At 73.4% G+C, this 57,671-nt stretch carries 46 protein-coding genes, 3 tRNA genes and 1 pseudogene (2 of these 50 only partly in view); 22 read left to right on the forward strand and 28 right to left on the reverse strand.

Annotated features, from left to right (window positions below):
* From DDQ41_RS04930 to DDQ41_RS04945, 4 genes are all read left to right on the forward strand, one after another.
* On the forward strand, window positions 1–1,426 hold the 3' portion of the coding sequence (locus tag DDQ41_RS04930; protein ID WP_109293374.1) for a metallophosphoesterase family protein. Its footprint begins 131 nt before the window's first position; only the last 1,426 of its 1,557 coding nucleotides appear in the window; its start codon lies beyond the left edge, outside the window; its stop codon occupies window positions 1,424–1,426.
* Window positions 1,427–1,507: 81 nt separating this feature from the next.
* Window positions 1,508–1,580, forward strand: a tRNA-Glu gene (locus DDQ41_RS04935).
* 46 nt (window positions 1,581–1,626) lie between these two features.
* Window positions 1,627–1,701, forward strand: a tRNA-Asp gene (locus DDQ41_RS04940).
* A gap of 20 nt (window positions 1,702–1,721) precedes the next feature.
* Window positions 1,722–1,795: transfer RNA gene (locus DDQ41_RS04945), tRNA-Phe, on the forward strand.
* Window positions 1,796–1,885: 90 nt separating this feature from the next.
* On the opposite strand, the gene DDQ41_RS04950 is transcribed toward DDQ41_RS04945, so the two are convergent.
* Window positions 1,886–2,179 carry a tyrosine-type recombinase/integrase gene (locus DDQ41_RS04950; RefSeq protein ID WP_316684125.1) on the reverse strand — a complete coding sequence of 98 codons (294 nt, stop codon included), beginning with the start codon at window positions 2,177–2,179 and terminating at the stop codon, window positions 1,886–1,888.
* Window positions 2,180–2,219: 40 nt separating this feature from the next.
* The gene (locus DDQ41_RS04955) at window positions 2,220–2,570 is read right to left on the reverse strand and encodes a DUF6251 family protein (protein ID WP_109293375.1); all 351 of its coding nucleotides are present in this window, start codon (window positions 2,568–2,570) and stop codon (window positions 2,220–2,222) included.
* A gap of 39 nt (window positions 2,571–2,609) precedes the next feature.
* Between DDQ41_RS04955 and DDQ41_RS31595 the strand changes: the two genes are divergently transcribed.
* Window positions 2,610–2,765, forward strand: a complete 156-nt coding sequence (locus DDQ41_RS31595; RefSeq protein WP_167450237.1) for a hypothetical protein — start codon at window positions 2,610–2,612, stop codon at window positions 2,763–2,765.
* A 13-nt stretch (window positions 2,766–2,778) separates the two neighbouring features.
* Here the strand turns inward: DDQ41_RS31595 and DDQ41_RS32240 are convergent, their stop codons facing one another.
* The 4 genes and pseudogenes from DDQ41_RS32240 to DDQ41_RS04975 form a co-directional block, all read right to left on the reverse strand.
* A complete protein-coding gene (locus DDQ41_RS32240; RefSeq protein ID WP_316684126.1) occupies window positions 2,779–3,057 on the reverse strand; it encodes an RRQRL motif-containing zinc-binding protein in 279 nt (92 codons plus the stop codon).
* Window positions 3,058–3,256: 199 nt separating this feature from the next.
* The gene (locus tag DDQ41_RS04965; protein WP_109293376.1) at window positions 3,257–4,084 is read right to left on the reverse strand and encodes a cytochrome c biogenesis CcdA family protein; all 828 of its coding nucleotides are present in this window, start codon (window positions 4,082–4,084) and stop codon (window positions 3,257–3,259) included.
* Entirely contained in the window at window positions 4,081–5,016 is a 936-nt protein-coding gene (locus tag DDQ41_RS04970; protein ID WP_109293377.1) for a DsbA family protein, read from the reverse strand. Before DDQ41_RS04970 ends, DDQ41_RS04965 begins: the two co-directional genes overlap by 4 nt.
* A gap of 201 nt (window positions 5,017–5,217) precedes the next feature.
* Window positions 5,218–5,487, reverse strand: a pseudogene (locus DDQ41_RS04975) (alkanal monooxygenase); the annotation flags it as partial.
* Between the two features lie 390 nt (window positions 5,488–5,877).
* On the opposite strand from DDQ41_RS04975, the gene DDQ41_RS04980 reads away from it, so the two are divergent.
* A complete protein-coding gene (locus tag DDQ41_RS04980) occupies window positions 5,878–7,515 on the forward strand; it encodes an urease accessory protein UreH domain-containing protein (protein ID WP_262508358.1) in 1,638 nt (545 codons plus the stop codon).
* 565 nt (window positions 7,516–8,080) lie between these two features.
* On the opposite strand, the gene DDQ41_RS04985 is transcribed toward DDQ41_RS04980, so the two are convergent.
* Window positions 8,081–8,890: an SGNH/GDSL hydrolase family protein gene (locus DDQ41_RS04985; RefSeq protein ID WP_109293379.1), complete on the reverse strand. Its 810-nt coding sequence runs from the start codon at window positions 8,888–8,890 to the stop codon at window positions 8,081–8,083.
* Window positions 8,891–9,675: 785 nt separating this feature from the next.
* Here DDQ41_RS04985 and DDQ41_RS04990 point away from each other — a divergent pair.
* From DDQ41_RS04990 to DDQ41_RS05005, 4 genes are all read left to right on the forward strand, one after another.
* On the forward strand, window positions 9,676–10,611 hold the full coding sequence (locus tag DDQ41_RS04990) for a glycosyltransferase family 2 protein (protein WP_109293380.1): 936 nt from the start codon (window positions 9,676–9,678) through the stop codon (window positions 10,609–10,611).
* Window positions 10,608–11,633 (forward strand): glycosyltransferase family 2 protein, encoded by a 1,026-nt coding sequence (locus DDQ41_RS04995; protein ID WP_109293381.1) that lies wholly within the window; start codon window positions 10,608–10,610, stop codon window positions 11,631–11,633. The genes DDQ41_RS04990 and DDQ41_RS04995 overlap by 4 nt, the downstream gene beginning before the upstream one ends.
* Window positions 11,630–12,421, forward strand: coding sequence for a polysaccharide deacetylase family protein (locus DDQ41_RS05000; RefSeq protein ID WP_109293382.1), 792 nt, complete (start codon window positions 11,630–11,632; stop codon window positions 12,419–12,421). The genes DDQ41_RS04995 and DDQ41_RS05000 overlap by 4 nt, the downstream gene beginning before the upstream one ends.
* A 94-nt stretch (window positions 12,422–12,515) precedes the next feature.
* Entirely contained in the window at window positions 12,516–13,610 is a 1,095-nt protein-coding gene (locus DDQ41_RS05005; protein ID WP_109293383.1) for a DUF5925 domain-containing protein, read from the forward strand.
* Window positions 13,611–13,863: 253 nt separating this feature from the next.
* Here DDQ41_RS05005 and DDQ41_RS05015 read toward each other — a convergent pair whose 3' ends face one another.
* The gene (locus DDQ41_RS05015) at window positions 13,864–14,238 is read right to left on the reverse strand and encodes a GntR family transcriptional regulator (protein WP_109293384.1); all 375 of its coding nucleotides are present in this window, start codon (window positions 14,236–14,238) and stop codon (window positions 13,864–13,866) included.
* 99 nt (window positions 14,239–14,337) lie between these two features.
* Here DDQ41_RS05015 and DDQ41_RS05020 point away from each other — a divergent pair, with 99 nt between their 5' ends.
* Window positions 14,338–15,261, forward strand: a complete 924-nt coding sequence (locus DDQ41_RS05020; RefSeq protein WP_109297545.1) for a GNAT family N-acetyltransferase — start codon at window positions 14,338–14,340, stop codon at window positions 15,259–15,261.
* Entirely contained in the window at window positions 15,242–15,736 is a 495-nt protein-coding gene (locus tag DDQ41_RS05025) for a DUF402 domain-containing protein (RefSeq protein WP_109293385.1), read from the forward strand. Before DDQ41_RS05020 ends, DDQ41_RS05025 begins: the two co-directional genes overlap by 20 nt.
* On the opposite strand, the gene DDQ41_RS05030 is transcribed toward DDQ41_RS05025, so the two are convergent.
* Window positions 15,717–16,949: a methyltransferase domain-containing protein gene (locus DDQ41_RS05030; RefSeq protein WP_109293386.1), complete on the reverse strand. Its 1,233-nt coding sequence runs from the start codon at window positions 16,947–16,949 to the stop codon at window positions 15,717–15,719. The genes DDQ41_RS05025 and DDQ41_RS05030 overlap by 20 nt on opposite strands.
* A 349-nt stretch (window positions 16,950–17,298) precedes the next feature.
* Here DDQ41_RS05030 and DDQ41_RS05035 point away from each other — a divergent pair, with 349 nt between their 5' ends.
* Complete coding sequence (locus DDQ41_RS05035; protein ID WP_109293387.1) at window positions 17,299–18,390, forward strand: lytic polysaccharide monooxygenase auxiliary activity family 9 protein; 1,092 nt, start codon at window positions 17,299–17,301, stop codon at window positions 18,388–18,390.
* 234 nt (window positions 18,391–18,624) lie between these two features.
* On the opposite strand, the gene DDQ41_RS05040 is transcribed toward DDQ41_RS05035, so the two are convergent.
* The 3 genes from DDQ41_RS05040 to DDQ41_RS05050 all read right to left on the reverse strand — a co-directional run bounded on the left by DDQ41_RS05040 (window position 18,625) and on the right by DDQ41_RS05050 (window position 24,875).
* A complete protein-coding gene (locus DDQ41_RS05040) occupies window positions 18,625–19,482 on the reverse strand; it encodes an esterase/lipase family protein (RefSeq protein WP_109293388.1) in 858 nt (285 codons plus the stop codon).
* 321 nt (window positions 19,483–19,803) lie between these two features.
* A complete protein-coding gene (locus tag DDQ41_RS05045; RefSeq protein ID WP_109297546.1) occupies window positions 19,804–20,760 on the reverse strand; it encodes a DNA polymerase Y family protein in 957 nt (318 codons plus the stop codon).
* Between the two features lie 296 nt (window positions 20,761–21,056).
* Window positions 21,057–24,875, reverse strand: a complete 3,819-nt coding sequence (locus tag DDQ41_RS05050; RefSeq protein WP_109293389.1) for a DNA polymerase III subunit alpha — start codon at window positions 24,873–24,875, stop codon at window positions 21,057–21,059.
* A gap of 585 nt (window positions 24,876–25,460) precedes the next feature.
* Here DDQ41_RS05050 and DDQ41_RS05055 point away from each other — a divergent pair.
* Window positions 25,461–26,615: an AI-2E family transporter gene (locus DDQ41_RS05055; RefSeq protein WP_262508359.1), complete on the forward strand. Its 1,155-nt coding sequence runs from the start codon at window positions 25,461–25,463 to the stop codon at window positions 26,613–26,615.
* 943 nt (window positions 26,616–27,558) lie between these two features.
* Window positions 27,559–28,455 (forward strand): alpha/beta fold hydrolase, encoded by an 897-nt coding sequence (locus DDQ41_RS05065; protein ID WP_109293390.1) that lies wholly within the window; start codon window positions 27,559–27,561, stop codon window positions 28,453–28,455.
* A 267-nt stretch (window positions 28,456–28,722) separates the two neighbouring features.
* Here DDQ41_RS05065 and fxsT read toward each other — a convergent pair whose 3' ends face one another.
* The 5 genes from fxsT to fxsA form a co-directional block, all read right to left on the reverse strand.
* Complete coding sequence (gene fxsT, locus DDQ41_RS05070; RefSeq protein ID WP_167450238.1) at window positions 28,723–32,655, reverse strand: FxSxx-COOH system tetratricopeptide repeat protein; 3,933 nt, start codon at window positions 32,653–32,655, stop codon at window positions 28,723–28,725.
* Entirely contained in the window at window positions 32,639–34,015 is a 1,377-nt protein-coding gene (locus DDQ41_RS05075; protein ID WP_162602780.1) for a TIR-like protein FxsC, read from the reverse strand. Before DDQ41_RS05075 ends, fxsT begins: the two co-directional genes overlap by 17 nt.
* Window positions 34,016–34,096: 81 nt before the next feature.
* The gene (locus DDQ41_RS05080) at window positions 34,097–34,873 is read right to left on the reverse strand and encodes an aminoglycoside N(3)-acetyltransferase (RefSeq protein ID WP_109293392.1); all 777 of its coding nucleotides are present in this window, start codon (window positions 34,871–34,873) and stop codon (window positions 34,097–34,099) included.
* Window positions 34,854–37,076 carry a radical SAM/SPASM protein FxsBH, inactivated beta-hydroxylase extension form gene (gene fxsBH, locus DDQ41_RS05085; RefSeq protein ID WP_262508360.1) on the reverse strand — a complete coding sequence of 741 codons (2,223 nt, stop codon included), beginning with the start codon at window positions 37,074–37,076 and terminating at the stop codon, window positions 34,854–34,856. Before fxsBH ends, DDQ41_RS05080 begins: the two co-directional genes overlap by 20 nt.
* Window positions 37,077–37,126: 50 nt before the next feature.
* Complete coding sequence (gene fxsA, locus DDQ41_RS05090) at window positions 37,127–37,258, reverse strand: FxSxx-COOH cyclophane-containing RiPP peptide (protein ID WP_245991318.1); 132 nt, start codon at window positions 37,256–37,258, stop codon at window positions 37,127–37,129.
* 268 nt (window positions 37,259–37,526) lie between these two features.
* On the opposite strand from fxsA, the gene DDQ41_RS05095 reads away from it, so the two are divergent.
* Window positions 37,527–38,429 (forward strand): DUF4231 domain-containing protein, encoded by a 903-nt coding sequence (locus DDQ41_RS05095; RefSeq protein WP_109293395.1) that lies wholly within the window; start codon window positions 37,527–37,529, stop codon window positions 38,427–38,429.
* Window positions 38,430–38,469: 40 nt separating this feature from the next.
* Here DDQ41_RS05095 and DDQ41_RS05100 read toward each other — a convergent pair whose 3' ends face one another.
* Both DDQ41_RS05100 and DDQ41_RS05105 read right to left on the reverse strand, forming a co-directional pair.
* Complete coding sequence (locus tag DDQ41_RS05100; RefSeq protein WP_109293396.1) at window positions 38,470–38,949, reverse strand: hypothetical protein; 480 nt, start codon at window positions 38,947–38,949, stop codon at window positions 38,470–38,472.
* Between the two features lie 126 nt (window positions 38,950–39,075).
* The gene (locus DDQ41_RS05105) at window positions 39,076–39,981 is read right to left on the reverse strand and encodes a S1 family peptidase (protein ID WP_109293397.1); all 906 of its coding nucleotides are present in this window, start codon (window positions 39,979–39,981) and stop codon (window positions 39,076–39,078) included.
* A gap of 1,545 nt (window positions 39,982–41,526) precedes the next feature.
* Between DDQ41_RS05105 and DDQ41_RS05115 the strand changes: the two genes are divergently transcribed.
* Window positions 41,527–41,961 (forward strand): cell division protein SepF, encoded by a 435-nt coding sequence (locus DDQ41_RS05115; RefSeq protein ID WP_109293398.1) that lies wholly within the window; start codon window positions 41,527–41,529, stop codon window positions 41,959–41,961.
* A gap of 39 nt (window positions 41,962–42,000) precedes the next feature.
* Here the strand turns inward: DDQ41_RS05115 and DDQ41_RS05120 are convergent, their stop codons facing one another.
* Together DDQ41_RS05120 and DDQ41_RS05125 are read right to left on the reverse strand one after the other, a co-directional pair.
* A complete protein-coding gene (locus tag DDQ41_RS05120) occupies window positions 42,001–43,191 on the reverse strand; it encodes an acyl-CoA dehydrogenase family protein (RefSeq protein WP_109293399.1) in 1,191 nt (396 codons plus the stop codon).
* A gap of 102 nt (window positions 43,192–43,293) precedes the next feature.
* A complete protein-coding gene (locus DDQ41_RS05125; RefSeq protein WP_109293400.1) occupies window positions 43,294–45,060 on the reverse strand; it encodes an MFS transporter in 1,767 nt (588 codons plus the stop codon).
* A gap of 425 nt (window positions 45,061–45,485) precedes the next feature.
* Here DDQ41_RS05125 and DDQ41_RS05130 point away from each other — a divergent pair, with 425 nt between their 5' ends.
* Window positions 45,486–46,547 (forward strand): phosphatase PAP2 family protein, encoded by a 1,062-nt coding sequence (locus DDQ41_RS05130; protein WP_109293401.1) that lies wholly within the window; start codon window positions 45,486–45,488, stop codon window positions 46,545–46,547.
* A 161-nt stretch (window positions 46,548–46,708) separates the two neighbouring features.
* Here the strand turns inward: DDQ41_RS05130 and DDQ41_RS05135 are convergent, their stop codons facing one another.
* Window positions 46,709–46,924 (reverse strand): I78 family peptidase inhibitor, encoded by a 216-nt coding sequence (locus tag DDQ41_RS05135; RefSeq protein WP_109293402.1) that lies wholly within the window; start codon window positions 46,922–46,924, stop codon window positions 46,709–46,711.
* Between the two features lie 863 nt (window positions 46,925–47,787).
* On the opposite strand from DDQ41_RS05135, the gene ctaD reads away from it, so the two are divergent.
* Window positions 47,788–49,512 carry an aa3-type cytochrome oxidase subunit I gene (gene ctaD / locus DDQ41_RS05145; RefSeq protein WP_109293404.1) on the forward strand — a complete coding sequence of 575 codons (1,725 nt, stop codon included), beginning with the start codon at window positions 47,788–47,790 and terminating at the stop codon, window positions 49,510–49,512.
* 249 nt (window positions 49,513–49,761) lie between these two features.
* Here the strand turns inward: ctaD and DDQ41_RS05150 are convergent, their stop codons facing one another.
* Entirely contained in the window at window positions 49,762–51,045 is a 1,284-nt protein-coding gene (locus DDQ41_RS05150; RefSeq protein ID WP_109293405.1) for a glycosyltransferase family 4 protein, read from the reverse strand.
* A 348-nt stretch (window positions 51,046–51,393) separates the two neighbouring features.
* Here DDQ41_RS05150 and DDQ41_RS05155 point away from each other — a divergent pair, with 348 nt between their 5' ends.
* Entirely contained in the window at window positions 51,394–52,212 is an 819-nt protein-coding gene (locus DDQ41_RS05155; RefSeq protein WP_109293406.1) for a hypothetical protein, read from the forward strand.
* Between the two features lie 133 nt (window positions 52,213–52,345).
* On the forward strand, window positions 52,346–52,636 hold the full coding sequence (locus DDQ41_RS05160) for a hypothetical protein (RefSeq protein WP_109293407.1): 291 nt from the start codon (window positions 52,346–52,348) through the stop codon (window positions 52,634–52,636).
* Window positions 52,637–52,842: 206 nt separating this feature from the next.
* Here DDQ41_RS05160 and der read toward each other — a convergent pair whose 3' ends face one another.
* From der to aroH, 5 genes are all read right to left on the reverse strand, one after another.
* Window positions 52,843–54,291 carry a ribosome biogenesis GTPase Der gene (gene der, locus DDQ41_RS05165; protein ID WP_109293408.1) on the reverse strand — a complete coding sequence of 483 codons (1,449 nt, stop codon included), beginning with the start codon at window positions 54,289–54,291 and terminating at the stop codon, window positions 52,843–52,845.
* Window positions 54,292–54,364: 73 nt separating this feature from the next.
* Window positions 54,365–54,952, reverse strand: a complete 588-nt coding sequence (locus tag DDQ41_RS05170) for a lysophospholipid acyltransferase family protein (protein ID WP_245991334.1) — start codon at window positions 54,950–54,952, stop codon at window positions 54,365–54,367.
* A 53-nt stretch (window positions 54,953–55,005) separates the two neighbouring features.
* Window positions 55,006–55,686: a (d)CMP kinase gene (cmk, locus tag DDQ41_RS05175; protein WP_109293410.1), complete on the reverse strand. Its 681-nt coding sequence runs from the start codon at window positions 55,684–55,686 to the stop codon at window positions 55,006–55,008.
* 201 nt (window positions 55,687–55,887) lie between these two features.
* Window positions 55,888–56,973, reverse strand: coding sequence for a prephenate dehydrogenase (locus DDQ41_RS05180; RefSeq protein WP_109293411.1), 1,086 nt, complete (start codon window positions 56,971–56,973; stop codon window positions 55,888–55,890).
* Window positions 56,970–57,332, reverse strand: a complete 363-nt coding sequence (aroH, locus tag DDQ41_RS05185) for a chorismate mutase (protein WP_109293412.1) — start codon at window positions 57,330–57,332, stop codon at window positions 56,970–56,972. The genes DDQ41_RS05180 and aroH overlap by 4 nt, the downstream gene beginning before the upstream one ends.
* Window positions 57,333–57,560: 228 nt before the next feature.
* Between aroH and DDQ41_RS05190 the strand changes: the two genes are divergently transcribed.
* Window positions 57,561–57,671, forward strand: the beginning of a protein-coding gene (locus DDQ41_RS05190) for an ArsR/SmtB family transcription factor (RefSeq protein WP_109293413.1). Its footprint extends 192 nt past the window's final position; 111 of the gene's 303 nt are visible here — the first part of the coding sequence; its start codon is at window positions 57,561–57,563; the stop codon falls past the right edge of the window.

Raw genomic sequence — 57,671 nt, forward strand, 5'->3', positions numbered from 1 at the left:
GGCCGTCGCCCTGCTCGGGGCATGGCTGGGGCTGCTGATCGTGGGGGCCGTCCGCACCCCGGTGGGCCCCGTGGACACGAGCATGGCGCTCCGGCCGTCCGTCTCAGGCGGCACGAAGATCAACGTCTCGCCGCTCGGGGCCCTCGAACTCGACTCGCACATCGCGCCGATCCGCCTCGACGTGAACATCGACCGGCTCGACCCCGTCCGCTCGCAGGCGCTCGTACAGCACCCCGAGCGCATCGCCGGGCTCCAGGAGGAGATCGGCCGGGACGTCACCGAGGGCACCCGCGGCCTCGCCCTGCGATCCTGTGCCGCCGTGGTCTTCGGAGCCACCGCCCTCGGCCTCGCCGTCTACCGCCGCCCGCGCCGGGCCCTCGCGGCCGGCGGCCTCGCCCTCGCCCTGCTGGCCGCCTCCGGGGTGAGCGCATGGGGCACCTGGAACCCGAAGTCGGTGCTGGAGCCCAGGTTCTCCGGGCTCCTGAGCAGCGCTCCCTCGGTCGTCGGCAACGCGCGTTCGATCGTCACCGAATTCGACGTCTACCAGCAGGAGTTGGCCCGGCTCGTCACCAACGTCACCAAGCTGTACGAGGCGACCTCCACGCTGCCGGTCTACCAGCCGGACCCGGGCACCATGCGTGTGCTGCACGTCTCCGACATCCACCTCAACCCGGCCTCGTGGCACATCATCGGCTCGCTCGTGGAGCAGTACGGCATCGACGTGATCATCGACACGGGCGACACCATGGACCACGGCACCGCGGCGGAGAACCGCTTCCTCGACCCGATCACCGACCTCGGCGCGCCCTACGTCTGGGTCCGCGGCAACCACGACTCGCTCGTGACACAGCGCTATCTCCAGCGCCTGAAGAACGTCCACGTCCTCGACGAGGGCCGGGCGGTGACCGTGGGCGGCCTGAGGGTGGCGGGCATCGGCGACCCGCAGTTCACGCCGGACCGGTCGACGGTGCCCGCGGGCGACCCCGCCGAACGCATGGCCGGGATCCGGCTGGCCTCGGCACTGCGCGACCAGAGCGCGGCCGGAACGCCCGCCGACATCGCGGTCGCCCACAACCCCGTGGCCGCCCGCGAGGCGGACGGCGAGGTACCGCTGGTCCTGGCGGGCCACGTCCACCGCCGGGACACCGAGATCCTCCCGCTCGGCACCCGCCTCAAGATCGAGGGCTCCACGGGCGGCGGGGGGCTGCGGGCGGTCGAACGCGAGGAGCCGGAGAAGGTCCGCGCCTCCGTCCTCTACCTCGACCGCGACACGCGCACCCTCCAGGCCTGGGACGAGATCACCCTCGGGGGGCTGGGTCTCACGACGGCCGAGGTAGGCCGCCACCTGGCGGAGGCACCTCCGCCGCAGGGCCCGCAGGCGCCCCGCACACCGCCCACGACGGGCCTGCCGTCCCCGGCCCCGTAAACCGTTTTGGCGATAGCTCCCCGCATCCCATATGCTTCTCACGTCCCCGACGCGCTGCGAAGCGCCCAGGTGGGCCCCTCAGCCCTCATCGTCTAGTGGCCCAGGACGCCGCCCTTTCAAGGCGGTAGCACGGGTTCGAATCCCGTTGGGGGCACGCACCACCGTGTGCGAGACTGGCTCTCGCGCAATGCATCACCTCTGGTCCTGTGGAGCAGTTTGGAGTGCTCGCCACCCTGTCAAGGTGGAGGCCGCGGGTTCAAATCCCGTCAGGACCGCTGCGACTTCCGAGTCGCGCGGCTGGGTAGCTCAGTTGGTACGAGCGTCCGCCTGAAAAGCGGAAGGTCGCCGGTTCGACCCCGGCCCCAGCCACAGCAGCCCTACCAGGGCAAACACCCCCGTCGAAGATCTTCGGCGGGGGTGTTCTCGTATCGGTTACGCCAACCGGTACGCCAACGGCTCTCAGGTGAGTGTGTCTCCCGGCTTCCCGAGGGCCTTCCGCTGCTCGTCCAGTGAGGCATGGGCATAGATCTTCATCGTCACGCCGATGTCGCTGTGGCCAACAATCTGCCGGACGATGTGCGGCGGAGCCCCCAGATCGAGCAGCAGCGAGACGGCCGAGTGACGGAGATCGTGAAAGCGGATCTCCAGCCCGAGCCGCTTCCGAAGCGGGTACCAGCTCCGCCGGAGGTTGTCCGGCTCCAGCGGGGTGCCGATACGCGACGTGAAGATCAGTCCGTTCTCCTTCCACTCGATGCCGGCGGCGGCCCGCTCCTGTGCCTGCCTCCCGCTGTTTTCACCGGGCCTTCCGGCCCCGCTTGCTGGTGCTGTTGGTGACGGAGCGGGTCACGGTGACGACGGCCCAGCCGAGGACGAGCGCGATGAAGGCGAGCAGCGCGAGGTTCGCGGCGATGGCGGTCAGGTCGCCGACGAGGAGCGGGCCGAAGTAGACGCCGGCCGCGACCGCACCGGCGCCGACCCCGGAACCGAGGACGACGCGCTGCACCGTGCGGTCCGGCGGCGCCTGGTGGATGTGCACCACCTGCGGGCCGGTGGACTGCTGGGCGGGAAGGGCGGTGGGGTCGGCGTAGACGTGCGTGCCATCCGGGAGCCGCACCACACGGGGGAGCTCAGGCAGCGATTCCATTTGGTGCTCCCTGGTCGCACGGGCCGCTAGGTTCGCGGCATGAGGTCGATACAGATCGAGGTCGATCCGCTGGAGTGCAGGTTTTGTCGTCGACCGCTCGAACAGCGGAGGTGGTGGGCTCCGAAGCGCTTCTGCAACGGCTGGCACCGGTTGAAGTACCGAGTGTGCCAAGTCGTCGCGTTCGTGCTGGATTAGCGCCGGGTCTGGTTCAAGCAGCCTCCGGCTGCTCCGGGTAGGCACATGGCACGCAAGCACCAAGCAAGGACGGGATGACGTAGCCCGCATCCCTGCCACACTCGGGACACTTGCGGCGAGCGGCGTTGGCCTTGGCGAATGCCGCCCACCGGGCCGCCGTCATCGGACGCATAGGCTCGGCGCGGTCGATGCGGTAGAGGTAGGCGACCAGCGGTCCCCGATGTCGCCGGGGAACCGATCCGGCTCGGATGGAGACATCGAAGCCGACGGTCGCTGCCCCGGCTCGCGTCATGGACGCCCGCCGGTGTCGGCCGGCAAAGCTCCCCTGGACGCGCACGGCTCGAGCGTGGCAGTGACGGTGCGTCGGCCCGTGGATTCGGCCCCTCGGCTGTGCCCGCCGGCATTCCGCCCCCACTGTTCGCGCTGCCTGCCGGAAGCCGGCGCAGCGGACCGCTTGCCCGCCGGAAACCCGCTCCGCGGGGAGGCAGCCGTCACACCCGGTCCCGCCCGCGCAGCCCGCGAACCGCGAGGACGATCGCCGCGACCGCCACCACCAGGGAGAGCAGCAACCAGTCGGGGACCGCACGCCCCGCGGAGGAGGCCCACTGCTCCGCGGCGAAGGAGTCGTCGACGGACAGCAGCCCCGGGAGGGCGGTCGTGCCGTCGAAGACGAGGAAGACGGTGCCGAGGAGGATGAAGAACAGGCCGGACAGGGCCGAGGTGGTGTGCAGTTCGAAGCGCCCGGCGATCCGCAGGGTGCGTCCGCGCAGCCAGCGTCGGCGTGGCAGGTCGCAGCGTTCCCACAGCAGGGCCAGTGCGAACAGCGGCACCGCCATGCCCAGTGCGTAGACGGCGAGGAGGAGACCCCCGTACGCGGGGCTTCCGCTGAGGGCCGCCACCGTGAGGACGCTGCCGAGGATCGGACCCGCGCAGAAGCCGGCGAGTCCGTAGACCGCGCCGAGGGCGTAGACGGAGAGCGCGGTGGTGGGGCGGATCCGTCCGCCGGCCTCGGTGAGGCGGCGGGAGGCGAATCCGAGGCCCGCCAGCTGGGCCACCCCGAGCACGATGATCAGCCAGCCGCCCACCGCGACCAGCAGGTCGCGGTGGCCGTAGAAGAGGCGTCCGGCGAACGAGCCCGCTGCACCCAGCGGGACCAGGGTCGTCGCCAGGCCCGCGTAGAAGACGCAGGTACGCGCGATCAGCCGGGACGTGGTGTCGATCGAGTACGCGAAGAACGCGGGCAGCAGCAGGGCGCTGCAGGGGCTGAGCAGAGCGAGCAGGCCGCCCAGGAAGGCGGCCAGATAGCCGATGTCGCTCACTCGCCGCCCGCCGCGTCCTGCGCCGGGGTCGCGGCGGCGGTCCCGCCGGGAGCACCCGCGCCCGAGGCGGTGCTGCCCGAAGCGGTGCCGTCCGAGGCGGTGTCGCCGGGCGCCGTCGCACCCGGGGCCGTCGCACCCGGGGCCGGGGTCGTCGGGGCCGACTCGGGTCCCGCGGGTTCCGTGGCCGCGGCCTCCCGGGCCGCCTCGATCGCTTCGACGAAGGTCCGCTCGGGCTGGGCGCCCGCGATCGGACGGCCGTTGACGACGAACGACGGCGTGGACGTGGCGCCCAGCCCGTAGCCCTCCTCCTGGTCCCTGGCCACGGCCTGACGCGCCTCCTCGCTGTCCGCGTCGCGGCCGAAACGCGCCAGGTCCCGCACCCCGGCCGCCGCGGCGAGTTCCCTGAGCCGCTGCTCGCCGAAGCCCTGCTCCTTGGCGCCGTCGGCGTACGCGGCCTTGTGGAACTGCCAGAAGCGGCCCTGCTGCCCGGCGGCCCAGGCGGCCCGGGCAGCGGCCTCCGACTCCTCTCCGAAGATCGGGAAGTTGCGCCACTCGATGCGCAGAACGCCCTTCTCCACGTACTTCCGGATCAGCTGCGGCTCGGTGTCGCGGGCGAACTTCCCGCAGTAGCCGCACTTGAAGTCGGCGTACTCGACCATCACCACGGGCGCGTCGGTGCGGCCCAGCGCCAGCGGGTCGCCGGCGTCGCGCCGGGCGAGTTTCTCCAGTTCGGGGTAGACGCCGGCGTCCGGCTCGGCGGAGACGTCGGCCACGGAGTGCCCTCCCGTCGCCGGGTCGTCGGGCTTGGTGGCGGTGTAGGAGACGAAGCCGAGCAGCACCGCGGCGGCGGCCACGGCGGCGCCGTAGGCGAACGGCTTGACGGAGCGGGCGGGGCGGGTGCCGCCGCGGGCAGGAGTGCGTGACGTGGGCATGATGATGTTGCCTCTCGGGGTGGCGCAGGGGTTACGGACAGTGCGGAGTGGTGCCGCGGCCTATACGCGCAGTACGGAGAGGTCTATCGGTCCGGGAGCCGCGAGCGCGGGCGGGGCGCGCCCCGGCGCGAGGTCGAGCACGGGCCCGGCGGCCGCCGGGCAGCCGGCCGCGCCGTGGGCGGCGGCAGGCAGGGCGGGCAGCAGTTCGTGCGCGGGAACGGTGTTGCGTGCCGCGAAGTGGTGGGCGAAGGCGAACGGCAGACCGAGCGTCCCGGCGAGCCGCGCGCTGAAGCCGGAGGAGCCGAGCAGCCAGACGGGGGGCCGGGCGGCGGACTGGACCCCGCCGGGAGCGGTGGCCTGCACCGGGCCGGGGACGGCGTGGATCCGCGCGTACGGGTGCCCGTCCGGGAAGTCGTCGTCGAGGAAGCGGGTCAGTTCGGCGAGCTGCTCGGGGAAGTCGTCGGCGCCGGCTCCCCCGGCCACGGGGCGGGCGGAGGCGGGCGTCAGCCCTTCTTGATCTCCCAGAAGCGGAAGCCCCGGGAGGCAGCGGCGGCCGGCCCGCACACCGCGCCACCGGTGACCGGCCGAACGGCGCGAGGGCGGAGCGGGCCCCCGAACCGCCCGGAGAGCCGGCACTCCGCACCCGCAGAGCCGCCGGCCGCCGGCCGGACAGCGCGCCCCGGAACCGGGGACCCCCGCCGTCCGCGGCCCGAGCGCACCGCACACGGAAAGCCGGAGGGCGTTCGGGCACCGGGCCGGAGGCGGCCGCTCCGGGCCGCGCTGGCGGTGGCGGCCGGTGCGGCCGCCCTGCTCCTCGGCACGGGGTCGCCCGCCGTGGCGCACCCGCTGGGGAACTTCTCCGTGAACCGCTACGACGGCCTCGTCGTCGCCGAGCGCGAGCTGCGCGTCGACCACGTCGAGGACCTGGCGGAGATCCCGACCGCGCGGATCCGGCCCCGGGAGATGGCCCCGGCCGAGCTGGCGGCCTGGGCGGAGGAGCGCTGCGGCGCCGCGGCCGGTGCGGCCCGGCTGCTCGTGGACGGCCGCACGGTGCCGCTCGAGACCGGGTCCGCGCGCGCCGAGGTCCGGCCCGGCCAGGCGGGGCTGCCCACCCTCCGCGTCGAGTGCGCGCTGCGCGCGCCGCTGCCGGGCGGAGAGGCGGACCTGGTGTTCACGGCCGCGCCCGGTGAGGGTGCCGGCTGGCGGGAGATCACGGCGCGCGCCGACCGCACGACGCTGGCCGCGTCGGACGTCCCCGGTGAGTCCGTGTCCCGCGGGCTTTCCGCGTATCCCCAGCGGCTGCTGGAGTCCCCGCCGGCCCACACCGCGGCGCGGCTCACGGTCGCACCCGGCGGACCGGCGCTCGACGGGGCGGCTGCCGCGGCGGCGCCCCCGTCCGTGCTGCCGCGCGGTGTCGACCGCTGGACCCAGGCCCTGACGGGGCTGGTCGAACGCCGCGATCTCACCGTGCCGTTCGGTGCGCTCGCACTGCTCGTCGCCCTGGTGCTGGGAGCGCTCCACGCACTCGCCCCGGGCCACGGGAAGACCCTGATGGCCGCGGCGGCCGCGGCGGGCGGCCGGAGTTCGCTGCGGGAGGTCCTCGCGCTCGGCGCCTCCGTCACCGTCACCCACACCCTGGGCGTGTTCGCCCTGGGCGCCCTGATCGTGGCGGGATCGGCCGTCACCCCCGCCGTCGTCGGCTGGCTGGGTATGGCGAGCGGGATCCTCGTCGCCGTGGCCGGGGCGCTGCTGGCGCGGCGGGCGTGGCAGGACCGGGCGCACGGGCGGGGGCACACACACGTCCACTGGCTCGGCGGCGGGCGGTTCCGTACGCACACACACACGCACACGCACACGAACTCCCGCGGTGACGGCGCCGGCGACGGCCATGACCAGGGCGAGGACCGGGGGCACGACGCCGCGCAGGTGCACGGGCACGGCCACGGGCACGAGCAAACCCACGGGCACACCCACGAGCACGGCCACGGGCGCGGGCACGGGCACGGGGACGAGCACGGCCACGGGCACGGGCACGGGCACAAGCCAGGGCCGGGGCACCACCAGCACCACCACGAGCACGAGCACGAGCACCGTCGCACCGGCCGTGAGCACCCCGCCGCCGGCGACCGGCACCGCCTCGACCACGGCTCCCAGGGTCAGCGCCCCCTGCGCCGCAGCATTCTGCTGGGTCTCGCCGGCGGCCTCGTACCCAGCCCGTCCGCCGTCGTCGTGCTGGTCGGCGCCGCGGCACTCGGCCACGCCTGGTTCGGGCTGCTCCTCGTCGTCGCCTACGGGGCGGGGCTGGCCCTCACCCTCACCGCGGCGGGGTTCGCCGTCGTGCGGCTGGGAGGCCGGATCGCGGCGCGGCTGGCCCGGCGGCGCACCGCCGGGCGGCTGGCCGGTCTCGTCCAGCGGTCGGCACCGATCGGAACGGCGCTCACCGTGGTCCTGCTGGGGTGCGGACTCGCGCTCAGGGGGGCGGCGGGAGCCATGGGCTGAGCCGGGTGGAGCAGTGTCACCGGACGGGTCGCTCCGCCTCGGGGCCCGGGGCTCACCATGGGCGGGGCGCCGGTTGCGGCGGCCGTGGCGGCGGCGGTGGCGGTGGCGGTGGGAAACGGGCCGTCCGGGACCCCGTGGTCACCCGCCCGGCAGCGGCACAACCGCTGCCGCCGCCCGGTGCGCCCGCCGCCGTTCGCGGCCCCGGCCCCACCTCGCCGACCTCGCCCACCTCGCCCACCTCACTCCAGCGCCACCTGCACCACACGGGCCGGACGGGCCGCACGGGCCGCACGGGCCAGGGCCCCGGGCCCGTCCGGCTCGCGAGGGCAGGGCGACTTCCCCGTGGGCGAGGGGAAGTCGCGAGGGTGGATCCCACGGAGTGGCGGGAAGACACCGTGCGGAACCCCGGCACACCGGCGGCGCGGTGCACCACGGCCTGCCCCCGCGCGGGACAGGGGTCCCGCGGCGCCACGGCCGGAGTGGGTGGCGGGGCCCGGGTGGTGTAGGAGGAGAGTGCCGGGCGGTCGCACCCGTCGCGGCTCCCGCAAGGGGGTCGCTCCGTTCGTCAGGCGGCCGTCCGGAACGGCGGCAGATAGCCCCCGGACTGCCCGGAGGCCGTCGGGTGGTACGACTCGCCGATGTTCAGCCAGTTGACGCTGTGCAGCCACGAGGCACCCGAGCAGATCTCGTGCCCGGTGAAGGTCGGCACGACGTCGGCGAAGGTGAAGCCGTGGTCGGCGACCCGCTTGGCGATGGCCGCGTTGAGGTGGTCTGCCCCGCCGTTGATCGCGGCGCGCTCCCTCTCGGTGAGTCCGGCGATGCAGCTGCCGTTGAGCTTGTAGAAGCGGGGATAGCCGAGGACGACGACCCGGGCGGACGGGGACTTGGATCTGATGGTCGAGTACACCGAGTCGAGCCGGGACGGGAGGGTGGAGTCGACGAAGCGCTTGGCCTCCTCCACCCGGGCGACGCAGGTGCTCTCGGACTGGAGCACACAGGTGGTCATGACCTCGGCGAAGCCGGCGTCGTTGCCGCCGATAGTGATGGACACGAGATCGGTGCCGGCGTGCAGGGGGGCGAGCTGGCTCGCCAGGACGTCCCCCGTACGAGCGCCCGCGCAGGCGGTGAAGGCGAACGACGAGGGCGAGTTGGCCGACGCCCAGAGGGCGGGGTACGCCCGGTTGGTGCGCTTGCACGAGCCGCTGCTGCTCAGGTAGGCGCCGGCGCCGAGGCCGGAGGAGTAGGAGTCGCCGAGGGCCACATAGTCGACCGCGGCCGCGGATTGCGCGGCCCGGGCCTGACCGGTGCCGGTGAGGGCGAGGACGGCGCCGAGCAGGAGCGAGGACGAGAATGCCGCGATTCGGGACAGTTTCATGGAACCTCCCATTAGGGGGATCTCTGCTCAACTGTCGTAGCACGCCCCCTGGTTCACCGGAAGTGTTCATGCCAAAGAGAACGCGGGCAGGCAACAGGGGTGTTACGCAGTCGTTCTTGACGGCCCGTCGGTAACGGCGGGCGGGTACTGCCCAGCATTGCGGCAAAGCTCCATACGCGCGGACAAACACGCCGGTGCAAGCGATCTCCGGTAATCCGCGGGCACCCCGGCACACACCCGCCGGCACCCCCCGCGCCGGGTACCGGAGCAGCGGCGCTCGAGGCACTCGGGTCAGCCCGCGCACGCCGTGCGCGCCGCCCCGTGTACGGCCGGACCGCCCCGCACACCCCCTGTCCGCGTTATGCACACCACAGCCGTCACTGCGACTTCTTCCAGCCCCTCAGACATCGCATTGCATAGCAGTTCCGCGCATTCCAGGACCCGGCGGTGAAAGAAGCCGAAAAGTGCGCCCTACGGCCAGGTCTTGTCATACAGTTCCAATCATCAATACCGTCGTACATCCACCCGCAACGGACCATCAAAGGCGACTCCTGGGGAGGGGTCTGACGTCGCGACGGTCCGGAGCGGGGCGCGGTAGGGGGGTGCCGCGCTCGGTCGCACCTGCGCCGAGTCGCGTACCGCGCGGCCGGCTATGCCAGCTCGCTCAGCCTGTACGGAGATCCGTGCCGTCCTGGCCGGGGTGAGCGCAACCCCCCTTTCGAACCGGACACTCATCCGGACCGCCCGGGGGCGGGCGGTCCACCGGACGAGAGGGAAACCGACTCATGAGCTCGTTCCTGCGCCCGGCGGTCCCGGGGCCTCACGATCCGCCGGCCCGGGCCGGTGCGCCCGAACCGGCCGCGGCGGCGTCCACCGTCGCGGCAACGTCCACCGTCACGGCGACGCACACCGCCACGGCAGCGTCCACCGCCACGGCCGCGCTCGACCGGATACCGGCCCGGTACCGCCCGATCTCCTCACACCTCGCGATCACCCCGCCGGTCAGCGTCGTGATCCCGGCGATGAACGAGGCCGAGAACCTCCCGCACGTCTTCGGGACCCTGCCCGGGTGGATCCACGAAGTCGTGCTCGTCGACGGCAACTCCACGGACGCCACCGTGGACGTCGCACGCGGACTGCGGCCCGACGTCAAGGTCGTCAAGCAGGTCGGCAAAGGCAAGGGGGACGCGCTCATCAGCGGGTTCGCGGCCTGCACCGGCGACATCATCGTCATGGTCGACGCGGACGGCTCGGCGGACGGCCAGGAGATCGTCAGCTATGTCTCCGCGCTGGTCGGCGGCGCCGACTTCGCCAAGGGCTCGCGCTTCGCCAACGGCGGCGGAACCGACGACATGACGCCGATCCGCAAGCTCGGCAACCGGATCCTGTGCGGCATCGTGAACGCCAAGTTCGGTGCCCGCTACACGGACCTCTGCTACGGCTACAACGCCTTCTGGCGCCACTGCCTGGAGAGCATCACCCTCGACTGCACCGGCTTCGAGATCGAGACCCTGATGAACATCCGGGTCGTCAAGGCGGGACTGCGGGTCCAGGAGGTCCCCAGCCACGAGTACCTGCGCATCCACGGTGTGAGCAACCTCAGCGCCGTCCGCGACGGACTGCGGGTGCTCAGGGTGATCCTCAAGGAGAAGGGCGTCCGCCGCGCAGCCCGCGGCGGCCCGGCCACCGGCCTCAACTCCCCTCGAAAGGAAGCGCCTTGAACCATCCGACGTTCTCCGTGGTGATCTGCGTCTACACCGAGGACCGCTGGACGGACATCCTCGCCGCCGTGGATTCGGTGCGCCGCCAGTCACTCCCGGCGCTGGAGACGCTGGTGGTGGTCGACCACAACCCGCGGCTGCTCGACCGGCTCACCGAGGAGTTCACGGCCGGCCGGGAGCCATCGCCACCCGGAGCGGAGGTGCGGGTGCTCGCCAACGCGGGCCCCCGCGGCCTCTCCGCCGGCCGCAACACCGGTGTCGCCGCGGCCCTCGGCGAGTTCCTGGCCTTCCTCGACGACGACGCCGTGGCCGAGCACGACTGGCTGCGGCACCTGGCCGAGGGCTACGGCGACCCGCGGGTGATGGCCGTCGGCGGCAGAACCCTGCCGGTCTGGGCCTCGGGCAGCCGGCCGGCGTGGTTCCCCGAGGAGTTCGACTGGGTCGTCGGATGCACCTACCGCGGGCTGCCGCCCGGCCGGGTCCCGGTCCGCAACGTCCTCGGCGGCAACGCGTCCTTCCGCCGCACCGCCTTCGACGCCGTCGGCGGGTTCGCCACCGGCATCGGAAGGGACGGCGACAGACGGCCCCTGGGCTGCGAGGAGACCGAACTCTGCATACGGCTCCGACGGGCGCTCCCGGACGCGGTGCTGCTGATCGACGACCGTGCCGTCATCCACCACAAGGTCCCCGCGGCCAGGGAGAGCTTCCGCTACTTCCGCACCCGCGCCTACGCCGAGGGGCTGTCCAAGGCCCTGGTCTCACGCAGCGTCGGCAGCCGCAGGGGCCTGGAGACGGAGCGGCGCTACACCACCCGGGTGCTCCCGGCGGGCGTGCTGCGCGGCCTGCGGGACGCCGTGCTGCGGCGGCCCGGCGGAGCCGGCCGCGCCGGGGCCATCGCCGTCGGCGTGGCCGCGGCCGCGGCCGGGTACGCCGCGGCACGGGCGCGCACCCGCCCCGGGGTGGCGTTCTCGTACGGCCCGATCACCGCACACACCCCGCGTCTGGAGGGCGGCATCCGGTGAACGACGAGGCCGTCCCCATCCTCATGTACCACGCGGTGGCGCACCGGCCCGCGCCGGCCGCGCACCGGCTGTCGGTGACGCCGGAGGCGTTCGCCGAGCAGATGGAACTGCTCGGCGAACGCGGGTTCACCCCGGTCACCACCGCGCGGCTCGGCCGGGCCTGGCGGCACGGGGAACCGCTGCCGCCGCGGCCGGTGCTGATCACCTTCGACGACGGCTACGAGGGCGTGCACCGGCACGCCCTTCCCGTGCTCGACAAGCTGGGCTTCGCATCGACGCTGTTCGTGTCGACCGGCTGGCTGCGGGGCCCGCACCACGAGGGCGGTGCGCCCGACACCATGCTGGACTGGGGGCAGGTACGGGAACTCGCCGCGGCCGGCACGGAGATCGGCGGACACTCGCACACCCATCCGCAGCTGGACCAGCTGGACGACGGCCCGCTCCGGTCCGAGGCACTGCGCTGCGGGGAGATCATCACCGCCGAACTGGGCACCGCCCCGGTCTCGTTCGCCTACCCCTACGGCTACTCCAGCCGGCGGGTCCGCCGAGCGGTGCGCGCGGCGGGATACACGCAGTCGCTGGCCGTGGGGAACGCCCTGGCCCGCCGGCGGCAGGGACCGTACGCCCTGGAGCGGGTGACGGTGCGGCGCTCCACGGGCACCGGGGAGTTCGAGCGGCTCGTCGAGGGCCGGCACGTGGCACTCGGCTTCGCCCGGGACCGGGCCCTCACCAAGGGGTACGCCGTCCTGCGCCGTACGAGGAGGGCGGCCCGGTCGCTGCGCACCTGAGTGCCCGGGCGGCCGGACGGGGAGCGGGCGCGGAGACCGGCGGCACGACCCAAAAGGCCGTGCACCGGGGGCCGAGGTGCCGGATCATGGCGCCATGACCGCCACGCCTGAGCACGCTCTGCCGATCCGGCTCAACGTCGACGACAGCGACTCGCCGTCGGACGTCGTCGACGCGCTGTTCCTCGGCCGCTTCGCGGCGGGCGAGCAGCCGTTCTCGCACAGTTCCACGATCGACCGGGTCAAGCCCGGCGCCACGCTGCTGCCGCCGGGCGCCCGGGTGCTGCGCGCCGCGCGCGACGACGACCGGAGCGCGACGCTCGCCGAGGGCGACGGCTGGACCCTGCTGGTCTCCCGCTGGAACCGCGGTGCGGACATCACGGTCACCGCGGTCAGCTCCGAACTCGCCGAGCACGTCCACCGGCAGGCGACCGACGGGGTCCAGGACGAACCGGAGCCTCAGCCCGAGAACGTGGCCATGGGCTTCTGGTACGTCTCGCCGCGCCGCGGCCCGCACCGTACGACCCGCCAGATCAGCGCCGGCACCTGGGACGAGGTCCGGCCCAACTACACCGCCCCGGTGGCGAAGGCGATGGACCGGCTGATGAAGGTGACACCGGACGACATCGCGGGCCGGCTGCTCCTGCTGCACGGCCCCCCGGGCACGGGGAAGACGTCCGCGCTGCGGACGCTGGCCCGCTCCTGGCGCGACTGGTGCCAGGTGGACTGCGTGCTCGACCCCGAGCGGCTGTTCAACGACGTCGGCTATCTGATGGACATCGCGATCGGCGAGGACGAGGGGACGGCCAAGGAACGCTGGAGGCTGCTGCTCCTGGAGGACTGCGACGAGCTGATCCGCGGCGAGGCCCGGCACGCCGCGGGCCAGGCGCTGTCCCGGCTGCTGAACCTGACGGACGGGCTGCTCGGCCAGGGCCGGAACGTCCTCGTGGGTGTCACCACCAACGAGGACCTGGAGCGGCTGCACCCCGCGGTCGTCCGGCCGGGCCGCTGTCTCGCGCGGATCGAGGTCGGCCCGCTCACCCGCGAGGAGGCCGTGTCCTGGCTGGGCGCGGAGGAGGGGGTCGGCCGCGAGGGCGCGACGCTGGCGGAGCTGTACGCCCTGCGGCGGGGCACGGTGCCGGCGTCCGTGCCGTCCCAGCACGAAGGGGCGGACGCCGGGCTGTACCTCTGAGGGGGCAGCCCCTGGTCAGCGGCCCCGGCCCGGACCCTGCCCACGCCGCCGGGCACCGGACCGCGCCGGACCGCACCGCACCACCGGTCAGCCGGTTGCCGGACCCGGTCCCGGCCCCGGTCCTGATCCCGCTCTTGGTCATGGTCCTGATCCCGATCCCGATCCCGATCCCGGTCCCGGTCCTGACCCCGATCCCGGTCCTGACCCCGATCCCGGTCATGGTCCCGGCCCGGGTCCCGGTCCCGACCCGGGGTCAGTTCCGGTAGGTGGCGCGCAGCGCGTCCTGCACCGCCGAGAGCGCGTCCGCGCGGGACAGGCCGAGGCGGTGGACCTGTTCGGCGTACGCCTGGGCGGCCGCCGCCGCCTGGCGCTCGGCGGCGTCACCGGCCGCCGCGACGAACGTGCCGTTGCGGCCCCGGGTTTCGACCACCCCGTCTCCCTCGAGGGCCCGGTACGCCTTGGCGACGGTGTTGGCGGCGAGGCCGAGATCCTCCGCGAGTCCCCGCACGGTGGGCAGTTTGTATCCGACGGGCAGTTCGCCGGAGCGGGCCTGGGCCGAGATCTGGGAGCGGAGCTGTTCGTAGGGCGCGGGGGCCGCGTCCGTGTCGATGACGATTTTCAAGGTCACTACGCGATTGTCCCCCACTTCCGGGGTCCGGGCACGCCGCTGCGGAGCCCCGGGAAAATGACGGGCGTGCACGGGGGCGCGCGCGTAGCGTGCCGCCTCATGACCGTGATCGTCCGCGCCTTCCGCGCGCCGGGAGACGCCGAAGCCGTCGCCCGGGTCCGCCACGCCGCACTTCCGTTCCTGCCCGTCACCCCCGAGGCCCTGGTGTTCGAGGGGGAGCATGCGCATCCGAACTCCCGCTACCGGCCGCTGGTCGCCGAGGAGGACGGGGAGCTGATCGGCACGGCCCAGGTGGGGCTCGCCCACGACAGTCCCGAACCGGGGGTCGGGTACGCGAACGTCTATGTGCACCCCGGGCGCCGCGGACGGGGCGCGGGTAGTGCCGTCGTGCGCGCCGCCGAGGAGTATCTGGCCGGTGCGGGCGCCACCGAGGTCTACACCTGGGTGCTGGACGAGCCCGGGCACCGTGCCTTCGCGGAGCGGCACGGCTACCGGGCCGGACGCACCGCGCACTTCCTCCGCCTCGATCTGGCCGGCGGGACGCTGCCGCCGCTGCGGACCCCGCCGGACGGGGTGCGGATCGTGCCGGCATCCGACTTCGCCGGCGACCCCCGGCCGCTGTTCGAGCTGGACGCCGCCGCGTCGGCGGACGAACCGGGCGATGTGCCGACCGAGTTGACCGACTACGGCCACTGGCTCGACGAGACCTGGGGTCATCCGATGCTCAGCCGGCACCTGACCTCGGTCGCCGTCGCGGACGGACGCCCGGTGGCCTTCAGCGCGGCCCGCACGGACGGCGCGACCCGCTACTGGACCGCCATGACCGGCACCCTCCGGGAGTACCGTGGCCGCGGGCTGGCCAAGCTGGTGAAGAACGACTCGCTGCACCGGGCGCGGGACGCCGGGTGCAGCGAAGCGTTCACCGGCAACGACGCGGGCAACGCCCCGATGCTCGCCGTCAACGAGTGGTTCGGCTACGAGATCTGCGCGACGGAGGTGCGCCATGTCCGCACGCTGGGGTGATTCCCGGGTCGATGTCACCCTGGTCAAGGCCGGTCGTACGAAGATCCGTTATCCGGCGGTGGTCGTCGCCGACGACGGCACCCGGATCACCGTCCGGGCGCCGTGGGCGGGTGACGGCGTGAAGGACTTCGGGTTCGTCCGCTTCGAACCGGGCGACGTCTTCACCGAGTACTACTGGCGCGACCGCTGGTACGCCGTCAAGGAGGTCCGGGCGGGAGACGGGACGCTGAAGGGCTGGTACACGGACATCACCCGGCCCGCCCGGGTGTCCGGGGGCGAGCTGGTGGTGGAGGACCTGGACCTGGATCTGTGGGTGTCGGCCGACGGCGCCCTGGTCCTGCGGCTGGACGAGGACGAGTTCGCCGCGAGCGGTCTCACCGAGCGGGACCCCCGGGCGGCCGAGCAGGCCGAGCACGCCCTGGACACCCTGGAACTCCTCGCCCGGCAGGGCCGGTTCACCCGGCTGCTGGACTGACATCCGTCATCGGCAGCGGCACCGCGCGGTCCGGGACGGCCGGGTCGTGGCCCACCGGGTCGTCGTCCTCGTGCCAGTGGAGGACGAACCGCTCACCCCTGCGGTACGCCGCGAACCCGGCCCTGCTGTACGCGACCATGTCCTCGGGCAGCGCCGCCAGCGGGTGCCAGGCCAGCTCCGAGCACTTGTGCGGTTCCCGGTTGTAGGGCTCTTTCCGGGCCGCTGCGCCGGGCTGGCCGCCCCTCCCGTGGACCGCCTCGAAGAACCAGCCGGTGCGCGGTGCGCCGCCGGGCCCCCGGTGCTGCATGACCAGGGCGACGCGCAGATCCTCCGGCGCCAACTCGACGCCGGTCTCCTCGAACGCCTCGCGCACCATGGCGGCGCGGACGTCCTCACCGTCCTCCACGTGCCCCGACGGGGCGTGCCACAGTCCGTCCGCGTAGCCGGTGCCCGCCCGGCGGCCGAGCAGCACGTCGTCGCCGCGCCGCAGGACGAGGTGGACGTCGACGACTTCGCTGTGCCGGGCCGGGGCCGCATCGGCGGACCCGCCCGCCGCCTCTCCGGCGACGGTGTCGGCGACCACGTCGGCGACCACGTCAGCGGCCTCTTCGGCGACCGCGTCTCGGCGGACCGGCTCCGTCCGGGCCACCAGGGCGTACCGCTCGTCGTGCACCGGACGGCCCCAGAGCCCGGGCACGTCCGACAGCCGCTCGTGGTCGATCCGCCGGCTCAGCGGCCCCAGGGCGCGGATCAACCGGGCAGCCGGCAGTCCGCTGCCGCCCCACACCCCCTCGACCAGCACCAGCCGCCCGCCCGGGCGCAGCAGTGACGCCCAGTGGGCGAGAGCCGCCTCGGGATCGGGCAGCGCCCACAGCACATGGCGGGCCAGCGCGACGTCGAAACGCCGGCCCCCGACCGGAGGCCGTTCGGCGGGTCCCGTCAGCACCTCGGCCGTCGTGCCGGCGAGTTTGCGGCGAGCGGCGTCCGCCATCCGCGGCGAGAGGTCGACGGCGGTCAACCGGTGGCCCTGCTCGGCGGCGAGCAGGGCGAGGCTGCCCGTACCGCATCCGAGGTCGAGCACATCGGAGGGATCCGGCGGCAGCCAGTGCCGCACCCGTTCCGCCCAGGCACGGCGGACCCCGGGGTCGCGCAGCCCGTGGTCGGGCTCCTCGTCGAAGGTGTCCGCGGCGGCGTCCCAGTCGATCGTCGTCATGCATCCGATCATGGCAGCCGCCACTGACACGACGAGGTGGCCGCGACGGGTGGCCCGACGGCCCGCGCCACGACGCGCCACGACGCGCGACGGCATGCACGACGGCAAGTGAGCGTACGCACACGATCCGCGACGTTCCTCAGTCCCCGCTTACCGGCCCCTTAAAGCGACCATAAGGATCGCCGTCACCCCACCGCAGCAGCCCTTCTCGGCGTTTCGGCGGGCTAGCTTGCTGGTCGCCGGGCGGGGTCCGGACGTCGGTACCGCTGACGGACCCGGGGCCGCACCGCGGTGCGGGCCCCCGCCCGGGCTCCCTCCCCCTACGCAACTGCTGAAGGAGACCCCCACCATGACCGCTCGCCGCAGGACCGCCGCCGTCGCCGCGTTCGGGATCGCGCCGATCGCGCTGACCGGGCTCGCCGCTTCACCGGCCGTCGCGCACGGGTCGATGACGGATCCGGTGAGCCGGGTGTCCGCGTGCTACGCCGAGGGACCGGAGAGCCCGAAGTCCGCGGCCTGCAAGGCGGCGGTCGCGGCCAGTGGGACCCAGGCGTTCTACGACTGGAACGAGGTCAACATCGCCGACGCCGCGGGCGACCACAGGTCGCTGATCCCCGACGGCAGGCTGTGCAGCGCCGACCGGGACAAGTACAAAGGCCTCGATCTGCCGAGAGCGGACTGGCCCGCGTCGAGGCTCACGCCCGGCGTCCACACGTTCCGCTACAAGGCGACCGCCCCGCACCGGGGTACGTTCGAGCTGTACCTCACGAAGGACGGCTACGACCCGTCGAGGCCGCTCAGGTGGTCGGATCTGGAGGCGCGGCCGTTCGCCAGGGTCACGGATCCCGGGCTGGTGAACGGGGAGTACGTCTTCGACGGGACGGTGCCGGCGCGGTCCGGCCGCCACCTGGTCTACTCGATCTGGCAGCGGTCCGACTCGCCCGAGGCCTTCTACACCTGCTCGGACGTGGTCTTCGGCCGCGACACCGGCGGCTCGGCGGGCGGCGGCGCCCCGGCACCGACCGCCTCCGCCCCCTCGGACGAGCAGATCCGGCAGGGTGCGGACAAGTCCGGCGTTGAGCACGAAGGACACGGCGGACACGGCGAACACGCAGGACACGGCGGACCCGGCGGAGGCGAAGCAGACGGAGGACGGGGCGGACAGGGCGGACGCGGAGGGGACGGCGAGGACGGCGGCTCCGGGGCGCCGGGCACCGGCGCCGCCCCCGCCACTCCGAAGGCGGCTGCGCGGCCGGACACCGGGAAGGACGGCGGGACCTCCGGCGAGGGGAGCGCCCCCGAGAGCGACGGCTCCGGGAAGAGCCTCGCCGAGACCGGCGGTGACGGCGGCACCCCGTATCTCGCCGCCGCCGGAGCCGCGGTGGTCCTGCTCGGCGCGGCCGTGGTGCGCGCGGCCACCCGGCGCAGGGCCGGGCGCTGAGCCGGGCACGATGGAGACACGGCGAGGGTGCCGCCGCGGAGTGAACGCGGCGGCACCCTCGCCGCTTCGGAGCAGACGAAGCAGACGGAGCAGAGGAAAGGGCGGAACGGACGGCCGCGGCGGCCGCGACGGGATCGCCGCACCGCCGCCCTGGGCCGGACGGCCCGCGCCGGACGGCCCTGGGCGTGCCGGCCGTCAGGCGATCCGTCTGGCGACCCGTCTGGCGGCCTCAGCTCAGTGGAAGACCGACGCGCAGGTCGTCCTGGTGGCGTTCGCGGGATCAAGGGCGTTGACCACCTCGTGGAACGCGATCCGGTCGAACAGGGCGATGGCCACGTGCTCCGAGAAGTCCAGGGCGCACAGGTCCTGCACGGCCACGTTCTTCACGTTCGGTCCGTCGAGGAACGACGACCGCCAGGGGGTGACGACCTCGTCGTACTTGGTGGCGATGACGGTGTACTGGACGCCGGGGACGGTGTCGCCGCCCTCGTTCAGCTTGGTGAGGAACGGGGAGCCGGCGATCTGGTCGGCGAAGGCGGGGGTCACGGTCTTGAGCAGGTGCTCGGCGGCCGGGAAGTACTTGAGCAGGCCGGTGAGCCCGTGGACGGTCGTGCCGTGGTTGGACGGGGCGATTCCGATGAGGGCGTTCACCTCGTCGGCGCCGCCGAGGAACTTGAGGTAGTGACGCGGCATCATGCCGCCCTGCGAGTGGCCGACGATGTCCACCTCGTCGGCGCCGGTGGTGGCCAGGACGCGGTCGACGTAGCTGTCGAGTTCCTCGGCGGACTCCGCGACGGGGCCGAGCCCGTGGAAGAAGGGGACACCCGGAAGCTTGCCGTAGTCGAGCGAGAAGACGCAGTAGCCGCGCTTGACGAGGTACGGCGCGAGGCCGAGCCAGTTGTCGACGGAGTTCCCGAGGGTTCCGTGGACGAGGACCACCGGGCGGGGATGGGCGGTGGAGGGCTTGCAGGACCAGTTGTTCCAGCCGCTGGACGGGGCGGCCGCGTGGGCGGTGGCGGCCGGCGCGAGGCCGATCCCCACCGCCAGCAGGACGGCGGTCAGCGGTCTGAGGACACGCTTCCAGGACAGCATGGTGCGATCTCCTTGCGGCTCAAGGGAAATGCGGAGTTGATGAGGGGATACGAGCTTGATGCGGATGCGCATCGGAATGCGGGGGATGCGGGGATGTGCGAGCGCACGGGGACGCGCGAGATACGGGGTGAGATGTGGGGTGGGATGTGGGGGATGTGGGGGGATGCAGCGATTCGCCCTGTGGTCCGGACCACAGGGAGGGCGTGCTCATGCCAACGTACGCACGAGTAACTAAGACTGGGAAGTTACGCGTTGGTAAAAACTGAAATACCGTCAAGCCCCGTGGCCGCGTGGTTACTCAGGGAAACACTAAGGTGGGGCTTATGCGGCGAGAGAGCCCGGAATGACCGCCCGGGGGCCGTACTTCGCCCGCGCCCGGTCGGCGACCGCCTCCAGCCGGCGCGCCTTGTCATCGGCGGGATCGAAGCTGAGCTGACGCGCGGCCCGCTCGGCCGGGACCAGCCCCTCCGCCCGCAGTGCCAGAGCACGCACCCGGGCACGCTGGAGGCCGAGCGCGTCCAGGAGCCGGTACGCGGCACCGGTGAGCGACGCGGAGTGCGCGGTCGGCTCGGACAGGACACGGGTCCTGGTGGTCGTGGTGCGGTCCGCATAGCGCACGGTGAGCGTCAGGGAACGGCACACCTGACCCTCCCTGCGCATCCCCGCCCCCAGTTCCCCGGCGAGCGAGAGCAGTGCGCGGCGATGCCTGTCGCGGTCCAGTTCGTCCCGGGGAAAGGCGCGTTCGGCCGCGACGGAGCGGGCCGCCGCGTTGGGGACGACCCGGGTCCGGTCGATGCCGTGGGCCTTCTCGTACACCTCCCGGCCCGTGCGCGCACCGAGGATCCGCTGGAGCACGGCGAGGGGGGCGGCGGCGAGCCGGTCGACGGTGTCGAGCCCGTAGCCGCAGAGCGCGCGGGCCGTCGCGGTGCCGACGCCGTGCAGCGCGGCGACCGGGCGGCCGGCGAGGAACTCCGCCGCGTCCCCCACCATCACGGTCGTACCGGGACCGGCCTCCCGTGCCGCCATCCTGGCGAGCAGCGGATTGGGCCCGGCGCCGATCACGCAGTCGACGCCGTACAGGGCGAGGGCCCGCACCCGTATCACCGAGGCGAGCCCGGCGGCGTCCCGGCCGAAGTACCGCAGTGCGCCACGCACATCGGCGAGCGCGCCGTCCTGGCCGACCGCCTCCACCACCGGGGTGAACGCACCGAGCATTCCGAGCAGCCCCGCATAGGCGGCACCGTCCGGCGCCTCTCCGCCGGCGCCGCGGAACCGCACACAGAGGACGGTCGGCGCGTCCGCCCCTCCGGCCGGCGCGTCCGATGTGTGCGGTACGGACGGTACGGGCGGCACGGGCGGCACGGGCACGGACGGCACGGACCCCCCGGACGGCACGGGCACGGACGGCACGGACCCCCCGGACGGCACGGGCACGGACGGCACGGACCCCCCGGACGGCACGGGCACGGACGGCACGGACCCCCCGGACGGCACGGGCACGGACGGCACGGACTCCCCCGTACCGTCCGATGCGCTGTCGCCGCGCGGAGAAAGCGCGTTCCCCTGCCTGATCGTCATCCCGCACTCCCCGGGCTCTGGTGCCACAACTTCCGCGCCGGGGCCGCCCCTTCACCCGCCGGGCGGAGATCGGCCCAGGCGTTCATCTCGTACCCGGTGGACATCCTGATGCGGCGGTCGCCCCCGGCCCGGGCACCGGACGTACCCGTATCCGCGTCCCCGCCGCCGCCTCCTCCGCCCCCTCCGTCTCCGCCGCCCCCGCCGCCTCCTCCGTCCCCGCCGGCCTGCGCGCCCGCCGCGGCGAGCCGCTCGGCCACCGCGTCCAGGCCGCCCGTGCGCCGGAGTTCGATCAGGTCCGCGAGGTTCCACGCGGCGGAACCGACCACGCTGAGGCTGCGCGGCCCACGGCGCTGGACGACGCCGCGCACCAGCAGCAGCCAGGAGTGGAAGACGGTATGGGCGCACGCTTCGTGGCTGTCGTCGAAGAAGGCCAGGTCGACCAGGCCCGTACCGTCGTCCAGGGTGGTGAAGATGACCCGCCGCCCGGAGCGGATCGGCGGTGTCTGGGTGGCCGCCTTGGCACCGGCGACCAGCACCGTCGCACCGTGCTCCGCCTCCCGCAGCCGCTTCGCGGGGATCGCGCCGAGTTCGCCGAGGAGGACATGGTGGTCCGCCATCAGATGACGGGACGCGTCCATACCGAGGACGCCCAGCTCTGCGCTGAGCCGCTCGGCCTCGTTGAAATCGGGCAGTCCGACGGAAGCGGTCCCGCGGCCGCCGTCGAGCGGGAGCTGTCCGCCGTGGCCGCCGTGGCGGACACGGGATACCGAACTCCGCTGGGCACGGTGCAGTTCGGCGATGTGCAGCAGCAGGTCGCGCCGGTTGGCGCCGAACTCGTCCAGCGCGCCGACCTGTGCCAGCCGTTCCGCGACCGGCCGTCCGGGACGGGCCCGCTCCCAGAAATCCAGCAGTGAGGAGTACGGCTGCGCGGCCTCGATCCGTTCCGCTTCCGCCTCGCCGATGCCGTGGACATCGGAGAACGCCAGCCGCAGCCCCCAGGTCGCGGCTCCTCCACCCGCGACTCCCCCGCCGGCAGGCGCCCTGCCAGCGGGCCTCCCGCCAACGGAATCGCCGTCACCGGAATCGCCGTCACCGAAACCCTTGCTATCGGACACCAGTTCGATGCGATGGGCGACCGCGGACCGGTTCACATCGAGCGGGAGCACCGGCACCCCCCGCCGACGGGCGTCCGCCAGCAGCAGCCGCTTCGGGTACATCCCGGGGTCATGTGTGAGCAGCCCCGCGTAGAAGGCCGCCGGATGGTGCGCCTTGAGCCACGCCGACTGGTACGTCGGTACGGCGAAGGCGACGGCGTGCGCCTTGCAGAAGCCGTACGAGCCGAACGCCTCGATGATCTCCCAGGTCCGCGCGACCACCTCGGCCGTGTACCCCTTCCGCTCCGCCCGCTCGGCGAACCACGACCTGATCCGCTCCTGCGACCCGGGGTCGGAGAGCCCGCGCCGCACCCGGTCCGCCTCGTCCCGGCCGCAGCCGGTCATGATGTCCACCATCTCGATGATCTGCTCATGGAAGACGACGACGCCGTACGTCTCCGCCAGCGGACCGGCCAGATCGGGATGCGGGAAGCGGACCGGCACCCGCCCGTGCCGCGCCTGGATGAACGGCCGCACCATGTCCGCCGCGACCGGCCCGGGCCGGAACAGCGAGATGTCCACGACCAGGTCGTGGAAGTTCGCGGGTTGCAGCCGGCCGACGAGATCGCGCTGTCCCGGCGACTCGATCTGGAAGCAGCCCAGTGTCTCGGCCGAGCGGATGAGCCCGTACGTCGCCGGGTCGCCGGGCGGCACCTGGGCGGGGTCGTCCAGATCGATCCGCCGGCCCGTGGTCCGCTCGATCTCGGTGACGGCGTGCGCCATGGCGGACTGCATCCGTACGCCCAGCACATCGAGTTTGAGCAGCCCGAGGTCCTCGACGTCCTCCTTGTCGAACTGCGACATGGGGAAGGGTGACCCTCCCGTGCCCTCGGTGCCGTGGGGGATCTCACCGCTGGTCGGCACCACGGGGGTGCGCCGCAGCAGCGAGGAGTCGGAGATGAGCACCCCGCACGGGTGCATGGCGACACCGCGCGGCAGCGCGTCCAGGCTCTCGACCAGCTCCCACAGTCTGCGGTGGCCGCCCCTCTCCTTCGCCACCTCGCGCAGTTCGGGCAGTTCCTCCATGGCCGCGCGGGCGTCGCGGGCGCGGATGTGCGGGAACGCCTTGGCCAGCCGGTCGATCTCGGCCGGGTCCATGCTCAGCGCGGCGCCCACGTCCCGGATCGCGTGCCGCACCCGGTAGGTCTCGGGCATGGCGACGGCCGCGACCCGCTCCTCGCCGAAGCGGTCGAGGATCGCGCGGTAGACCTCCAGCCGGCGGGCGGACTCCACGTCGATGTCGATGTCGGGCAGCACGAACCGGCGCCTGGACAGGAAGCGCTCCATCAGCAGGTGCTGCTCGACCGGGTCGGCCTGCGCGATGCCGAGGAGGTGGTTCACGAGAGATCCGGCGCCGGAGCCCCGGGCGGCCACCCGGATCCCCATCCCCCGCACGTCGTCCACGACCTGGGCGACCGTCAGGAAGTAGGTGGCGTTGCCGTGGAAGGCGATGACGTCCAGTTCCGCGTGCATCCGCTCCCAGTAGGCGCGGGCCCGCGCCGGGGGCAGCCGGTCGTAGCCGCGCAGCACCATCCCGGCCGCGGCTCGAGAGGCGAGGACGCGTTGGGCGCCGCGTCCGGCGGCCCCCACGAGATGCGGCTCCGGATAGTAGGCGTACCCCATCCCCAGGTCGCGTTCGGGGTCGACCCGGCACTCGGCGGCGGTCTCCTCGGTGACGGCGAGCAGCCGGTGTGCCGCGTCGCGGCGCCATCCGGCCGCCTCGGCGATCCGCTCGGCCGCGCGGGCCATGCCGTCCGCGCCCTTGAGCCAGCGCTCGCCGCTGTCGAGCCCCCGGGCGGGGTCGACGGGGACGAGCCTGCGGGCCGCGTCGAGGACATCGGCGACGGGGCCCTGGCCGGGATCGGCGTAGCGCACGGCGTTGCTGAGGACGGCCCGCACCCCCTGCTCGGCGGCGAAGCCCGCGGTGCGGGCGGCGAGGCGGAGCGAGCCGGGGCCCGTGCCCCCGGTCCCGTGGTGCACGGCTTCGAGACGGAGTGCGTCGCCGTACCGGTCCCGCCAGGGCGCGAGCAGCCGGGCGGCCCGGTCGGGACGGCCCCCGGCGAGGGCCCTGCCCACCTCGGAGTCCGGGCCGAGCAGCACCGTGAGGCCGTCGGTCCCGGCGGCTGCCGCGGCCCGGGTCACTCCGTCGGCTCCGTCGGCTCCGTCGGCTCCGTCGGCTCCGTCGGCTCCGGCCAGGAAGCCCCGGCCGAGGACCGGCCGGCCACCCGCTGCGTGGGCCGCGGTGATCAGACGGCACAGCTCCGCCCAGCCCGCGGCGCCGTCGCGGGCGAGAAAGGTGACGCGGGGCGCGGACTCGTCGATGAAGGCGCCGCCGCGCACCGGGGTGCGCCGGCGTTCGGCGCGGACGGCCGGGCGGGCGGCCCGTGCGGTCTGTTCGCGTACGGCGAGTTCGACTCCGAAGATCGGGCGGATGCCCTCCCCGGCACAGGCCTTGGCGAAGCGGACCGCGCCCGCGACGGTGTCGCGGTCGGTCAGGGCGAGGGCGCCCATGCCCCGCTCGGCGGCGCGCTCGGCCAGCCGTTCCGGGTGCGAGGCCCCGTACCGTACGGAGAAACCGGACACGGTGTGCAGATGCGTGAAACCGGGCACCCGCACCTCCTGGATCAATCCGCTCTCGTCTCCCCCTCTCACCACCACCATAGACCAAGTTTCGAACGTTCGTGCGATGCGTGTTCCCCGGGCAGCCCCCGCCGCGCTCCCGGCCCGGACGACGCCCGTCCCGGGCCGGCCGGCCGCGCTCCCGGCGCGTTGACCAGCCGTTCAACGACCCGCCCGCCCCGGCGGCGGACGAGGGGGCAGTGCCGTTCCCCGAGACCGCCGGGGGCGGCGGGGAGTGGCTACCGCCGCCCCGCGAGCCGGGCCGCCGCGGGACACCGGCCCGGCGGGCGGCACCCTGGCCCGGCCGCCCGGACGGCGCCATGGCCCGCGCAGACCGCTCCCGGAGCCGGGGGCGCCGCTCCCGGGCGCCGCCCACCGGGCCGCGGAGGGATGATCCTCCGGGCGCCCGGGCATCCCGGCGTCTGGGCATCCGGGCGTCCGGGCAGCCGGGCGTCCGGGCAGCCGGACATCCGGGCCGCGTAGCCCCCGGGCTCCGGACCTCCGGACCTCCGGGGTGCTCCGGACCTCCGGCCGTTCCGGACCCCTCGCGACGCTTCCCCCTGCCTTCGGGCGAATAAGGACCCGCGCGCGTTGGTCCCGCACCCGCCGGTGGTACCAGTCCGGGCAATGCCCACCCGATCCGCCCACCCGCGGTACCGGTTCCGCGCGGCGCGCGGAACCGCGCGCGATGACGCCCGCCCGGCGCCCGGCACCCGGCGCGTCGCCGACCCCCCGGTGGCACCCGCCCTGCGGACGGCCGCCGCCTACGCCTGGCGGCTGCTGGTGGTCGGCGCCCTCGTGTATGCCGTCTTCTCGCTCCTCGGGCGGTTCCACGAGGTCGGTGTGGCCCTCTTCCTCGGTCTCGTCGGCTCGGCCATGCTCAGACCGCTGGTCGGTCTGCTGGCACGCCGGCTGCCGCGGCCGCTCGCCGTGACCATCGCGCTGCTCGGCAGCATCACCCTCGCCCTCGGCGTGCTGGCCCTGGTCGGGGAGACCGTCGCCGGTCAGCAGACCGTGCTGCAGCGCGAGTTCGGTGCCGGGATCGAGCGGATCGAACGCTGGCTGGAACAGCCGCCGTTCCGGCTCAACCCGGAGGCGCTCAGCGATCTCCAGTCACGGATCGGCCGGTTCCTCTCCAGCCATCGGTCCACACTGATCAGTACGGCCATCAGCGGCGCGACCCGGCTGGTGGAGGTGCTGACGACGCTGGTGCTCGGGCTGTTCTGCGCGGTGTTCTTCCTGCACTCCGGCGACCATCACTGGCGCTGGGTCTGCGCCCAGCTGCCGCTGTCCGCCCGGGACCGGGTGTCGGTGGCGGGCCACGCCGCCTGGCGCACCTTCACCGGCTACACCCACGGTATCGTTCTGGTGGCAGCGACCAACTCGGTCCTGGTCGGCCTGGCGCTGTACGCCCTCGGGGTACCCCTCGCGGTGCCGCTGGCCCTCCTGGAGTTCTTCGCCGCCTTCGTCCCGCTCATCGGCTCGCCCATCGCGCTCGCCATCGCCGCCGTCGTGGCGCTGGCCACCAAGGGCCCGGTCGTCGCCGCGATCGTCATGGCGCTGATCGTGGTCATCGGCCAGATCGAGGCGCACCTGCTGCATCCGCTCGTGCTGAGCTGGGCCGTACGGCTGCATCCGCTCGTCGTGGCGATCTCGGTCGTCGCGGGGGCGATCGCCGCCGGGGTGATCGGCGCGGTGGTGGCCGTGCCGCTCGTGTCGGTCGTCTGGTCGGTGCGCCAGGCACTGCGCACGGCGAACGACCCGGGCCCGGCCCGGCCCTGAGGAAACGGCCCGGCCCCGCTGGAACGGCCCGGGCCGAGGGAACGGACCCGGCCGCGGACCGCCGTGCCGGCACTGCCGTGCCACATTCCCCCGTGCCGCGGCGGTCCCCGGCCGTAACGGAGTGCGGTCACCGGCCGTAGCGAAGTGCAGGGCGCCGCCCTCAACGCGGTGCGTCGGCCGCAACGAAGTGCAGGGGGCGCGCCGCCCTGACGACGTTGGAGCCGAGCGAACAGCGGCCGCCACCACTGCGGACGGCGTCGCCGCCGGCGGCGAAGGGCTCGGACTCCTCACCCCCCGCCGTCCTCTTCGGCTCCGTCCTCTCCCCGGGGCCCTCGACGCCCCCTGGAGCTTCGCCAGGCCGCCGAGCGTCGAGGCGAGGTTTCCGGCCTCCGGGGCGGAGAGTGTCCTCGCCGTGGCCGCGGGCCCGCCCTCGCCGGCGTTCGCAGTCCGGAAGGTGGCAACGGCCGCCGTGGGAGCGGCGGCGGCTCCAGCTGCCGCCGCCGCGCGCCTCCCGGGTATCCGCCGGTGCCTCACGTAGTACCTCCCGCGGGCCGCGACCGGGCATGCGGGTTGCCCGGACGCGGAGGACGGGGCGCCCGCCGTTCCGATACGCGTCGGTAGCACCCGAGGTCGGCTTCAGGACGCGCACACCAGGACGGCAATGCGCCCTCTGCTTCTTCACGACCCCCGCCCGTACAGGTCGGTTCCGTTCGCGAACACCACCCGCAACCGGCCCCTGGCCAGCGCGTAAGGACTAGTCCTGTCCTGATCCCCGCGCCCGATGGGCTCATCGGGGACTCACACCGCCCTCGCTCCGACGGGTAATCATCGAAGGGGCGGGGAATGCCAGGACGGTACCGCCGCGCATGGCACATGTGCACGGCACTCAGGGAATGTGCGGCATCTCCGGATCCGCGGAGGCCCACGGCGAAGGAGGCGGCGGGTGCGGCGGCGGGTGCGCGCGTCCGACGGGCGGCATCTGATGGTGGAGCGCCTGGGGGATCCGCGGGGCAGACCGGTCTTCCTGCTGCACGGCACTCCGGGCAGCCGCCTCGGACCGGCACCGCGCGGCATGGTGCTGTACCAGCGGGGAATGCAGCTGATCGCCTACGACCGTCCGGGATACGGCGGTTCGGACCGGCTGGCCGGCCGCAGCGTGGCGGATGTGGCCGGGGACGTACGGGCGATCGCCGACGCGCTGGGCCTGGACCGGTTCGCGGTGGTGGGGCGCTCCGGCGGCGCACCCCACGCCCTGGCCTGTGCGGCGCTGCTGCCCGACCGGATCACCAGGGCCGCCGCGCTGGTGACGCTCGCACCGCGGGACGCGGACGGTCTGGACTGGTTCGAGGGCATGGCCGCGTCGAACGTGCTCGAGTACACAAGGGCCACGGTCGACCCGGACGGGCTCACGGCTCGGTTCATCGTGCGCTCGGCGGAGATCCGGCGCGACCCGGTCCGGCTCCTGGACGACCTGCGCAGGGAACTCACCGATTCGGACCGGATGGTCGTCGCGGACGCCGGCGTGCGGTCGATGCTGCTGCGCAACTACCAGGAGGCGCTGCGCACCTCGCCGTACGGCTGGATCGACGACGCCCTCGCCTTCTGCGGCCCCTGGGGCTTCGACCCCGCCGGCATCACCGCGCCCGTGATGCTGTGGCACGGCGAGAAGGACAGGTTCTCGCCCGTCGGCCACTCCCGCTGGCTGGCGCAGCGCATCCCGGGGGTGAAGGCCGTGCTGGAACCGGCCGCCGCGCACTTCGACGCACTGCACGCGCTCCCCGGGATCCTCACCTGGCTGCTGGAGGCCCCCCCGGGGGACGCCCTCGGGGTGGGCGGCTGAAGCGGCCCCGGCACCCCCGGCGACACCCACCAGGCGAACACCCGAAACGACCCCGGCCGCTGCGCGCGCCGCGGCCACCGTTCAGCGTTCAGCGTTCAGCGGCCACCGTTCACAGAACACCGTTCACCGGCCACCGGGCCCGCCGGCCTCCCCGCCCCGTGGAGCGCCGAGCACGGAGCGCGGGGGACCGGCCCTCGGGCCCGCCCTCCCCTCCGGGCCGGAGGGCGCCCGCTCATCCCCCGGGGGGGATGAGCGGGCCGCGAGCGGTCAGACGGCCAGCGGTTCGAGGTCGCGGTGGGTTCTGCGCTCGTCCCTGGCGATCCGGGTGAGCGCGTGGTCCTCCCCCAGCAGCCGCGCCAGTTCGTCCGCCGTCTCCGCCCGCAGCGCCGCCGCCTCGTCCTTGCGGCCCAGCGAGCCGAGGGTGACGGCGGTGTTGGAGGAGACGGCGAGGACCTCGGGGTGGTGGGTGCCGAGGACCTCGCGCAGCCTCGTCACCGCCCGCCGCTCGGTCTCGAGGGCCGACTCCAGATCGCCCAGGTCGGCGCGGGCGTTGGCGAGGTTGACGGTGCAGAACAGCGTGTGCGGGTGGGCGGTGCCGAGGACGTCGGTCATCCGGCGGACGTTGGCCGCCAGCAGTCGCTCGGCGGTCTCGGGCTCGCCGCAGCCCCACTGGTAGATCCCGAGGTTGTTGATCGCGGCGAGGGTGTAGGGGTGCTTCCCGCCCGGCACCTTCGTGTACTGGTCGACGACCTCCTGGGCCAGGTCCCGGGCCGCCACCGGTTCCCCCGCCGCGAACAGGTCGGCCGCGAGGTTCAGGTCACAGGCGAGGGTGTCGGGGTTCGCCGAGGTGTACTTGGCGCGGTAGCGGTTGCGGGTGGCCGTCGTCAGCCTGCGGGCGTCCTCCGGCCGGCCGGCCCGCCGCAGGGACACCGCGAGGCTCTTGCCCGCCGCCAGGGTGCCGGGGAAGGTCCGGCCCAGGGTGCGCTTATAGCTGTCGTAGGTGCGGCTGAGGAGGCTGACGGAGTCCTCGTACCGGCCGACCTCGCGCAGGTCGCGGGCCAGCGAGGTGGCGGAGGAGAGCGTGTACGGATGCTCGGGGCCGAGTACCTCGGTGCGGCGGTCGAAGACCTCCTGGTCGATCTCGCGGGCCCGTGCGTACTGGCCGACCATCCGCAGGTTCAGCGCCAGGTTGTTGGCGGCGGCCAGGGTGCGCGGGTGGGACTCGTGGAAGATCTGGCTGAACCCCTCGTGCGCCTCGGTGGCCAGTTCCATGGCCTTGCCGTACTGGCCCAGGGTGCCGAGGTCCATCGCCAGCCCGCTGGTGGTCATGTACGTGTGCGGGTGCGACGGGCCGAGCACGGCGCGCTGACGCTCCAGGGTGATCTCGTCCAGCTTCCTGGCCTCCACATAGCGGCCCTGCGAGCGGAAGATGTTGGAGAGGTGGAAGCGCAGGTACAGGTACTGGAGGTCGTCGTTGCCGAGCATCTCCCGCCAGACCTCGCGCAGATCGTCGCCGAGGGCGCCGGCGGCCTGCCAGTCACCGCGCTTCCAGAGGTAGCGCACCCGGTCGATGAGCAGCCGGCGGGTCTCCGGCTCCTCGCAGTAGCGGGCCTCGGAGGGGCCGAGATGCGGCCAGATGGTGTTGAACCGCGGCCAGGTCTCGGGGTTGTCGATCGGCTCGTCGTCGTCGGGCCGGGCGCCGGCGAGGACGCGGTGTACGGCGTGCTGGGCGTCCCGCTGCTCCTCCTCGCTGAGCTGCGCCCGGATGACGGCCTGCACCAGCCGGTGCACCTGGATGGAGTTGGAGACCTGGTCGACCTTGGCGAGGGCGAACCGGCCGATCTCGCGGATGACGCGGCCGAGTACGAGCTTCTCCTGGAGGGAGGGGTCGTACGGCTTGAGCGCGTCGATCATCTCCTTGCTGTAGAGGAGGTTCGCCGAGATCGGCTCGGGGGCGAAGAAGGCGCAGAGCTGGAGCAGCCGCACCGCGGCCGGTGAGCGCTCCTTGAGGCGCTCGATGGAGACGTTCCAGGTCGCGGCTACCGGCTCCGGGTAGCCGGCGGGCTGGTTGAGCGCGAGGACGCGGGGCGCCTGCTGGGCGAGCTGCTCCAGGTAGGCGGCGACGGGCGTGGCGGTCTCGGCGATCCAGGCGGCGGCCTGCTCGACGGCGAGCGGCAGGTCGCCGACGGCGGCGGCGACCTGGTCGGCGTCCTGCGGGGTGAGTCCGGGCGCGCGGCGCTGGAGGTGCTCGACGGACTCCTCGCGGAGGAAGACGTCGACGGGCAGGGCGTCGCCGTACTGGGACCAGGTCTGGTTCCTGGAGGTGACGAGGATGTGGCCGCCGCTCGGGAAGAACCGCTTGAGCTGCTCGGGGTCGTCGGCGTTGTCGAAGACCAGCAGCCAGCGGGAGGTCGGCACACCCCGCCTGAGCAGGTCGACCGCCTCCTGGGAGGCGGTGGCCATGTCCTCGCCGCCCTGGGCGCCGAGGCGGGTGGCGAGGTCGGCGAGTCCGGCGACGACGTCGTCGGACTGCTCGGAGGAGATCCACCACACCAGGTCGTAGTCGGCCATGAAGCGGTGCACGTACTCCAGCGCGACCTGGGTCTTGCCGACGCCGCCGAGGCCGTACAGCGTCTGGGGCTGCGGCAGCACGACGGCCATGCCGCCGCTGAGCTGGTCCCGCATCCGCTCCAGGACCAGGGACCGGCCGGTGAAGCCCGGGTTGCGGGCGGGCGCGTTCCAGATCTTCGGGACGGTACCGGGGAAGCGGGGGCCGGGGGCGACCCCGTCGGTGAGCTGGACCGGACGGTCGAGCGCGCGCAGCAGCGCGCTGGTGGCGTGCACCTCGTCGAGGCGGAAGAGGTCGACGGGGTTGCGGTCGATGTAGGGGGCGGTGAGGCGTACGTCGCCGACGCGCAGCGGAAGCAGACGGCGCCCGCGGCCCCCGCCCGGGTCCTCGGCCGCGGCCCGTTCCCACACCCGTACGGCGCGGGCCGACTTGAGGTAGGCGCTGGAGAGCAGCACGACGGTGCGGGCGGCGGTCTCGGGTGCGGGGAGGGCTGCGCCGTCCCCGGGCGGTTCCGCCGAGACGTCGCGCGGCACGACCCGGAACCCGGCGCGGGTGAGGACGGACTCGATCCAGTCCGCCCACATCCGGTTCTCGGCGACATAGCTGAGGAACAGGTCGGCGGGCAGCGCGGGCCGGCGGCGGGTGAAGGCGTCCCTGATCCGCAGCCTGATCTCCTCGCCGACGGTGGGCATGGCGGTGATCTCCCCTTCGGTGATGACGGTGGTGAGCCGTTCGAAGGCGGAGAGCAGGGAGTTGGTGAGTCCGGCCTCGTCGCCGAAGGTGGCGAGGGTCTCCTCGTAGGCGTAGTAGGGGCGGTACGGGATCTCCACGGCGCCCCAGTAGGAGGTGAGTTCCTCGCCGGACAGGCCGGTGGGGAAACGGTCGAACTTCAGCCGGGCCAGGGCGCGTCCGGCGTCGGCCTTCTCCTTCTCGCCCTCGTCGATGCGCATGGGGACGGGCAGGACGCGGATGCCGCGGCCGCCGTAGCGCTCGTCGATCTGGCGGGCGACGGCGGCGGCGCCGTCGATCGACTGGTCGCTGAGGGTGAAGCAGTCGACGAGGACGTCCGGGAGGTGGACGGTGCAGATGTCCGCGATGTCGCTGAGCCCGGTGCGGCTGTCGATGAGGACGTAGTCGTAGTTGGCCTTCATGTCGTCGCGCAGTGCGTCGAAGAAGTGCCCGCCGCCGAGCCGGTCGTAGAAGTTGTCCCAGTCGAAGGTGGAGACGGTCGCCGAGTACTCGCGGTTCTGCCTGCCCGCCGAGACGAAGTCGAGGGTGCCGCCCTCGGGGAACTCCCAGCCGAGGTTCTCGGGGGTCAGGGACACGGCGTGCGGCTGGATGCGCGCGTAGTCCCGGTGCCAGTCGTCGGGACGCTGCACGGGACTCGTCGCGGCCCAGGCGTACTCGGTGATCAGGTCGATGACACCGGTGGTGGCGCCGAGCGTGGACGGGTCGAGGAAGGGGTGGAAGAAGCGGTGCAGGCCGGGCGCTTCCAGGTCCCAGTCGACGGCGAGGACCCGCCTGCCGTTGGCGGCGAGTATCCAGGCGGTGTTGGCCATGGCCATCGTCCGCCCGGTCCCTCCCTTGTAGGAGTAGAACGTGACGATGCGTCCGTCACGACTGGCTGTCATCCGCGTCCTCCGCATCCGGCGCATGGTCGAGCGTGTCGGGGATGTAGTGCGTGGTGGCGTACTCGGCCGCCATGGGGCCGCGCAGCCTGGGCCGTTCGGTGTGGCTGCCGCCGGCGGGCGGGTAGACCTGGGCGTGTCTCAGGTACTGCTGGGCGGCCGCCTCGACGACCTGGGGGAGGAGCTGGCCGAACGCCTCCATGCTCGGTACGCCGCGGGCGGCGGCGCGGCAGGCGGCGCGGCCCTGGCCCAGCTTGGTCGGCAGGGTCTCGGCGAGCTTGGCGCCGAGGACGCCCTCCGCGCCGCGGCTCTGGTGGTCGTCGCGGTTGAAGGGGACCACGACACTGACCCAGGGCCGGTCCTCGGCGTCGAAGGCGGCGAGCTGCTCTCGTCTTTCGTCGTCCTCCAGGGCCCAGCGGTCGACGATGAGCAGCTCCGGTCTGGTGGGGGCCCGCTTGCTGTCGAGGGGTGTGCTGTCGTGGTCGAACGAGGCGATGGTGGCCTGGTAGTTGAGGGTGCGCACCAGGTCGCGGGCGACATAGGCGAGCGGCCGGTGCGCCTCGGGGTAGTAGGGGTTCCAGTCCTGGGGCATGTCGCCGTAGTACTGGGGGTCGCGTCCCGGGGGGAGGTCGTGCAGGGTGGGTGCGGCGACGGTCACCTGGATGGGGCGGGGGCCGGTGCGGCGCGGGCCGGCTCGGTCCGGAGTGCCGAAGGCGCTGGGGGCCTGCCGGTAGTCGAGGGGTCTGCTGGGCCCGACGGCGGTGGCGTCGGCGACGCTGACGATGCGTTTGGCGAGTTCGTAGACCGCCCGCTCGTACTCCTCGGCGAATATCCGGAGTTTGATCAGTCCGTAGAGTCCGTCGGTGACGTAGCGGTCGCCGAAGGCGCGGTGGTTGAACTGCAGCCGCTCGGCGGGGCCGGGTAGTTGCTCGGGGGGCACCGGCACCCAGAGCGCGGGCACGATGGCCTCGGCGGTCCGGTTGCTCCTGGCCTGGTGGAAGATCTCCCGCTGGGCGAAGGCGTACCACTCCTTGCCGCACATCTCGCTGGCGAAGTAGCGGGGGGAGAACAGCGGCACGAACACCCGGCAGGTGGCCAGGACTTCGGCGAGCCGCTCGGACCACCCCTCACCGGAGCGTATCTCCCGGTCCATGAAACCCGCCGGTGCACCGGCGGAGAGATCCGTCATGGCCATCACATGGCCGCACAGGTCCCGGAAGAGCCGCTCCACCCACATGTCGGGATCCGGCACACCCGCCCCGTACCTCGGTGTGTGCGCATAACTCAGGAAGAAATACGGCCGATGGTCCGCCGCCCGCTGCTGCGATGACGCCTGCACACGCCCCCCGTCCCATATGAACACCCGCACTCGGTGGTGATGAGGTGCCGGCGGTCCAATCATTCCGGAGCGGACGTTGCTCCATCCCCTGGTCCTTCGGTCAAATCAACGCCGCTTTTCGGACATCCACGTCACTGCATGGTCCACCGCATCGGTGATCGAGAACAAGGCCGCCTCCGTTCCCCCCAGCCGTCCCCGCTGTTCGATATTCCGGGAGAAAGCGGCTCCGAGATCCCCGAAATCACCGTCGTCGAGTTCGACGTCCAGGTATTCGGTCCATTGAGGGCCGTGCGCCCCGCGCACCACGCAGGCGTACCGGCGCAGCGGTGCGCCGGTACGGTACTCCGCCAGATGGAAGGCGGTGCAGACGGAGAACCCCACATTGATCATCAATACCCGTGCCCCTGCCCGGTAGAGCGCCCCGAGGGGGGATTCCTCACCGAGGTGGCAGGTGAGCGGGTGCCGGGAGAGCAGTTCGCCCGCCCTCCGGCCGAGCGCGGCGAACGAGGTCTGGGGGTGGCCGCTGCGCACCGCGCCTCGGGTGGTCCGCACGGACTCGGCCAACCGGCCCATCCCGGTGCTCGGTGTCACGGCGGGGTCGAAGGCCGGCATCATGGCCCGAAAGGCCGCCGCCTGAGTGGGTGTCATCCCGGCCACGCGCCGCAGATACGCGGAGGACGTGTCGGAGTTCTCGGGGGTGAAGGCGGGGACCACGAGCGTGCCCTCCTCGCCGACGGCCCTCAGCAGGGCGTCGCGCAGCGCGGCGGCGTCCATGCCGGTGCCGCCGATGCCGGCGTGCACGAGGACCGTCTCCCCCGGCCGCAGCCCCAGTTCCGCCAGCCGCCGCGCGAGAGCGTCGCGCTCAGCGGCTCCGCCGGTCACGGTCCGCCTCTTCGCACAGCAGCGCCAGCAGCGCCTTCCCGCCGACGGTGAGTTCCGCGGCCCGGCCCAGGGTGTCCAGTGCCCTCAGGGCGGCTTCCGCCCCGTCCGGGTCGAAGGCGCGCAGCCCGGCGCGTTCGTACGCCCCCGCCAGCAGCTCGGACACCGGGAGCGGCGCCTCCTGCCACGGCGCCGGATGCGTCCACCGGCCGTCGTCCGCGTACAGGTCGGTGACCTCCAGCAGGGCCCGCAGGCGCGCCCGCCGCCAGCCGCGCAGCAGCAGCGGCGCCAACTCCTCCGCACGGGCCCGCAGTGGGACGCCCAGCGCGCCGATTCCGTGCCGTCCGACCGCGGGCCGCGGACCGTCGACGGGGGTCAGCGTGGTGAGCGACGCCTCGGCGGCCGCGGCCTGTTCCGGTGCGCGGGCGCGCAGCAGCCCCCAGGCACGCGCCAGCCGGTCCGTCCACGCGGCCGCCTCGTCGTGGCCGAGCCGGGGCGGCACCGGGACGTCGAAGCAGTCGCGGTACGGGTCGAGGTCGTCGATGGCGAGGTCGGGCGCCCCGTCCCGGCCGAGGCTGCGGACGGGCCGCCAGCAGGCGCCCGGTTCGTCGGGGCGCGGAACGCGCGTCTCGCTGCGGCCGGCCCGTACCAGGAGCCCCTTCTCGACGGGCCGCACCTCCGCGGTACCGCTGGGTTCCACCCCGTCGAGGCGGAGTTCGCCGAGCGTGGGCAGCAGCAGCGTCCCGCCCTCGTACGGGACGGGGACCGCGAGGTCGAGGCCGCCGCGGACGGCTGCGGCGGCGACCGTCGAGGCGAGCCTGGCGGCCGGGCGCGGCGCGGCGCCCGCCCGGCCCTCGCGCAGCGCGTCCAGGGAGCCGAGCAGCCAGCCGCGGGTGTACGGGTGGGTGAGCAGGCCGTCGAGCGCGCCGGGATGCCGGTCGACGGTGCCGGCCAGTTCCCAGGCGCGGGCCCACGCGTCGCCGCCGCGGCCGCCGAGTTCCCGGTGGAGGTCGGCGAGGAGCAGCCGCGTCAGCTCGTGCTGTTCGCTCCGTAGCTCCCCGTCGTCGGCGACCGCGGCGGGCACCGACCGGGCGGCGGTGCGGTGCTCGATGCCGCGGACGAGGGCCTCGAGGTCGGTGCAGTAGACGGAGGTGTTGTCGAAGCCGGTGCCGGAGCGGTAGCGGTGGCTGTAGAGGCCGCCGCCGCAGGAGCGGACGACGGGGCATTCGCGGCAGGTGCCGGCGACGCCGGCCAGGCCGAGCTGGCGGGCCCGGACGCCGGGGTGGGCGGCGACCTCGTCGAAGGTGTGGGCGAAGACGTCGAAACCGGTTGCCGCGGCGCCCTCGTAGGCGGTCTTGAGCGAGTCGGCCTGCTCCAGGGTGCCGTCGGTCTCGACGACGACGAGGTCGGTGGGGGTGAGGCCGAGCGATTCGGTGAGTCCGGGCCCCCCGGAGAGGGTGGACAGGACCGAGGCGAAGAGCCGCACCGGCACCCGGCGGCCCTGCCGGTCCCAGCGGTCGAAGACGGCCAGCAGCCAGTCGGCGTACGCGGTCGGGGAGCCGCCGGGTCTGGGCGGCGGCTCGTCCCATGTGGCGTGCGGCAGCAGGAAGTCGATGCGCGGGGGGTCGAGCTCCATCAGCGCGTCGTGGACGGCGACGGGATCGTTGGCGACGTCGACGGTGCACAGCAGTCCGAGGTTGAGATGGCGCCAGCGGTCCGCGCCCAGCAGTTCGGCGGCCTTCAGCACCAGCGGGTGGCTGCTGCGCCCGTCCGCGAAGCGGCGGTGGCGGTCGTTGGCGGCCCTGTCGCCGTCGAGGGAGATGCCGACCCTGACGCCGAACTCGTCGAAGAGTTCCAGATAGCGGGGGCTCAGCTGGATGCCGTTGGTGTGAATGCGCAGGTCGAGGGCGGCGACACCGTCGAGGGCCCGGGTGAGTTCCTCACAGACCCGGCGTAACCGGGTGGGGCCGGCGAGCAGCGGCTCCCCTCCGTGCAGGATCACTGACACGGAGGGCAGGGCATGTTTCCTCGCATGCTCGGCCAGTCGCAGAGCTGTCCAGAAGATCGCCTCGTCAGAGACTGCTTTGGGGCGGGTACGCCAGCTCTGATCAGCGTGTTCGTAGATATAGCAGTGGTCGCAGGCGAGATCGCATCTGCTGTGGACCTTCAGTACGATCTCGCGGAACGGGACCACGGGTCGGGTCATTCCGCCAGTCTAGGGCAGCCCGTCCGCCGTGCGGACGGCCTGGAACAGGACTAGAGCGCGGAGTTGAACGTGGACATCCGTGCGGATCGGTCGGTGCCGGCGGGGCGCACCCTGTCCAGCTTCCTCGCCGCCTCGGCGTCGCGGACATCGATCTCGGCGAGGGGCACCCGGCCCCTTTTCACAGAAGCAAAGGTGACTGAGGTCTGTGGGGTCACGATGGCCGTCCTAGGTCATGTCGTGCTGACGGGGGATCACCGGGCACCGTTGCAGTGTCGGCGGCACGACTTTACTCTCATGACCACCCGCAGCAACTCGGCCCGGAGCGCTGATACGAACGCGTGGCGCGAGTATGCCCCACTCCGAACGGAACAAGCCATTCCATCGAACGAGTGAAGCCACCATCCGCAGAGGGGGGTAGGGATGACCGGCGTTCCCGGCCGTCTGCAAAGCATGGTCTTTCGAAATGCCGACCTGCCGGCACTGTTCCACAGGGCGGACGAGACGGCCGTGGACCGGCAGCGTGAGGCGGTCAAGGGCACCCGGTCGCAGCTCCTGCTCCTGGTGCTGGGCTCGGTGCTCGCGGTGCTGCCGTGGCGCGGGAGGATCGGCGACTCCTTCCAGCTCATGGGTCTGCTCAGCGCGTCGGCGTACGCCTGGGTACTGGTGGCCGGCTTACGCGGGACTCGGCGCCGGGCGAAGTCGCACTGGCAACTGAACCGCTCCGCGGCGGAGTTCATCCGGTCGATGTGCTGGCGCTACGCCGTGCACGGGGCGCCCTTCGACTCCGGCTCACCCGATCCCGACCGGCTGTTCGCCACCAGACTGGAGGAGGGGCTCCGGGAACTGCGCAAGGTCGGCTGGGTGGACCCCCGCGAGGAGAGCGGGAGCGCGGCGGCCGGCGAGCTGATCACCACGCCGATGAGACTGCTGCGGGAGAAGGTCTTCAGCGTACGCAAGGAGACGTATGTGAGGGACCGTCTGATCGAGCAGCGCAACTGGTACCACCGGCGCGCGGAGGTCTCCCGGCGCGCGACCGCGCTGTGGACGGTGGTGATCAGCCTGCTCACCGCGCTCGCGCTGCTGTTCGGGGTGCTGCGCACGTTCTCCGTCACGGACTCGGCCGAGCCGGTGCCGCTGCTGTCCGCCGCGGCTGCCGCGTGTCTGGCGTGGAGCGAGATCCGGCGCCACCAGCCGCTGATCGCGGCCCACTCCCTGGTAGAGGAGGACCTGGCCGCGATCCATATCGCGATGGAGACCTCGGTGACGGAGGAGCAGTGGCCCGCGGCCGTGTACGAGACCGAGCGGATCGTCTCGCCCCAGCACACCGACTGGCTGGTGCAGCACCGCAGTTGAGGCCGGCCCGTACCGCGTCACCCACGGTGCGGCGCGCAGGTCAGACGCGCTCGACCCCGTCGCACCACACCACCGTCACCGGCTTGCCGCGCTCGCGCGCGTACCGGACGATGTCGCCGGTGCCGCCCGGTCCGCGGGCCGGCCGGCCGTCCCAGACCGCCAGGAGCCGGTCGCAGTTGTCCGCGATATAGGCGCCGGCCGCGTAGTACGCCTCGTCCGTGGCGTGGGGGAACGCCAGCCGGACCTCCTGGCTGGCCCGCCGCCGGAGCCGCCGGTAGCGGGCCAGCGCGCAGGGGTCGTCGAAGCCCTCCTCGTAGTCCCCGCTCGGGATGACCACGGTGAGTTCGGCGCCGCAGGCGAGGGCCATGCCGGCGAAGATCTGGTCGGCCCCCTCGGCCAGGCTGGAGAGCGCTACCAGCGCGCCCCGGCGGCCGCACAGCACCGCCTTCATCCCGGCCAGCACATGCGGCATGGCCTCGGCGGGGATGTCTCGGTGCCCGGTCACTCCGATGCGCTTCATCCGCGCCCCCCGATCCGTTGTGGCCTACCGCTCCGGCATCCTCCCGAAAGTGTGCAATACGTCGAGCCCCCGCCGCACGGCGGGGGCTCTCGGCGTCCGCTGTCGCCCCGGCGTCCCGGGGACGGATCAGTAGACGCTCACTCCGTAGGCGCTCAGTGCCTCGGTGACGGGCTGGTAGAAGGTCGTACCGCCGACGGAGCAGTTGCCGCTGCCGCCGGAGGTGAGACCGATGGCCCGGCTGCCGGAGTACAGCGGGCCGCCGCTGTCCCCGGGCTCCGCGCACACGTTGGTGCGGATCATCCCGTAGACGACGTCGCCGCCACCGTAGTTGACCGTGGCGTTGAGGCCGGTGACGGTGCCGCTGTGGGTGCCGGTGGTGGAACCGCGGCGGGTCACGGACATGCCGACCGTGGCGTTGGCGGCGCTGGTGATGTCGACACTGCCGACGGTGCCCGGCTTGGAGATGGAGGTGTTGCTGTAGCGCACGATGCCGTAGTCGTTGACCGGGAAGCTGGAGCCCGCGGTCGGGCCGAGGACGGTGGTGCGGGCGGAGTTCGCGTACCAGGTGCCCGCGCCGTCGGTGCAGTGGCCCGCCGTCAGGAAGTACGAGGTGCCCGCGCTGTTGCGGACGTTGAACCCCAGCGAGCAGCGCCAGCTGGTGGCGTAGACGGCGTCGCCACCCGAGATCAGCTTGCTGAACGTGCCGGGGGTGCGCTCGATGCGGAGGGCGTCGGCGTTGGCACCGGCCTCCCGCCTGATCTTCGCGATCTCCGCCTGGGAGACGGTGGAGTCGGCCGTCACGACAAGGGTGTTCGTCGCCTTGTCGACGTGCCAGGCGGTGCCTGCCACATCGGCGGCCAGCACGGCGCCGCTCGCGGCTGAGAGCTGGGACGCGCTGAAGGCGACGGGGGCCTCGGCGGCACCGGCGGTGGGGACGGCCAGTGACGCGGCGGCGACGAGACCGGTCGCCACGGCGAGCAGACGGGTTCGTCTCGCCACGCCGCGGGTGGGGGTGGTGCGCTTGATCCTCACTTCTCGTTCCTCCCGAGGGGAATCGGGGGCCCGCCTGTGGGGACGGCGGACCCGTGAGGCGCAGTCAGGGGGCGGGGATGCGCCCGGATTCCGGTCACGATGTGCCCCTGACAAGCGCTGTTCGGGAGTATTCGACGGGTCAACTTGCCGCGCAAGGGCACCTTTCGGCCGTGCTGTGCGATAGCACCCCCACCGGCTGCGGGGCGTGCTATCCCCGGGCGGAAGCGGTCCGCGACGGGCCCGGCCGATCGGCGGGCGACGGAGTCCCCCTCCTCAGCGGGTGGTTGGCACGCCCGGTGAGCCGGGCCGGACGGCACGGCCGACGACGCGCCACCGGGAGGACACCCGCGGACGGCAACCGCCCACCGCGCGGGGCACCGCCCCTGGTACCGGCCCGGGGATGACCGGAATTGGCTCTGCCGCGGCACCGCGGCCCCGGCGCGCGGCCCGACGCCCGGCGCCTCGACGGCGGCAGTGGGTCCCGCCAGGCGCAGCGAACCCGTCCTCGTCGTCCTCGCGGACACCGCACCCGACTGCCCGGCCGCCACACACCGGCCGATGCACACCGGCCGATGCACACCGGCCGATGCACACCGGCCGATGCACCCGGCCGTCGCCATGCCCCGGCCCCGCCGGCCGATATCAGCACAGATCGGCACAGGTCGACCCAAGTCGGCACGGGTAAACACGGGTAAACACAGGTGAGCGCAGGTCGGCCCGGGTCGGCCGTGGGCCTGCCGGAGCCACGACCGCCGGCACCGAGCCGGCGGGGGCGGACTCCCCGGAGGACCGGTACGGGCGGCGGGCCGGTCCGCGAGCGGGCGCCGACCGGCCGCACCCCGCGGCGGCACACCCCGGGATCGGTCGCGCCCCGGACCGTGGGCGCCGGCGCGCGACCGCGGCCGCCGGCCCGCGGGCCGGTTTCCCGTCCGGGTCGGCCAGGTGGTCGCGGACCCCGGCCGAGGCGAGGAGGAGCGGCACCGCGGCGGCCGGCCGGGCTCCCGCACCGCGGGCGACGGCCGCGGCGCGCATGGCACGCACCGGGCAGCGCCCGGCCGTGCGGCGCCGCGCGGGAGCGCGCCCGGACTGAGCCTCCGTCAGCACCGGTACGGCGGGCCCGTCGCGGTCCGCCACGATCCCGGCGGACCGCCCGCGCTCGGCGCGAAGTGCCGGGCGGAGCCCGCAGAGACGGGCCGTCGGCTCCGCCCTGGACCCGCCCGTGAGGCGTTGGGTGCGGGCCTGACGATTCCGAACGCGGCATTCCGCCGGCTGCCGTTCACCTGTGCGGCCGACATCGCGTCCGGCCGCCCGTTCACCCGGACGCTCCGACACTCACCCGTCTGCCGAGACATTCATATTTTGCTTCGATATGAGCCCCTTCAGGGCCCATACGCTGGAGGAACCTTGACGAACCGCCACATGCTCTGCACCAGTACCGTCACGAATCCCCTGCGCGGCGACTATCCACTTGGCGCGCGATCCGCATTATGGACGACCATAGGGATATGCGGAACCACAAGTGACCGCGGTCGAAAGGAGGCGTCCATGGGATCGGTGCGCAAGGCGAGTGCATGGCTCGGTCTCGTCGAGGACAACGACGAGCGCTACTACGACGACGAGTACGCCGAGGGTACGGGATCCGGCGACCAGTGGGTGACCGACCCGCGCGTCCGGGTGGCCTCCGACACGGCCGAGGAGCAGGGGCGCCGGATCGCCACCGTCTCCCCCGACAGCTTCCGGGACGCCCGCGGCATCGGGGAGCACTTCCGCGACGGCGTCCCCGTCATCGTCAACCTGACCTCCATGGAGCCCGCGGACGCCAAGCGCGTGGTGGACTTCGCCGCCGGGCTGACCTTCGGTCTGCGGGGCTCCATCGAGCGCGTGGCGACCCGGGTCTTCCTGCTGACCCCCGCCGACACGGAGATCGTGAGCGGGGAGTCCGCGGGCCGCCCCGGCGACGGCTTCTTCAACCAGAGCTGAGCGGGGCGCTCGCCGGTCGGCCGGAACGCGACGGCCGGCCTACCGGAACGCGTCAAGGCCGGTGAGAGCCTTGCCCAGGACGAGCTGGTGCATCTCGACGGTGCCCTCGTAGGTGAGCACCGACTCGAGGTTGGTGGCGTGGCGCATCACGGGGTACTCGAGCGAGATCCCGTTGGCACCGAGGATCGTGCGCGCGGTGCGGCAGATCCCGATCGCCTCGCGTACGTTGTTCAGCTTCCCGAAACTGACCTGCTCGGGACGGAGCGTCCCGGCGTCCATCCGCCGCCCGAGGTGATGGGCGAGCAGTACTCCCTTGTGCAGTTCGAGCGCCATGTCGGCGAGCTTGGCCTGGGTGAGCTGGAAGCCCCCGATGGGCTTTCCGAACTGCTCCCGCGTCCTCGCGTAGTCGAGCGCCGTCTCGAAGCTGGAGCGCGCCGCTCCCATCGCGCCCCAGACGATTCCGTAGCGGGCGTGCGAGAGGCAGCCGAGCGGGCCCTTCAGTCCCGTCACCCCCGGCAGGACGGCGTCATGCGGCAACCGCACGTCGTCCAGGACGAGTTCGCTGGTGACGGAGGCCCGCAGCGACCACTTGTGCCGGATCTCGGGGGCCGAGAAACCGGGTGTGCCGGTGGGGACGGCGAAGCCGCGGATGCCGTCGTCGGTCCGGGCCCAGACGACGGCGACACCGGCGACGGAGCCGTTGGTGATCCACATCTTGCGGCCGTCGAGCACCCAGTCGGAGCCGTCGCGCTTGGCGTGGGTGCGCATCCCCGCGGGGTCGGAGCCGTGGTCGGGCTCGGTGAGCCCGAAGCAGCCGATGGTCTCACCGGACGCCATGGCCGGCAGCCACCGCTGCTTCTGCTCCTCGGAGCCGTACTTCCAGATCGCGTACATGGCGAGCGAGCCCTGGACGGACACGAGCGAGCGGATACCGGAGTCGGCCGCCTCCAGTTCCAGGCAGGCGAGTCCGTACTGGACCGCGGTGGCGCCCGCGCAGCCGTAGCCGGTCAGCGACATGCCGAGGGCGCCGATCGAACCCAGTTCCCTGGCCAGTTCGCGGACTGCGGGCAGTTCACCGCTCTCGTACCACTCGGCGATGTGCGGCAGCACGCGCCCGGCGGCCCAGGAGCGGACGGTGTCGCGCACCGCGAGGTCCTCGGGCTCCAGCAGGTCGTCGATGCCCAGGGGGTCGGCGGGGTCGAAGGGCGGCAGCTTCGAGGGTGCGGACATGAGGGTGCCTCCGTCGGCTCGCACTGGCGCTGTCCGGGTCCGGCGGCTGCCGGAACAGGAAACCTAGCAGTGGTAGTTAATGCTCGGCGCCGACGTTACGGCTCAACGGGCCGTGCGTCCAGTGGGGGCCGGACGGGCCGCCTCCGGTGAGCGGCGCGCCGGGACAGCCGGCTCGGACCGCACCTTGCCCGGGAACGGGCCGGTCGGCAGTGCGGGCCCGGGGACGGGACAGCCCGGCCGGGAGTCCGCCGACGTCCCAGCCGCCGGGAGTCCGTCCCGGCCGCCGAGCCCCTCGGGGTCGCGGAGCCCCTCGGGGCCGCCGGGGCCGCAGGGCTCCGCGCACTCCATCGCACTCGGCAGCCGAAGTGCCGCCAGCGCGCCGAGCAGCAGCAGCCCCGCGCTGACGAGGAGCGTGACGTGCAGTCCGTGGACGAACGCCTGCCGGGCGGCGGTGCGCAGCGCGTCGCCGGCGGGGCCGCCGAGCTGGAGTGCCACCTGGTAGGCCTCGCCGAGCGAGTGCGCCGCCGCGCTGCGCGCCTCGGGCGGAGCGCCCACCGCGCCGTCGACCCCGGGGGCGTAGGCGGCGTTCATGACGCTGCCGAGCAGCGCGATGCCCATGCCGGCGCCGAGCTGGTACGAGGTCTCCCCGATCGCCGCGGCGCCGCCCGCGTCCTCGGGCGGGGCCTCGCTGAGCATCGACTCGTACGCGCCGAAGAGCGTGGTCTGGAGCCCGAATCCGAGGAGGACGAACCCGGTGGTCAGCAGCAGCGGGCGGTCGTGCTGCCCCATCAGGGTGAGCAGCACCACGGCGGCGGCCGTGAGCACGAAGCCCCAGCCGACCATCCGGCGGGGGCCGACGCGGCGGAGGGTGAAGGAGCCGGTGGCTCCGGCCGCCATGGCGGCGAAGGTCAGCGGCAGCAGCCGGAGACCGGTCTCCAGCGGGCTCAGCCCGAGCACGAGCTGGAGGTACTGGACGGCGATCAGCTCGAGGCCGACCAGCGCCAGCATGGCGAGCACGATGCAGCCGACCGCGGTGGAGAAGGTCGCCCTGGCGAACATCCGCATGTCGACGAGCGGATGGCTGCGGCGCTTCTGGCGGTGGACGAAGAGGGCGAGGAGCCCCGCCCCGGCGAGCAGCGGGCCGACCGTGCGGAGGTCCACCAGGGGGTCGCCCGCGCCGAGCCGCTTGACGCCGAGGACGATGCCGAGGACCCCGGCCGCGGCCATGAGCGCCCCGAGGACGTCCCAGGGCCCCCCGAGGTCCCCCCGGGACTCGGGGAGCAGCCAGCGGCCGACCGGCAGGATCAGCAGCATCAGCGGGATGTTGATCAGGAAGACCGAGCCCCACCAGAAGTGCTGGACGAGGAAGCCGCCCAGAACCGGACCGGTGGCGGCGCCGACCGCGGCGACCGCAGTCCAGATGCCGATGGCGGTGGCGCGCTCGCGCCGGTCCGGGAAGACGGCCCGGAGTATGGAGAGCGTCGCCGGCATGATCATCGCTCCGCCGACGCCGAGCAGGGCGCGGGCGCCGATGAGGACCTCGGGGGTGGCGGCCAGTGCCGCGACCGCCGACGCGACGCCGAAGAGCGCGTAGCCCAGCAGCAGGACACGCCGCCGCCCGACCCGGTCGCCGAGGGTGCCGAAGAGGATCAGCAGCGAGGCGCAGACCAGGGGGTAGGCGTCCACGATCCACAGCAGCTGGACCCCGGAGGGGCGGAGGTCCTCCGTGACCGCGGGCACGGCGACGTGCAGCACGGTGGCGTCCACCGCCACCAGGAGCAGGCTCACGCAGAGGACGAGCAGGACGACCCAGCGGTTGGCGCCGCCGGCGGCACGCGGGCGTGCCACGGCCGTGGTCCTGCCGAACATCTACGTACCTCCTGCTGGGTCTCTCGCGTCGGTGGGCCCGGCCGGGGGCTTGGCCCGGCGGGCGGCCCGGCATCGACGGGCGAGTGATCAGCCAGAGTACGCGAGTCCCGGGCGGCGGCGCGTGGTGCACCTCTCACCTCGCACGGCACCCGGGTGTGGCGTACGCCACGCCGGGCGGTGCCCGAGGGACGGCTGCGCGGCCGCTCCGAGCGGCCGCGGAATTCGGTGCGGCAATCCCGTGAACAGTCACCGCCGCCCGCAAACACACTTACGGAGATACGGGGCGGACAATAGGCACCGCGTCCACCGGATTTAGTCAGCCGCGCTCTTTCAATGCGCCGGCGGGACACACTCCACATCACATCGTCATCACGAAGAGCCTGGATCGGCCTGGGCGGACACTCACTCGCTGTAACGTCGATTGGGTGCGTACCGACATCTTTGCCCGTCTGGACCGGGAGCCGGAGCCGCCGAAGATAGAGATCCCGCGGATGAGCCGCACCCGTCTCGCCCTCCTCGGCGGGACGTCGGCGTTCTATCTCGCGATCGTGGTCGCCGTGCTCATCTCGTCCTGGCTGGTGATCGTCGACTGGAAGGTCATGCTCTTCCGGCCGTATCAACAGTGGCCCGAACTGCACGCGTTCCTGGACTACTTCGTGGTGCTCGGACAGCGCGGCCCGACGGCCGTGATGGTCGCCGCCTGGCTCGGCTGGCGCTCGTGGCGGCAGCACACGCTGCGTCCGCTCCTGGTGCTGGGCGCCTCGCTGCTGCTGCTCAACACGACGGTGGGCGCGGTCAAGCTGGGCCTGGGCCGGCTGGGCCCCCACTACGCGACGCAGATCGGCTCCGCCGAACTCTTCGCCGGCGGCGATATATTCCCTTCCGGCCACACCGCCAATGCCGTCGTGACCTGGGGAATCCTCGCCTATCTGGCCACCACCCCGCGGGCCAGGCGGTATCTGTCGGCGCTGTCCGCCGTGGTCGCCCTCGGCGTGGGGCTGACGACCGTCTATCTCGGCACCCACTGGCTCAGCGACGTGCTGCTGGGCTGGGCCGCCGGGCTGCTGATCCTGCTCGCCCTGCCGTGGTGCGAACCCCTCATCGGGCGCGTCGAGGACGGGATCCTCGCGCTGCGCGACCGGCTGCGCGCCCGGCGCCTGCCGGTGCCGTCGCTGCCCGTCGCCTCCGGCGGCCCCCGTCCGGCCATGTACCCGCAGCGGCTGCCGGCCGGGAGCGGCGGGGAGCCGGTGCGCCACCCGGTGGGTGCGACGAGCGCTGTCCGGGGGGCGGCGGCGAGGAGCACCATCGGCGGCGCGGCGCCGGCCGGGCCGAAGCCGGCCGGTGCCCCGGGCGCACAGGGTGTGGCCGCACCCGCCCGGCACGGGCAGCCCCGCACCTACACGGTGGGGCGCTCGCCGCACGCGCCCTGGACCCCGGTCGCGGCCGGGAGCAGACGCCCGCCCCGGTCGCGGCCGCAGGGCGGCTGACGCCCCGCGGGGCCCCGAGGGCCGAGTCGCGGTGACCGGGCACGACGAGGGCCCCGACCGGCCTTGCTTGGGTCTTGGGTTCCAAAGTCCTCGTCGTGCCCGGTGGGCTGCCGGGCGCCGCCCGTCCGCCCGTCCGTCCGTCCGTTCGGCGGCCGGTGCGGTCAGCCCGTCCAGCAGCGGACGACCGTGCCGCCGTCGACCTCGAAGTTGAGCCGGCCCTCCAGGTACTCCATGGTGATGACGGAGCCGGGCGGAAGCGATCTGACGGTGGACCAGCCGCGGCTGCGTGCGCGGCGCTCGGCCCGGTCGGCGTCGAGGCCGACATAGGCCTCCGGGGCGTCGTCCGGCTGTCCTGCGGGAGTCGGTGTCGGTGCCATGGAATCACCGTAGGCGGCAGCGGACGGTGACGGAAGGCCCGCCCGCGGCCGGCGGAAAACGGTCCGGATGAGTGGGATCGCACTCCCCCTCCACCCCACATACCCCACCGGTCACGCTTCTGTCACAGGTTCACGACAAGCGTTTGGCGGGCCGCCGGGCATCGGCGCAGGCAATCATATTCGTCGGCACGGAAATTCAGCCTGAATTCCCCCGCCGCTGCCGCGCCGCCGCGTCCGGGGCCGTGAGCAACTTCCGTCACACGCTTTCCCCGAAAGTCCGTGCCGACTGAATTCATCATGCCTTATACATGTCCTACTTCTGGACGAACCGGAGATACTTCCAGACGGTCTCCGGGCGTCCCGCGCACCGCTTCGGACCCGCTTCGGACCCGCGGTCCAGCCCCGCCTCCGCCCGGCTTCCGGACGAAGCGGTGAAAGCCCCGGACGGACCGGGCGGACCGGACGGACCGGGCGGACCACCCGCACGCGTATCGCCGGTGCACGTACCGCCCGTGCACGTACCGCCGGTGCACGTACCGCCGGTGCACGTATCGCCCGTGCACGTACCGCCCGTGCACGTACCGCCCGTGCACGTATCGCCGGTGACCCGTCCCGGGTCCGCCCGCCCGTACGGACCCCCGCCGCCAGGAGCCGACCACCACCTCCGGCGGGCAGACGGCGAGGGCCGCGGCGCCTCGCCGCCTTGCCGGACCGCCCGGAGGCGGCCCGGACACGCCTGGACTCGGCCCGGACGCGGCCCGGACGCGCGCGGCACGAGGACGGCCCGCCGCCCTGCCGTACACCGCATCCGATGCCGCGCGCTGATCCACCGGGGACCGCGGGACAGCCCTTAGCATCGGCCCATGGGCACGGACACCGCCGAGGCCTCCGCCTCACCGGCGCCGGTGCGCCGGCCTGGCCGGGTGGTCGTGGAGTGGCTGACGACCACCGACCACAAGAAGATCGGGCATCTCTACCTGGTCACCTCGTTCGCCTTCTTCCTGATCGCCGGGGTCATGGCGATGGTGATGCGGGCGGAGCTGGCCCGTCCCGGGCTCCAGATCATGACCAACCAGTCGTTCAACCAGGCGTTCACCCTGCACGGCACGATCATGCTGCTGCTGTTCGCGACACCCGCCTTCGCCGGCTTCGCCAACGGGATCGTGCCGCTCCAGATCGGCGCCCCGGACGTCGCCTTCCCCCGGCTGAACATGCTCTCGTACTGGCTGTTCCTCTTCGGCGGGCTGATGGTGCTGGGCTCGCTGCTGGTGCCGTCCGGCCCCGCCGCCTTCGGCTGGACCGCGTACGCGCCGCTCAACAGCCTGGACCGCTCACCCGGCGTCGGCATCGACCTGTGGATCATGGGCCTCGCCCTGTCCGGCTTCGGCACGATCCTGACGTCCGTGAACTTCCTCGCGACGATCATCGGGATGCGGGCCCCCGGCATGACGATGTTCCGGATGCCGATCTTCACCTGGAACATCCTCTTCACCACCATCCTGGTGCTGGTGGCGTTCCCGGTGCTCGCGGCCGCCCTGCTGGTGCTGGAGTCCGACCGGCGGCTCGGCTCGGTGGTCTTCGCGTCGGGCAACGGCGGCGCGCTGCTGTGGCAGCACCTGTTCTGGTTCTTCGGCCACCCCGAGGTCTACGTCATCGCGCTGCCGTTCTTCGGCATCGTCACCGAGATCATCCCGGTCTTCTCCCGGAAACCGGTCTTCGGCTATCTGACCCTCGTCGGGGCCACCATGGCGATCACCGGCCTCTCGTTGGTGGTGTGGGCCCACCACATGTTCGCCACCGGTGCCGTGCTGCTGCCCTTCTTCTCCCTGCTGTCGTTCCTGATCGCCGTACCGACCGGGGTGAAGTTCTTCAACTGGACCGGAACGATGCTCAGGGGCTCGCTGTCCTTCGAGACGCCGATGCTGTGGGCCGTCGGATTCCTGGTGTCGTTCCTGCTCGGGGGGCTGACCGGCGTCATCGTCGCCTCACCGCCGATGGACTTCCACCTCACCGACTCGTACTTCATCGTGGCCCACTTCCACTACACGGTCTTCGGCACGGTCGTCTTCGCGATGTTCGCCGGCTTCTACTTCTGGTGGCCGAAGTTCACCGGCAGGCTCCTGGACGAACGCCTCGGCAAGATCCACTTCTGGACGCTGCTCCCCGGCTTCCAGATCACGTTCCTGGTCCAGCACTGGCTGGGCGCCGAGGGGATGCCCCGGCGGTACGCCGACTACCTCGCCGCCGACGGCTTCACCGCGCTGAACACCGTCTCCACCGTCGGCGCCTTCCTGCTCGGCGCGTCCACGCTGCCGTTCCTCTACAACGTGTGGAAGACCCAGAGGTACGCCGGCAAGGTCACCGTCGACGACCCATGGGGGTTCGGCCGGTCGCTGGAGTGGGCGACGTCCTGTCCCCCGCCGCGGCACAACTTCACCACCATTCCCCGGGTGCGCTCCGAGTCGCCCGCGTTCGATCTGCACCATCCGGAGTTCGCGCCGCGGCGTCCGGCGGTGCCGCGGCCCCCGCGGGACGGCCTCACCCGGAGGCGTCCGCGGCCCGGCGGAGCCGGTCCCGGACCGTCCTGACGTGCCCGGACCGGCTCCGCTCGCCCGGGCCGGCTCCGCGCGCCCGGCCGGCTCCACGTGACCGCCCGGGCCGGCTCGAAGCCGAATTCCGCCCCGGACCGGTCGCGGTGGGCCTGCGACGACGGCAGCAGACGCAGAAGTCGCGCCGAGGTCTCCGGCATACGGGCGATTCCGCCCTCGAACGCCGACGGACTCCTACGGCCGCCGCCCCGATCGGGGGGCCGGGACGCCGCTCCCCGGTGGCGGCGGTCACACCGCCCGCCCTCCGCGGACGAGGCCGGCCGCCCGGTACCGCAGCGCGTACGCCGCGTCCAGCACGGAGCCGCGCGAACGGTGCACCGCGTCCCGGAGCACGGAGCGGGGGCGGTGCCGCCCGCCCCGGGCGGCCAGCTCGGTGAAGAGTGCCTCGTGGCGCTCCGCGATCCGCGCCGGGTCGAACCGCCCGGACGCCTTCAGCGCCGCCGCCCCGGCCCTGCGCCGCAGCCCGTCGTCGTTGATCAGGGCGAGCAGGGCGCCGGCGATCGCGCCCTCGTCGCCGACGGGCACCAGCAGCCCGTCGACGCCGTCCTCGATGATCTCGCGCGGCCCGTGCGGGCAGTCGGTGGAGACGACGGGCAGCCCGCAGCGCATCGCCTCCACGATCGTCATGCCGAACGACTCCCGGTCCGAGGTGACCGCGGCGATGGAGCCCCTGGCCCACTCCGGCTCCATCGGATGGACCGGCCCCATCAGATGCACGTGGTCGTGCAGCCCGAGCCGGGCGATCAGGGCCAGCAGCGCGTCGCGCTCGTCGCCGGTCGCGTCGCCCCCGCCGTAGATCCGCAGCCGCCAGTCGGGGCGCGCCGCGACGACCTTGGCGAAGGCGTTGACGAGCAGGTCGTGGCGTTTGACCCGGAGCAGCCGGCCGGCCGCGACGACCCAGGGGCTGTCCCCGTCCGCGGGGGCGGCGGCCGGCGCCGGGACACCGTTGGGCACGGCCTCGATCCGTACCTCCGGCAGCCTCAGGCGTGTCCGGTACGCCCGGGCGTCGGCCTCCGTGACGGTGGTGACCGCGTCGAGCAGGGCGTACCGGTGGGCGATCTCGCGGCGCAGGCGGTAGCCGTGGCTGTCCAGCGTCAGATGCTCCTGGCCGACCCGGACCGGGCCGCGGCGGGCCTGGCGGGCGATGTGGACGTTGAGGCCGGGGCGGGTTCCGATCACGACGTCGGCCTCCAGGGACTTCAGGCATGCGCCGATCCGCGCGTCCGTGAGACGGCTGTACTGCCTCCAGCGTCCGTCGCCGCGCGGGAACACCCGGGCCGGCCGGGTGTGGCCGGGGTCGGCGCCGTCGTACCCGGGGCTGCCCCGCCGCAGGTCGAGGAGGTGACGCAGGGTCACGCCCGGCGGCGCGCCCAGGGCCGGCTCCCGGCGGTGGCGGAAGACCGACACGATCTCCACGTCGTGCCGCTCGGCCAGCGTGCCGGCCAGGGTGAACGTGGTGCGGATGGTCCCGCCGATTCCGTAGGCGTTGTGGAGCAGAAACGCGATGTGCATGGTGCCGCTCCTCGCGGTTCACGGCGACCGGGGACGGGACGCCGGGTCCGGGGTACCGGTGGCCGGGGCCGGGGCCGGGGCGGAGTGCGGTCACCCCGCCAAGCCCCACTGTGGGCGATCCGGCCGCTCCCGTCCCGGCGGCATGCCGTCGGGAGGCCCGGCGGCCCCGACGACACCGGCGTGTCGCCGAGCGACCGGGCCCGGCGTCGAATTGTCGATGTGTCTCCGTGGCGATCTGTCGGCCCGGCATCGCCGCGGCGTGACTCTTGCCCCGCGTCTCCCGTTGTGCTTTTCACGAGCCGGGAACCGCCCGGCGCACCGTTACGCACCGAGTCCGAGGAGCAACCCGTGCCGCGCATGCTCGACGTCAGCGAGGACGTACGCGCCGAGATCGGCGACGAAGAGGCCGACCGGCTGCTCGCGGGCGAGAACGCCCCGGGCACCTACGACTGCACCTCCTGCCGCACCCCGGGCGACTCCGAGCAGGAGCGGACCAGCACCGTGCTGTTCGTCGGCGAGGAGACCGCCGTCCTGGCCTTCGCCCATGCCAGCTGCATCCCCTCCCAGGTCGTCCAGGTCGCCGAGGAGCAGCTCAGGGGCGCCGTCCGCTCCATCACCGGCGAGGCCGCCGCCCCGGTGGCCCAGCAGCAGGCCGCCCACCCGGGGCACGGCGGACCGGCCGCGCCGCGGGAGCAGGCGGTGCTCGGTGTGACCAGCGGCCTGGTCCTGATCGGCGAGGACCTGCACCCCGCGCTCGTCGTGGAGCCGACCGCACCGATCGCCCGTCCCGGCAGCCTCGGGGAGGGCGGGGACGACTTCCTGCCGCTGCTGATCGAGCAGGGCTTCCTGCCCGTCTCCACGGTCGACCAGCTGCCCCCCTCGCTGCCCGGCTGGTCGGTGCTGCTCGCCATGGGGCAGCTGCACGCCGTGCTTCAGCCGGGCACCGGCGGGAGCGGTCAGGTCGCCTGGTGGCAGGCCCACCAGCCGCTCCAGGTCACCGACGGCTGGCGCACCGCGGCCAACAGGTCGCACAAGGTCCTCGTCTTCGCCGCCCCGGTCGGCTCGATCGGACAGCAGCCGCGCGAGGACCTGCTCCGTGACGCACTCGACAAGGCCGCCGCGAACGGCAGGCTGGTCGCCGCGGCGATGCCGCTCGCGGGGACCTGACCGCCGCGGGCACCCGACCGCCGCGGGCACCCGCTGCCGGTACTCCCACGGTGTGCGCCCCCCGTACCCCCGGCGAACTGCGATTTCCGGGACGGGCCCGCATCCGGCGGACATCGGGGTCGTTTGCCCCTATGTGCACACAGACGACCCCGCCCGCCGGCCGTACGAGAGCCGGAACGCCTCGGCCACCCCGATCTACGACACGCTGTGCTCCGAGTACCGCAGAGCCTTCCGGTCACTGCCCGGTGACCGTTCAGGCGAGGAGGACCTCGTCTTCAAGGGGTTCGGAACCGGGCTGAACGGCGGTGGCGATCCGGGCGCCGTCGCCGCCGGCCGGTTCAGCCCCTGGCCGGTCGCTGTCCGGCAGCACACCGGAGGGCTTCACGCCCGCGCGCTGCCGCCCGCACCCCGCAGGGGGTTGTGAGGGCTGGCACGTGGAACGGCCGGGGCGCACTGCGTCCCGGCCGTTCCACGTGGACGCCGACCGCCTTCGCACGGCCGGCATTGCACGGACGCCTTCGCACGGCCGGCATCGGAAGCCGCCGCCCCGGGCGCCGCTCCGTCCCGTACGGGGTGCCGTCCCGTACGGGGGTGCCGTCCCGCAGGAGTCCGCGGGGGCTCCCCTCGCGCCTACTTCTTCCTGGAGCGCTTCTCGCGCACCCGCACGGAGATATGGATCGGAGTGCCCTCGAAGCCGAACTCCTCGCGCAGCCTGCGCTCCACGAAGCGGCGGTAGCCGTGCTCCAGGAAGCCGGAGGCGAAGAGCACGAAACGCGGCGGCTTCGTGCCGGCCTGGGTGCCGAACAGGATGCGGGGCTGCTTGCCGCCCCGGATCGGGTGGGGGTGGGCGGAGACCAGCTCGCCGAGGAAGGCGTTGAGCCGGCCGGTCGGCACCCGGGTCTCCCAGCCCGCGAGCGCCGTCTCGATCGCCGGGACCAGCTTCTCCATGTGGCGGCCGGTGCGGGCGGAGACGTTCACCCGGGGCGCCCAGGACACCTGCTGCATCTCGGTCTCGATCTCGCGCTCCAGGTAGTAGCGGCGCTCCTCGTCGAGGGTGTCCCACTTGTTGTACGCGATGACGAGCGCCCGGCCGGCCTCGACGGCCATCGTGATGATCCGCTGGTCCTGGACGGAGATGGACTCGCTGGTGTCGATCAGTACGACCGCGACCTCGGCCTTCTCGACAGCGGCCGCGGTACGCAGCGAGGCGTAGTAGTCCGCGCCCTCCTGGAGGTGGACACGCTTGCGGATACCGGCGGTGTCCACGAACTTCCAGGTCGTGCCGCCGAGTTCGATGAGCTCGTCGACCGGGTCGCGGGTGGTGCCGGCCGTCGCGTCGACGACGACCCGCTCCTCGCCGGCGACCTTGTTGAGGAGGGAGGACTTGCCGACGTTGGGGCGGCCGATGAGGGCGATGCGGCGCGGTCCGCCGACCAGGCCGCCGAAGGTCTGCGCGGGTGCGTCGGGGAGGGCCTTGAGGACCTCGTCGAGCAGGTCGCCGGTGCCCCGGCCGTGCAGGGCGGACACCGGGAACGGCTCGCCGAGACCGAGCGACCAGAGCGTGGCGGCATCCGCCTCGCCCGAGGGGCCGTCGACCTTGTTGGCCGCGAGGACGACCGGCTTCCCCGCGCGGCGCAGCAGCCTGACGACCGCCTCGTCCGTGTCGGTGGCGCCGACGGTGGCGTCCACGACGAAGACGACGGCGTCCGCGGCCTCGATGGCGAACTCGGCCTGGGCCGCCACGGAGGCGTCGATACCGAGGACGTCCTGCTCCCAGCCGCCGGTGTCGACGACCTTGAAGCGGCGGCCCGCCCACTCGGCCTCGTAGGTGACGCGGTCGCGGGTGACGCCGGGCCTGTCCTCGACGACGGCCTCACGGCGGCCGATGATCCGGTTCACCAGGGTCGACTTGCCGACGTTCGGACGGCCGACGACGGCGAGGACGGGCAGCGGGCCGTGGCCGGCCTCCTCGATGGCGCCCTCGACGTCCTCGAGGTCGAAACCCTCCTCCGCGGCGAGCTCCATGAACTGCGCGTACTCGGTGTCGCCGAGTTCCCCGTGGTCGTGCTGGTCGTTCATGAAGTCCGTTCCTCGTTCATTCGTGGTCGGTGGGCGGGGCCGGTGCGGCCGGAGCCCACTGACGGAGTCTCGCTCAGCGCCCGCTGAGGCGCCTGGCGTTTTCCAGGTGCGCGGTGAGCCGCTCCTGGATGTGGACGGTCGCCTCGTCGAGCGCCCTGCGGGTGCGCCGCCCGCTGCCGTCGCCGGGCGTGAAGGGCTCGCCGAAGACGATGTCGAAGCGGCTGCGCAGCGGGGGCAGCGCCGGTATCAGCCGTCCGCCGCGACCGCTGCTTCCCAGCACGGCGACCGGGACGATCGGGGCCCCGGAGCGCACGGCGAAGTACGCGAGCCCGGCGCGGATGGCGCCGAAGTCGCCGCCGCTCCGGGTGCCCTCGGGGAAGATCCCGAGGACCCCTCCGTGCTCCAGGACGCCGAGGGCGCCGGTCACGGCGGTGCGGTCCGGTCCGGAGCGGTCCACCTTGAGCTGCCCGATCCCGGTGAGGAACGGGTCGAGGGGGCCGGTGAACGCCTCCTTCTTGATGAGGAAGTGCACCGGCCTGGGCGCCGTGCCCATGAGCAGGGGGCCGTCGATGTTGTGGGCGTGGTTGACGGCGAGGATCACCGGCCCGGCGGCCGGTACCCGCCAGGCCCCGAGCACCCTCGGACGCCACAGCGTGTGCATCAGGCCGATGCCGATCGTCCGGCCGACGGCGGCGCCCCGCGCGGACGGTGCGGTCACCGCGCGGCCCGCTTCTCCTCGACGAGAGCGACGACACACTCGATGACCTGCGGGAGCGTGAGATCGGTGGTGTCGACCTCGACGGCGTCGCCCGCCTTGGCCAGCGGGGAGGTCTTCCGGCTGGAGTCGGCGGCGTCGCGCCTGATCAGCGCCTCGCGGGTGGACGCGAGATCGGCCGCCTCGCTGCCCTTCAGCTCGCCGCTGCGACGGGCCGCCCGGGCCTCCGGGGAGGCGGTGAGGAAGATCTTGACATCGGCTCCCGGGAGGACGGTGGTGCCGATGTCCCGGCCCTCGACGACGATGCCCTTCTCGGCGGCCGCGGCGATGGCCCGCTGCAACCCGGTGATCCGGGCCCGTACCTCCGGGACCGCGCTGACGGCGCTCACCCTGGAGGTCACCTCCCGGGTGCGGATCGGTCCGGCGGCGTCCGCGCCGTCGACGCTGATCGCCGGGGCGAGCGGGTCCGTACCCGACTCGATCACGGGCTTCCCGCAGACGGCGGCGACGGCCCCCGGGTCGTCCACGTCGATGCCGTTGGTCAGCATCCACCAGGTGATCGCCCGGTACTGCGCGCCGGTGTCCAGGTAGCTGAGACCCAGCTCTGCGGCGACCGCCCTGGAGGTGCTCGACTTGCCCGTGCCGGAGGGCCCGTCGATGGCGACGATCACGGATTCCACGGTGTCGGAGACCTTCCTGAAGCTGGTGTGCGGGCAGGGCGGAGTGCCGAGGTGCCCCGCACAAGGTTACCGAGTGCGGGACGGGCCCCGTGCACCGCTTCCCGGACCGGGCGGCAGGGCCCCGCCGCCCTCCGGCCGCCTGCCCCGGGAGGCAGCCCCGGGAGGCAGCCCCGGCGGCCGGGTGGCGGCCCGCCGCGCGGGTCACTGGCGCAGTGCCCAGCCCCGCTCCCGGAGCGCCGCCGACAGCACGGGGGCGGCCGCGGGCTCAACCATGAGCTGGACCAGACCCGCCTGCTGCCCGGTCGCGTGCTCGATGCGCACGTCCTCGACGTTGACGCCCGCGCTGCCCGCGTCGGCGAAGATCCGGGCCAGCTCGCCCGGCCGGTCGCTGATGAGGACCGCGACGGTCTCGTACACCGCGGGCGCGGCGCCGTGCTTGCCGGGTACGCGCTCACGGCCCGCGTTGCCGCGGCGCAGCACGTCCTCGACCCCGCTGGCTCCGTCGCGGCGCTCGTCCTCGTCGGAGGACTCGAGCGCGCGCAGGGCGCGGACCGTCTCCTCCAGGTCCGCGGTGACGCCCGCGAGGACGTCGGCGACGGGGCCCGGGTTCGCCGTCAGGATGTCGATCCACATCCGGGGGTCGGAGGCGGCGATCCGGGTCACGTCGCGAATGCCCTGCCCGCACAGCCGCACGGCCGTCTCGTCCGCGTCCGCCAGGCGGGCGGCGACCATCGACGAGATCAGCTGGGGCGTGTGCGAGACGAGTGCGACCGCGCGGTCGTGGGCGTCGGCGTCCATCACGACGGGGACCGCGCGGCAGAGCGCGACCAGTTCCAGCGCCAGGTTGAGCACCTCGGTGTCGGTCTCCCGGGTCGGTGTGAGCACCCAGGGCCGCCCCTCGAAGAGGTCGGCGGTGGCCGCCAGCGGACCGGACCGCTCCTTGCCGGACATGGGGTGCGTACCGATGTACGCCGACATGTCGACTCCCAGCGCCTCCAGCTCGCGCCGCGGACCGCCCTTGACGCTGGCCACGTCGAGGTAGCCGCGGGCGGTCCCGGCGCGCATCGCCTCGGCGAGCGCCGCGGGCACATGGGCGGGCGGCACGGCGACGACCGCGAGGTCGACGGGCCCCTCGGGAGGGTCCTCACTGCCCGCGCCGAGCGCGGCCGCGGTCCTGGCCCGGGTGGGGTCGTGGTCCCTGAGGTGGACGGTCACGCCGCGGCCGGCGAGTGCCAGGGCCGCGGAGGTGCCGATCAGGCCGGTTCCGACGACGAGGGCGGTTCTCACTGGGCGATGTCCTTGCGGAGGGCGGCGGCGGCGCCGAGGTAGACGTGCGCGACGTCGTTCCTGGGCAGGTCGGACTCGATGTGGGCGAGTACCCGCACCACACGGGGCATCGCTCCGGCGATGTCGAGTTCCTGGGCGCAGATGAGCGGGACGTCGACGATGCCGAGCCCCCGGGCGGCGGCGGCCGGGAAGTCGCTGTGCAGATCCGGCGTGGCGGTGAACCAGATGCTGATGAGGTCGTCCACCGCGAGCCCGTTGCGCTCCAGGATGGCGGTGAGCAGCTCACCGACCCGCTCGTCCATGTGCCCGGCCTCGTCCCGTTCCAGCTGGACGGCTCCCCGGACGGCTCGTACCGCCACCTTGCGCTCCTCCTCGGCGTCGACTCCGCGGCTCCGGCCCCGCGGATGCTCCGATCAGCCTAGTACCGCGTCGGGCGGGGCCGGCACGGCCCGGCCGGGGGTGCCGCGGACCGGGGCACCGCCGCCCGGTGATCGAATGTCGCCCGCTGCGGCAGCTGCCGCCACCGGGGCGGCCACCGGGCGCCGCCCGACTCGACAGGCAAGTGAGCACTTGCCTATTGTGGCGTCGTGGCCGACGACCTCTTCAAAGCCCTGGCCGACGCCACCCGCCGCACCATCCTCGACGAACTCGCGGAGAGGTCCGGGCAGACGCTGTTCGAGATCTGTGCGCGACTGAGC

Source organism: Streptomyces spongiicola, assembly GCF_003122365.1.
GTDB lineage: Bacteria > Actinomycetota > Actinomycetes > Streptomycetales > Streptomycetaceae > Streptomyces > Streptomyces spongiicola.

Bases quoted from the DNA above. Each gene is read 5' to 3' on its own strand.
- DDQ41_RS04955 (WP_109293375.1), bottom strand. From the start codon at position 2,570: ATGGAATCGCTGCCTGAGCTCCCCCGTGTGGTGCGGCTCCCGGATGGC.
- DDQ41_RS31595 (WP_167450237.1), top strand. From the start codon at position 2,610: ATGAGGTCGATACAGATCGAGGTCGATCCGCTGGAGTGCAGGTTTTGT.
- DDQ41_RS32240 (WP_316684126.1), bottom strand. From the start codon at position 3,057: ATGACGCGAGCCGGGGCAGCGACCGTCGGCTTCGATGTCTCCATCCGA.
- DDQ41_RS04970 (WP_109293377.1), bottom strand. From the start codon at position 5,016: ATGCCCACGTCACGCACTCCTGCCCGCGGCGGCACCCGCCCCGCCCGC.
- DDQ41_RS04985 (WP_109293379.1), bottom strand. From the start codon at position 8,890: ATGAAACTGTCCCGAATCGCGGCATTCTCGTCCTCGCTCCTGCTCGGC.
- DDQ41_RS04990 (WP_109293380.1), top strand. From the start codon at position 9,676: ATGAGCTCGTTCCTGCGCCCGGCGGTCCCGGGGCCTCACGATCCGCCG.
- DDQ41_RS05005 (WP_109293383.1), top strand. From the start codon at position 12,516: ATGACCGCCACGCCTGAGCACGCTCTGCCGATCCGGCTCAACGTCGAC.
- DDQ41_RS05020 (WP_109297545.1), top strand. From the start codon at position 14,338: ATGACCGTGATCGTCCGCGCCTTCCGCGCGCCGGGAGACGCCGAAGCC.
- DDQ41_RS05025 (WP_109293385.1), top strand. From the start codon at position 15,242: ATGTCCGCACGCTGGGGTGATTCCCGGGTCGATGTCACCCTGGTCAAG.
- DDQ41_RS05030 (WP_109293386.1), bottom strand. From the start codon at position 16,949: ATGACGACGATCGACTGGGACGCCGCCGCGGACACCTTCGACGAGGAG.
- DDQ41_RS05035 (WP_109293387.1), top strand. From the start codon at position 17,299: ATGACCGCTCGCCGCAGGACCGCCGCCGTCGCCGCGTTCGGGATCGCG.
- DDQ41_RS05040 (WP_109293388.1), bottom strand. From the start codon at position 19,482: ATGCTGTCCTGGAAGCGTGTCCTCAGACCGCTGACCGCCGTCCTGCTG.
- DDQ41_RS05050 (WP_109293389.1), bottom strand. From the start codon at position 24,875: ATGGTGGTGGTGAGAGGGGGAGACGAGAGCGGATTGATCCAGGAGGTG.
- DDQ41_RS05055 (WP_262508359.1), top strand. From the start codon at position 25,461: ATGCCCACCCGATCCGCCCACCCGCGGTACCGGTTCCGCGCGGCGCGC.
- fxsT (WP_167450238.1), bottom strand. From the start codon at position 32,655: ATGACAGCCAGTCGTGACGGACGCATCGTCACGTTCTACTCCTACAAG.
- fxsBH (WP_262508360.1), bottom strand. From the start codon at position 37,076: ATGACCCGACCCGTGGTCCCGTTCCGCGAGATCGTACTGAAGGTCCAC.
- DDQ41_RS05095 (WP_109293395.1), top strand. From the start codon at position 37,527: ATGGTCTTTCGAAATGCCGACCTGCCGGCACTGTTCCACAGGGCGGAC.
- DDQ41_RS05100 (WP_109293396.1), bottom strand. From the start codon at position 38,949: ATGAAGCGCATCGGAGTGACCGGGCACCGAGACATCCCCGCCGAGGCC.
- DDQ41_RS05115 (WP_109293398.1), top strand. From the start codon at position 41,527: ATGGGATCGGTGCGCAAGGCGAGTGCATGGCTCGGTCTCGTCGAGGAC.
- DDQ41_RS05120 (WP_109293399.1), bottom strand. From the start codon at position 43,191: ATGTCCGCACCCTCGAAGCTGCCGCCCTTCGACCCCGCCGACCCCCTG.
- DDQ41_RS05125 (WP_109293400.1), bottom strand. From the start codon at position 45,060: ATGTTCGGCAGGACCACGGCCGTGGCACGCCCGCGTGCCGCCGGCGGC.
- DDQ41_RS05135 (WP_109293402.1), bottom strand. From the start codon at position 46,924: ATGGCACCGACACCGACTCCCGCAGGACAGCCGGACGACGCCCCGGAG.
- ctaD (WP_109293404.1), top strand. From the start codon at position 47,788: ATGGGCACGGACACCGCCGAGGCCTCCGCCTCACCGGCGCCGGTGCGC.
- DDQ41_RS05150 (WP_109293405.1), bottom strand. From the start codon at position 51,045: ATGCACATCGCGTTTCTGCTCCACAACGCCTACGGAATCGGCGGGACC.
- der (WP_109293408.1), bottom strand. From the start codon at position 54,291: ATGAACGACCAGCACGACCACGGGGAACTCGGCGACACCGAGTACGCG.
- DDQ41_RS05170 (WP_245991334.1), bottom strand. From the start codon at position 54,952: ATGCACACGCTGTGGCGTCCGAGGGTGCTCGGGGCCTGGCGGGTACCG.